This is a genomic window from Paucibacter sp. XJ19-41, from assembly GCF_028462495.1.
Lineage (GTDB): Bacteria > Pseudomonadota > Gammaproteobacteria > Burkholderiales > Burkholderiaceae_C > Roseateles_E.
Map to the genome: position 1 here is coordinate 1 of NZ_JAQOWX010000039.1, position 42,579 is coordinate 42,579.

The 42,579-nt window shown below is 67.1% G+C and carries 44 protein-coding genes; 26 read left to right on the forward strand and 18 right to left on the reverse strand.

The window, feature by feature from the left end; genetic code table 11:
• From mutS to PO768_RS12185, 10 genes are all read left to right on the forward strand, one after another.
• Positions 1-1,545 (forward strand): DNA mismatch repair protein MutS (mutS, locus tag PO768_RS12140; protein WP_272646275.1); only part of this gene is annotated, 1,545 nt, incomplete at its 5' end.
• 52 nt (positions 1,546-1,597) lie between these two features.
• Positions 1,598-2,434, forward strand: a complete 837-nt coding sequence (locus PO768_RS12145; RefSeq protein ID WP_272646276.1) for an alpha/beta hydrolase — start codon at positions 1,598-1,600, stop codon at positions 2,432-2,434.
• Positions 2,435-2,478: 44 nt separating this feature from the next.
• Positions 2,479-4,122, forward strand: a complete 1,644-nt coding sequence (locus tag PO768_RS12150; protein ID WP_266004991.1) for a CTP synthase — start codon at positions 2,479-2,481, stop codon at positions 4,120-4,122.
• 13 nt (positions 4,123-4,135) lie between these two features.
• Complete coding sequence (gene kdsA / locus PO768_RS12155; RefSeq protein WP_272646277.1) at positions 4,136-4,993, forward strand: 3-deoxy-8-phosphooctulonate synthase; 858 nt, start codon at positions 4,136-4,138, stop codon at positions 4,991-4,993.
• Positions 4,994-4,997: 4 nt separating this feature from the next.
• Positions 4,998-5,288 carry a DUF1330 domain-containing protein gene (locus PO768_RS12160; RefSeq protein ID WP_272646278.1) on the forward strand — a complete coding sequence of 97 codons (291 nt, stop codon included), beginning with the start codon at positions 4,998-5,000 and terminating at the stop codon, positions 5,286-5,288.
• A gap of 98 nt (positions 5,289-5,386) precedes the next feature.
• Positions 5,387-6,673: a phosphopyruvate hydratase gene (gene eno, locus PO768_RS12165; protein WP_137945019.1), complete on the forward strand. Its 1,287-nt coding sequence runs from the start codon at positions 5,387-5,389 to the stop codon at positions 6,671-6,673.
• A gap of 25 nt (positions 6,674-6,698) precedes the next feature.
• Positions 6,699-6,968, forward strand: coding sequence for a cell division protein FtsB (gene ftsB, locus PO768_RS12170; RefSeq protein ID WP_137945018.1), 270 nt, complete (start codon positions 6,699-6,701; stop codon positions 6,966-6,968).
• A 12-nt stretch (positions 6,969-6,980) separates the two neighbouring features.
• Entirely contained in the window at positions 6,981-7,622 is a 642-nt protein-coding gene (gene pnuC, locus PO768_RS12175; protein ID WP_137945017.1) for a nicotinamide riboside transporter PnuC, read from the forward strand.
• Positions 7,623-7,629: 7 nt separating this feature from the next.
• Positions 7,630-8,334: an AAA family ATPase gene (locus tag PO768_RS12180; protein WP_272646279.1), complete on the forward strand. Its 705-nt coding sequence runs from the start codon at positions 7,630-7,632 to the stop codon at positions 8,332-8,334.
• 63 nt (positions 8,335-8,397) lie between these two features.
• Complete coding sequence (locus PO768_RS12185) at positions 8,398-10,059, forward strand: bifunctional metallophosphatase/5'-nucleotidase (protein WP_272646280.1); 1,662 nt, start codon at positions 8,398-8,400, stop codon at positions 10,057-10,059.
• Between the two features lie 6 nt (positions 10,060-10,065).
• On the opposite strand, the gene hslO is transcribed toward PO768_RS12185, so the two are convergent.
• A complete protein-coding gene (gene hslO / locus PO768_RS12190; protein WP_137945015.1) occupies positions 10,066-11,022 on the reverse strand; it encodes an Hsp33 family molecular chaperone HslO in 957 nt (318 codons plus the stop codon).
• Positions 11,022-11,546 (reverse strand): gamma carbonic anhydrase family protein, encoded by a 525-nt coding sequence (locus tag PO768_RS12195; RefSeq protein ID WP_272646281.1) that lies wholly within the window; start codon positions 11,544-11,546, stop codon positions 11,022-11,024. Before PO768_RS12195 ends, hslO begins: the two co-directional genes overlap by 1 nt.
• A 38-nt stretch (positions 11,547-11,584) precedes the next feature.
• On the opposite strand from PO768_RS12195, the gene PO768_RS12200 reads away from it, so the two are divergent.
• The 6 genes from PO768_RS12200 (at position 11,585) to PO768_RS12225 (ending at position 15,616) form a co-directional block, all read left to right on the forward strand.
• Positions 11,585-12,373, forward strand: coding sequence for a ferritin-like domain-containing protein (locus PO768_RS12200; RefSeq protein WP_272646282.1), 789 nt, complete (start codon positions 11,585-11,587; stop codon positions 12,371-12,373).
• Positions 12,374-12,399: 26 nt separating this feature from the next.
• Positions 12,400-12,732, forward strand: coding sequence for a hypothetical protein (locus tag PO768_RS12205; RefSeq protein WP_272646283.1), 333 nt, complete (start codon positions 12,400-12,402; stop codon positions 12,730-12,732).
• Positions 12,733-12,847: 115 nt separating this feature from the next.
• Positions 12,848-13,633 carry a TerC family protein gene (locus PO768_RS12210; RefSeq protein WP_272646284.1) on the forward strand — a complete coding sequence of 262 codons (786 nt, stop codon included), beginning with the start codon at positions 12,848-12,850 and terminating at the stop codon, positions 13,631-13,633.
• A complete protein-coding gene (locus PO768_RS12215; protein WP_272646285.1) occupies positions 13,630-14,325 on the forward strand; it encodes a Bax inhibitor-1/YccA family protein in 696 nt (231 codons plus the stop codon). The genes PO768_RS12210 and PO768_RS12215 overlap by 4 nt, the downstream gene beginning before the upstream one ends.
• Before the next feature lie 146 nt (positions 14,326-14,471).
• Positions 14,472-15,383, forward strand: a complete 912-nt coding sequence (locus PO768_RS12220) for a DMT family transporter (protein ID WP_272646286.1) — start codon at positions 14,472-14,474, stop codon at positions 15,381-15,383.
• An 80-nt stretch (positions 15,384-15,463) separates the two neighbouring features.
• Positions 15,464-15,616, forward strand: a complete 153-nt coding sequence (locus PO768_RS12225) for a hypothetical protein (RefSeq protein WP_171018425.1) — start codon at positions 15,464-15,466, stop codon at positions 15,614-15,616.
• Between the two features lie 33 nt (positions 15,617-15,649).
• Here PO768_RS12225 and PO768_RS12230 read toward each other — a convergent pair whose 3' ends face one another.
• A complete protein-coding gene (locus tag PO768_RS12230) occupies positions 15,650-16,120 on the reverse strand; it encodes an Lrp/AsnC family transcriptional regulator (RefSeq protein WP_137945008.1) in 471 nt (156 codons plus the stop codon).
• A 133-nt stretch (positions 16,121-16,253) separates the two neighbouring features.
• Between PO768_RS12230 and PO768_RS12235 the strand changes: the two genes are divergently transcribed.
• The 8 genes from PO768_RS12235 (at position 16,254) to PO768_RS12270 (ending at position 25,960) form a co-directional block, all read left to right on the forward strand.
• Complete coding sequence (locus tag PO768_RS12235; protein WP_137945007.1) at positions 16,254-17,576, forward strand: aspartate aminotransferase family protein; 1,323 nt, start codon at positions 16,254-16,256, stop codon at positions 17,574-17,576.
• Positions 17,577-17,618: 42 nt separating this feature from the next.
• Positions 17,619-18,395 (forward strand): gamma-glutamyl-gamma-aminobutyrate hydrolase family protein, encoded by a 777-nt coding sequence (locus PO768_RS12240; RefSeq protein ID WP_272646287.1) that lies wholly within the window; start codon positions 17,619-17,621, stop codon positions 18,393-18,395.
• Positions 18,396-18,443: 48 nt separating this feature from the next.
• Positions 18,444-19,811, forward strand: coding sequence for a glutamine synthetase family protein (locus PO768_RS12245; protein ID WP_137945005.1), 1,368 nt, complete (start codon positions 18,444-18,446; stop codon positions 19,809-19,811).
• A gap of 12 nt (positions 19,812-19,823) precedes the next feature.
• Positions 19,824-21,233 (forward strand): aspartate aminotransferase family protein, encoded by a 1,410-nt coding sequence (locus PO768_RS12250; protein ID WP_272646288.1) that lies wholly within the window; start codon positions 19,824-19,826, stop codon positions 21,231-21,233.
• 74 nt (positions 21,234-21,307) lie between these two features.
• Positions 21,308-21,637 (forward strand): antibiotic biosynthesis monooxygenase family protein, encoded by a 330-nt coding sequence (locus PO768_RS12255; protein ID WP_262972743.1) that lies wholly within the window; start codon positions 21,308-21,310, stop codon positions 21,635-21,637.
• Between the two features lie 3 nt (positions 21,638-21,640).
• Complete coding sequence (locus PO768_RS12260; RefSeq protein WP_272646289.1) at positions 21,641-22,051, forward strand: hypothetical protein; 411 nt, start codon at positions 21,641-21,643, stop codon at positions 22,049-22,051.
• Entirely contained in the window at positions 22,048-24,417 is a 2,370-nt protein-coding gene (locus PO768_RS12265; RefSeq protein ID WP_272646290.1) for an NB-ARC domain-containing protein, read from the forward strand. The genes PO768_RS12260 and PO768_RS12265 overlap by 4 nt, the downstream gene beginning before the upstream one ends.
• A gap of 40 nt (positions 24,418-24,457) precedes the next feature.
• Positions 24,458-25,960, forward strand: a complete 1,503-nt coding sequence (locus PO768_RS12270; protein ID WP_272646291.1) for an aldehyde dehydrogenase — start codon at positions 24,458-24,460, stop codon at positions 25,958-25,960.
• A gap of 15 nt (positions 25,961-25,975) precedes the next feature.
• Here PO768_RS12270 and PO768_RS12275 read toward each other — a convergent pair whose 3' ends face one another.
• The 7 genes from PO768_RS12275 to PO768_RS12305 all read right to left on the reverse strand — a co-directional run bounded on the left by PO768_RS12275 (position 25,976) and on the right by PO768_RS12305 (position 32,791).
• Complete coding sequence (locus PO768_RS12275) at positions 25,976-26,791, reverse strand: hypothetical protein (protein WP_272646292.1); 816 nt, start codon at positions 26,789-26,791, stop codon at positions 25,976-25,978.
• 94 nt (positions 26,792-26,885) lie between these two features.
• A complete protein-coding gene (locus PO768_RS12280; protein ID WP_272646293.1) occupies positions 26,886-28,484 on the reverse strand; it encodes an MFS transporter in 1,599 nt (532 codons plus the stop codon).
• Positions 28,477-28,869 carry a DoxX family protein gene (locus PO768_RS12285; protein WP_262972737.1) on the reverse strand — a complete coding sequence of 131 codons (393 nt, stop codon included), beginning with the start codon at positions 28,867-28,869 and terminating at the stop codon, positions 28,477-28,479. Before PO768_RS12285 ends, PO768_RS12280 begins: the two co-directional genes overlap by 8 nt.
• Before the next feature lie 2 nt (positions 28,870-28,871).
• Positions 28,872-30,749 carry an amidohydrolase gene (locus tag PO768_RS12290; protein ID WP_272646294.1) on the reverse strand — a complete coding sequence of 626 codons (1,878 nt, stop codon included), beginning with the start codon at positions 30,747-30,749 and terminating at the stop codon, positions 28,872-28,874.
• On the reverse strand, positions 30,742-31,014 hold the full coding sequence (locus PO768_RS12295; RefSeq protein WP_137944997.1) for a XapX domain-containing protein: 273 nt from the start codon (positions 31,012-31,014) through the stop codon (positions 30,742-30,744). Before PO768_RS12295 ends, PO768_RS12290 begins: the two co-directional genes overlap by 8 nt.
• Before the next feature lie 16 nt (positions 31,015-31,030).
• Positions 31,031-31,684 carry a hydrolase gene (locus tag PO768_RS12300; RefSeq protein ID WP_269838947.1) on the reverse strand — a complete coding sequence of 218 codons (654 nt, stop codon included), beginning with the start codon at positions 31,682-31,684 and terminating at the stop codon, positions 31,031-31,033.
• Positions 31,685-31,729: 45 nt separating this feature from the next.
• Positions 31,730-32,791 (reverse strand): alpha/beta fold hydrolase, encoded by a 1,062-nt coding sequence (locus PO768_RS12305; protein WP_272646295.1) that lies wholly within the window; start codon positions 32,789-32,791, stop codon positions 31,730-31,732.
• A 210-nt stretch (positions 32,792-33,001) separates the two neighbouring features.
• On the opposite strand from PO768_RS12305, the gene PO768_RS12310 reads away from it, so the two are divergent.
• Positions 33,002-36,070, forward strand: a complete 3,069-nt coding sequence (locus PO768_RS12310) for a sensor histidine kinase (RefSeq protein WP_272646296.1) — start codon at positions 33,002-33,004, stop codon at positions 36,068-36,070.
• Here PO768_RS12310 and PO768_RS12315 read toward each other — a convergent pair.
• The gene (locus tag PO768_RS12315) at positions 36,045-36,677 is read right to left on the reverse strand and encodes a response regulator transcription factor (RefSeq protein WP_272646297.1); all 633 of its coding nucleotides are present in this window, start codon (positions 36,675-36,677) and stop codon (positions 36,045-36,047) included. The two genes, PO768_RS12310 and PO768_RS12315, sit on opposite strands and share 26 nt — an antisense overlap.
• A 207-nt stretch (positions 36,678-36,884) precedes the next feature.
• On the opposite strand from PO768_RS12315, the gene PO768_RS12320 reads away from it, so the two are divergent.
• Complete coding sequence (locus PO768_RS12320) at positions 36,885-37,553, forward strand: response regulator transcription factor (RefSeq protein WP_272646298.1); 669 nt, start codon at positions 36,885-36,887, stop codon at positions 37,551-37,553.
• 6 nt (positions 37,554-37,559) lie between these two features.
• Here PO768_RS12320 and PO768_RS12325 read toward each other — a convergent pair whose 3' ends face one another.
• The 7 genes from PO768_RS12325 to PO768_RS12355 form a co-directional block, all read right to left on the reverse strand.
• Positions 37,560-37,907 (reverse strand): hypothetical protein, encoded by a 348-nt coding sequence (locus PO768_RS12325; RefSeq protein ID WP_272646299.1) that lies wholly within the window; start codon positions 37,905-37,907, stop codon positions 37,560-37,562.
• A gap of 112 nt (positions 37,908-38,019) precedes the next feature.
• Complete coding sequence (locus PO768_RS12330; RefSeq protein WP_272646300.1) at positions 38,020-38,949, reverse strand: 2-hydroxyacid dehydrogenase; 930 nt, start codon at positions 38,947-38,949, stop codon at positions 38,020-38,022.
• Positions 38,949-39,719: a class II aldolase/adducin family protein gene (locus PO768_RS12335; RefSeq protein WP_272646301.1), complete on the reverse strand. Its 771-nt coding sequence runs from the start codon at positions 39,717-39,719 to the stop codon at positions 38,949-38,951. Before PO768_RS12335 ends, PO768_RS12330 begins: the two co-directional genes overlap by 1 nt.
• On the reverse strand, positions 39,719-40,033 hold the full coding sequence (locus PO768_RS12340) for a type II toxin-antitoxin system RelE/ParE family toxin (RefSeq protein WP_262972730.1): 315 nt from the start codon (positions 40,031-40,033) through the stop codon (positions 39,719-39,721). The genes PO768_RS12335 and PO768_RS12340 overlap by 1 nt, the downstream gene beginning before the upstream one ends.
• Positions 40,030-40,302 carry a YlcI/YnfO family protein gene (locus PO768_RS12345; RefSeq protein WP_137944988.1) on the reverse strand — a complete coding sequence of 91 codons (273 nt, stop codon included), beginning with the start codon at positions 40,300-40,302 and terminating at the stop codon, positions 40,030-40,032. Before PO768_RS12345 ends, PO768_RS12340 begins: the two co-directional genes overlap by 4 nt.
• A 46-nt stretch (positions 40,303-40,348) precedes the next feature.
• Positions 40,349-41,311, reverse strand: coding sequence for a tripartite tricarboxylate transporter substrate binding protein (locus PO768_RS12350; RefSeq protein ID WP_272646302.1), 963 nt, complete (start codon positions 41,309-41,311; stop codon positions 40,349-40,351).
• Positions 41,308-42,579, reverse strand: a 1,272-nt coding sequence (locus PO768_RS12355) for a class I adenylate-forming enzyme family protein (RefSeq protein WP_272646303.1), incomplete at its 5' end; no start/stop codon positions are given. The genes PO768_RS12350 and PO768_RS12355, both read right to left, overlap by 4 nt.

The window sequence follows — 42,579 nt, forward strand, 5'->3', positions numbered from 1 at the left end:
GATGTCGAGCGCATCGCCGCTCGCGTCGCGCTGCGCCAGGTGCGGCCGCGCGAGCTGACCGGCCTGCGCGCGACCCTGCAGATCCTGCCCGAGCTGGCCCAGACCCTGCCCAGCGGCGCGCCGCTGATCGCACAGCTGGCCGAGGGCCTGGCCGCCTCGCCGCATATCGAGGAGCTGCTGAGCCGCGCCATCGCCGAGGAGCCGGCCGTGCTCTTGCGCGACGGCGGCGTGATCGCCGCCGGCTTCGACGCCGAACTCGACGAGCTGCGCGGCATCAGCCAGAACTGCGATGCCTTCCTCTTGGACCTGGAGGCGCGCGAGCGCGCCCGCACCGGCATCGCCAATCTGCGCGTGCAGTTCAACAAGGTGCATGGCTTCTATATCGAGGTCACCCAGGGCCAGGTCGACAAGGTGCCGATGGACTACCAGCGCCGCCAGACCCTGAAGAATGCCGAGCGCTACATCACGCCCGAGCTGAAGGCCTTCGAGGACAAGGCGCTGTCGGCCCAGGAACGCTCGCTGGCGCGCGAGAAGCTGCTTTACGAAGCGGTGATCGACCATCTGGTCGAGGAGCTGCAGCCGCTGACCGCGCTGGGCCGCGCGCTGGCCAGCCTGGATGCGCTGGCGGCGCTGGCCGAGCGGGCCGCCAGCCTGCGCTGGTGCCGGCCCGAGTTCGTCAGCCAGCCCTGCATCGAGATCGGCGCCGGCCGGCATCCGGTGGTCGAGATGCGGCTGCGCGAGACCGGTGCCGGCGAGTTCATGGCCAATGACTGCCGGCTCGATGCCCGCACCCGCATGCTGATCATCACCGGCCCGAATATGGGCGGCAAGAGCACCTTCATGCGCCAGGTGGCCCTGATCAGCCTGCTGGCCGCGATCGGCTCCTATGTGCCGGCCACCAGCTGCCGGCTCGGGCCGATGGATGCGATTCACACCCGCATCGGCGCGGCCGACGACCTGGCCAATGCGCAATCGACCTTCATGCTGGAGATGACCGAGGCGGCCGCCATCCTGCACAGCGCGACCGAGCAGTCCCTGGTGCTGATGGACGAGATCGGGCGCGGCACCTCGACCTTCGACGGCCTGGCGCTGGCCGGTGCCATCGCCAGCCATCTGCATGACAAGAGCCGCGCGTTCACGCTGTTCGCGACCCACTACTTCGAGCTGACCGAGTTCCCGGCCAAGCATGCCGGCGCGCTCAACAGCCATGTCGGCGCGGTCGAGAGCGGCGACGACATCGTCTTCCTTCACGAGCTGCAAGCCGGCCCGGCCAGCCGCAGCTATGGCGTGCAGGTGGCGCGGCTGGCCGGCATGCCCGCCAGCCTGGTGCGCCAGGCCCGCGCCACGCTGGAGGCGCTGGAGGCCAAGGCCAGCGAGGACGAGGCGCAGATCGATCTGTTCGCCACGCCGCCCGAGCCGGTGGCCGCTGTCACCGAGGCGACCAGCCCGGCCCTGCTGGCGCTGCAAGATCTGGATCCCGACGCGCTGAGCCCGCGCGAGGCGCTCGACGCGCTGTACCGATTGAAGAAACTCAGCAAGACATGACCCTCGCCGCCGCGCCCAAAACCCTGGTTTTCTGGCGAAAGACTTGCTGCATATGAATCAAGGCACGCTCGTCTTTTCCCACGCCAACGGCTTCGGTGCCGGCTGCTACCGCATCTTGTTCGAGACCTGGCGCGCGGCCGGCTGGGAGGTCCACGCCCTGCCCCGCATCGGCCATGACCCGGCCTACCCGGTCACAAGCAACTGGCCGCATCTGCGCGATCAGCTGATCCATTTCATCGAGCGGGAGGTCAAGCCCCAGATGCAAGTGGATGGCCCGGTGATGCTGGCCGGCCATTCGCTGGGCGGCATGCTGAGCCTGCTGGTGGCCTGCCGCCGACCCGATCTGGTCGAGGGTCTGCTGATGCTGGACAGCCCGGTCGTCAGCGGCTGGCGCGCCCACAGCGTGCGCATGGCCAAGGCGACGCGGCTGATGCCCCGCGTCTCGCCGGGCAAGATCTCCAGCCAGCGCCGCCACGAATGGCCGACGCGGGCGGCCGTGCAGGAGCATTTCGCCGCCAAGCACAAGTTCGCCCGCTGGGACCCGCGGGTGCTGGCCGACTATGTGGCCAGCGGCTTCGAGGAGCAGGGGGACAAGACCCGGCTGGCTTTTCAGCGCGAGATCGAGACCCGCATCTACAACACCCTGCCCCACCATCTGCCGGCCCTGCTGCGCCGCCATCCGCCGCGCTGCCCGATCGGCTTTGTCGCCGGCACACAGTCCGAAGAACTGCGCCAGGCCGGGGCCGCCGCCTCGAAGGCGCTGGCGCGCCAGAATTTCCGCTGGATGGAAGGCAGCCACCTCTATCCCTTCGAGCGACCCGACGACACGGCCGCCCTGGTACTGCAAATGCTCGACGAGCTCCGGGCGGCGCGAGCCACCTCGCTATAATCACGCTTTACCACCACAGCGTTCTTGTACGGGCGCTGCAAGACATGACCAAGTACGTCTTCGTCACAGGCGGTGTGGTGTCCTCTCTCGGCAAGGGCATCGCATCGGCCTCACTGGCTGCCATCCTCGAATCGCGCGGCCTCAAGGTCACCCTGATCAAGCTCGATCCCTATATCAACGTGGATCCGGGCACGATGTCGCCCTTCCAGCATGGCGAGGTCTTCGTCACCGATGACGGGGCCGAAACCGATCTGGACCTGGGCCACTACGAGCGCTTCATCACGACGCGGATGAGGAAGAGCAATAACTTCACCACCGGCCAGATCTATATGTCGGTGCTGGAGAAGGAACGTCGCGGCGACTACCTCGGCAAGACCGTCCAGGTGATCCCCCACATCACCAATGAGATGCAGGACTTCATCCGTCGCGGCGCCGGTCAGGGCACGCCGGATGCCGTCGATGTGGCCATCGTCGAGATCGGCGGCACGGTCGGCGATATCGAATCGCTGCCCTTCCTCGAAGCGGCGCGCCAGATGAGCCTGAAGGCCGGCCCGAACAACGTCGCCTTCGTGCACCTGACCTATGTGCCCTGGATCGCTGCGGCCGGCGAGCTCAAGACCAAGCCGACCCAGCACACCGTGCAGAAGTTGCGCGAGATCGGCATCCAGCCGGACGCACTGCTGTGCCGCGCCGACCGCCGCATCCCGGACGATGAGCGCGAGAAGATCTCGCTTTTCACCAATGTGGCCGAGTACGGTGTGATCTCGATGTGGGACGTGAACACCATCTATAAGGTGCCACGCATGCTGCACGAGCAGGGCCTGGACCAGCTGATCTGCACCAAGCTGCAGCTCAACACCAAGTCCGCAGACCTGAAGCGCTGGGACACCCTGGTGCACGAGGTCGAGCATCCGACCAAGCATGTCACGATTGCGATGTGCGGCAAGTACACCGATCTGAGCGACTCTTACAAATCGCTCAACGAGGCGCTGCGCCACGCCGGTATCCACAACCACTCGGGTGTCAAGATCGAGTATGTGGACTCGGAACTGCTGACCCCCGACAACATCGACCAGTTGGGCCAGTACGACGCCATCCTGGTGCCGGGCGGCTTTGGCAAGCGCGGCGTCGAGGGCAAGATTCTGGCGGCCAAGTACGCCCGCGAGCACAAGGTGCCTTACCTGGGCATCTGCCTGGGCATGCAGGTCGCGACCATCGAGTACGCCCGCCATATGGCCGGCCTGGCCGGCGCCAATTCGACCGAGTTCGAGCCCGAGACACCGAACCCGGTGATCGCCTTGATCGACGAGTGGCAGGACGCCGACGGCACGATCCAGAAACGCGACGAAAAGAGCGATCTGGGCGGCACGATGCGCCTGGGCGCACAGAGCTCGGACGTCAAGCCCGGCACCCTGGCCCATGACATCTATGGCCCGGTTGTTACCGAGCGCCATCGCCACCGCTACGAGGCCAATGAGCACTATCTGGACCGTCTGCAAGAGGCCGGTCTGGTGATCTCGGCCATCACCCAGCGCGAGAAGCTGACCGAGATGGTCGAGCTGCCGCGCTCTGTCCATCCCTGGTATGTCGGCGTGCAGTTCCACCCGGAATTCAAGTCCACGCCATGGGACGGTCACCCGCTGTTCACCGCCTTTATCAAGGCGGCGCTGGAACACAAACAGGCCTGAAGGAGCTCCTGCCATGAAGCTGTGCGATTTTGAGGTCGGCATCGACCGCCCCTTCTTTCTGATCGCTGGCACCTGCTCGATCGAGGGCTTGGAGATGAGCATGGAAGTGGCAGGCCGGCTCAAGGAGGCCTGCTCGGCCCTGGGCATCCCGCTGATCTACAAGGGCTCCTTCGACAAGGCCAACCGCTCGTCGGGCAACACCAAGCGAGGCGTCGGCATGGACGCCGGCCTGAAGATCCTGGACGAGGTGCGTCGCCAGCTGGGCCTGCCCATCCTGACCGATGTGCATGATGAAGCCCAGGTGACCGATGTGGCCGCCGTGGTCGATGTGCTGCAGACCCCGGCCTTCCTGTGCCGCCAGACTGATTTCATCCGCGCGGTGGCCAAGTCGGGCAAGCCGGTGAACATCAAGAAGGGCCAGTTCCTCGCGCCCTGGGACATGAAGAACGTCATCGACAAGGCGCGCGACGCGGCTCGCGAAGCCGGCCTGTCAGAAGACCGTTTCCTGGCCTGCGAGCGCGGTGTGAGCTTTGGCTACAACAATCTCGTGGCTGATATGAGCAGCCTGGCCGAGATGCGCAAATCCGGCGCGCCGGTCGTGTTCGACGTGACCCACTCAGTGCAGAAGCCCGGTGGCCAGGGCACAATCAGCGGCGGCGCCCGCGAGATGGTGCCCGTGCTGGCCCGCGCCGGCGTCGGCGCTGGCGTGGCCGGTCTCTTCATGGAAACCCATCCGCGCCCTGCAGAGGCCTGGTCCGACGGACCCAACGCAGTGCCGCTGCAGCATATGCGCACGCTGCTGGAGCAACTCGTTGCGCTGGACCGCGTGGTCAAGACCCAGCCCCTTCTAGAAAACGATTTCTCCTGCTGAACCCATGCCCAGCGCCTACATCCTCGCCAACGTCCAGGTCACCAACCCCACGCAATACGAGGAGTACAAAAAGTTCTCCTCGGCCGCGATGCAAGCCCATGGCGCCGAAGTCTGCGTGCGCGGCGGCCAAGTAGAGGTGCTGGAGGGCGACTGGACTCCCGACCGTGTGGTCCTGTTGAAGTTCGCGTCGACCGCAGCCGCCCGTGCCTTCAATGACTCGCCCGAGTATGGACAGGCCCGCGCGGCGCGTCAGGGCGCGGCCGTGATGCGCATGGTCTTGATCGAAGGCGTTTGAGCCCACACACAGGCGGCAACTTGTTGTGCGCTGGTAACGAAAATCCGGCACCATCGCGCCGCCCCAAGATTTTTTGACCTTCTGGAGACCTCGAGACTATGAGCGCTATTGTTGATATCGTCGGCCGTGAAATCCTGGACAGCCGCGGCAATCCCACCGTCGAGTGCGATGTGCTGCTGGAGTCCGGCGTGATGGGCCGCGCCGCCGTGCCTTCGGGCGCATCGACCGGCTCGCGCGAAGCCATCGAGCTGCGCGACGGTGACAAGAGCCGCTATCTGGGCAAGGGCGTGTTGAAGGCCGTCGAGCACATCAACACCGAGATCTCCGAGGCCGTGCTGGGCCTGGACGCCTCCGAGCAGGCCTTTCTGGACCGCACGCTGATCGATCTGGACGGCACCGAGAACAAGAGCCGCCTGGGTGCGAACGCGATGCTGGCCGTCTCGATGGCCGTGGCCCGTGCCGCCGCCGAAGAGTCCGGTCTGCCGCTGTACCGCTATTTCGGCGGCATGAACGGCAACCAGCTGCCGGTGCCGATGATGAACGTCATCAACGGCGGCGAGCACGCCAACAACAATCTCGACCTGCAAGAGCTGATGATCATCCCGGTCGGCGCGCCGAGCTTCCGCGAAGCGCTGCGCTGGGGTGCCGAGGTCTTTCACGCCCTGAAGAAGATCCTGCACGATAAGCACATCAGCACCGCGGTCGGCGACGAAGGCGGCTTCGCGCCTAACGTCGAGAATCATGAGGCCGCGATCCAGATGATTCTGGAAGCGATCGACAAGGCCGGCTACACCGCAGGCGAGCAGATCGCCCTGGGCCTGGACTGCGCCGCCAGCGAGTTCTACAAGGACGGCAAGTATGTGCTCGAAGGCGAAGGCGGCATCAAGCTGTCTTCGCAAGAGTGGACGGATATGCTGGCCACCTGGGTCGACAAGTACCCGATCATCTCGATCGAAGACGGCATGGCCGAGGGCGACTGGGATGGCTGGAAGATCCTGACCGACCGCCTTGGCAAGAATGTGCAGATCGTTGGCGACGACCTCTTCGTCACCAACACCAAGATCCTGAAGGAAGGTATCGAGAAGGGCATCGCCAACTCGATCCTGATCAAGATCAACCAGATCGGTACGCTGACCGAGACCTTCGCCGCGATCGAGATGGCCAAGCGCGCCGGCTACACCGCCGTGATCTCGCACCGCTCGGGCGAGACGGAAGACTCGACAATCTCCGACATTGCCGTCGGCCTGAACGCCGGCCAGATCAAGACCGGCTCGCTGAGCCGCTCGGACCGCATGGCCAAGTACAACCAGCTGCTGCGCATCGAAGAAGACCTGGGCGATGTGGCCGTGTACCCCGGCCGTGCGGCCTTCTACAACCTGCGCTGATCGCGCGAGCAGCTAGACTGCGGGCGTGAAAATTCTCAGCATCATCCTGGCCGGCTTTCTGCTGGCCATCCAGGCCCAGCTCTGGTTCGGCAAGGGCGGCATGCCGCGTGTCGTGCAGCTGCGGGCCGAGCTGGCTGAGCAGCAGCTGGCCAATGACAAGGCCCGCGCCCGCAATGCGCAGCTCGACGCCGAGCTGCGCGATCTGCGCGAGGGCCTGGAGATGGTCGAGGAAAAGGCCCGCTTCGAGCTGGGCATGATCAAGCCCGACGAGATCTTCGTCCAGCTGCGCCGCTGAGATGGCCCCGTCATGATCGACGCGCTGCTGCAGCCGCTGCAACCCTTGCTCGCGCCGGCCTTCGAGGCCTTCGGTAGCCCGATCACCTGGACCGAGATCCTGGCCTTTGTGCTGGCGGTCTGGATGGTGGTGTGCAATATGCGCGTCCATGTGCTGGCCTGGCCGCTGGCTCTCTTGAGCTCCCTGCTCTACTTCCTGCTGTTCTGGAGCGGCAAGCTGTATGGCGAGGCGAGCTTGCAACTGGTCTTTGCCAGCCTGGCGATCTGGGGCTGGTGGCAATGGCTGCGCGGCAAGGATGAGCGGGGTCAGGCCTTGCGGGTGCGCCTGCTGAGCCCGCGCGGGCGCTGGCTGGCGGTGCTGGCCGTGCTGCTGGCCTGGCCGCTGCTGGGTCTGTTCCTGCAGCGCCAGACCGACTCGCCCGCGCCCTACTGGGATGCCTTCCCGACCGTGGCCAGCCTGCTGGGCCAGTATCTGCTGGGCCGCAAATACCAGGAGAACTGGAGCGTCTGGGTGCTGGTCAATGTGGTCAGCGTCAGCCTGTTCGCCTACAAGGGTTACTGGCTGACGGTGCTGCTGTATGCGGTCTTCATCCCGATGTCGGTGGCCGGCTGGCGTGCCTGGCAGCGCCAGCTGCGGCCTGCCGTCACGGCCTAGTCACCTGATGGCAGGCCTGTGCATTGCCATCGTCGGCGCCGAGAGCACCGGCAAGAGCCGCCTGGCGCAAGACCTAGCCCTGCGGCTGGCGGCCGATACCGGCCTGCGCTGCACTTTTGTCCCCGAATATCTGCGCGACTGGTGCGAGCGGGCCGGGCGCACGCCGCGCGCCGACGAGCAGGCGGCGATTGCCCGCATCCAACTCGAGCTGATCGATGCAGCCCGCATCGCCCACGAAGTCGTGATCGCCGACACCACGCCGCTGATGACGGCCGTCTACAGCCGGCTGCTGTTCGACGACGCCAGCCTGCTGCCCGGTGCCCTGGAATCGCAACGCCGCTTTGCGCTGACCCTGCTGACCGCGCTGGACCTACCCTGGGTGGCCGATGGCCTGCAGCGCGACGGCCCCCATGTGCAAGCCCCGGTTGACGCGGCGCTGCGGCAGGCGCTGATTCAGTCAAGGCTGAGCTGGGCCGTCATTGCCGGCCATGGCCAGGACCGGCTGGAGTCCGCGCTGACGGCGGTGACACCGCTGCTGAGCACGCGGGTCAAGGCCGGCCAAGGCCTGTTCACCCGTTTGCAGGCACGCCAGGACGCCCTGCCCTCGCAGGCCTGGATCTGCCGCGACTGTGATGTGCCCGAGTGCGAACACGCCAGCCTGCAGCGCACGCGACAACGAGAATCGGCCGGTTCCCCGGGTTTCGACACTTGACGTTGCCAAGCTCGGCCATCGACACTTGGCACTTGCTTGCAAACGTTTGCCTGGAGTGTCCTGATGATGAAGAGTTCCGCCCTCACCTTGCTGGCCTCGGCCCTGGTCCTGTCGGGCTGCGCGATGCTGAGCCCGACGGGCCCAGTGGCCGTCAAGGTGCTGGCGATCAATGACTTCCACGGCAATCTGAAGCCGAGCAGCGGCATCCGCATCAAGGATCCGGCCGATCCGAGCAAGACCATCACCGTGCCGGCTGGCGGTGCCGAGCATCTGGCCACCGCCACCCGGCAGCTGCTCGAGAAGAATCCCAACCACATCTTCGTCGCCGCCGGCGACCTGATCGGCGGCAGCCCGCTGTTGTCGGCGCTGTTCTATGACGAACCGACGATCGAATCGCTGAGCCTGATGGGGCTGGAAGTCGCGGCCGTCGGCAATCATGAGTTCGACGGCGGCATCGCCGAGCTGCTGCGCAAGCAGTATGGCGGCTGCCACCCCGAGCATGGCTGCAAGGGCCCGACCCAGTTCAAGGGCGCCAAGTTCCAGTATCTGGCCGCCAGCACCTGGGATACCAGGACCGGCAAGACCGTGCTGCCGGCCTATCACATCAAGCGCTTCAACGGCGTGCCTATGGCCTTCATCGGCCTGACCCTGAAGGGCACACCCGAGATCGTCACGCCCAGCGGCGTGGCCGGGCTGCGCTTCGATGACGAGGCCGAGACCGTCAACAAGCTGGTGCCCGAGCTGCGCGCCCAGGGCATCGAGGCGATCGCACTGCTGATCCATGAGGGCGGCTTCCCGACCGGTGACTACAACGAATGCCCCGGCATCTCCGGCCCCATCGTCGACATCGTCAAGAAGCTGGACAAGGCGGTCGACCTGGTCGTCAGCGGCCATACCCACCGCGCCTACCAGTGCAATATCGATGGCCGCCTGGTCACCAGCGGTGACAAGTACGGCACCATCGTCACCGAGATCGATCTGCAGCTCGACCCGAAGAGCCGCGACGTGATCAGCGCCAGTGCCAACAATGTGATCGTGCGCACCGAGCGCTATGCCAAGGACCCGGCCCAGACCCAGCTGATCGCCGCCTACGAGAAGCTGGCCGAGCCGCTGGCCAAGCGCGTCGTCGGCCGCATCAGCGACAGCATCTCGCGCGAGGCCAGCCCGGCCGGTGCGATGCCCATGGGCCAGCTGATCGCCGACGCCCAGCTGGCCGCGACGTCCGGCGCCAACGAGGGCGGCGCGGTGATCGCGCTGATGAACGCCGGCGGCGTGCGTGCCGCGCTGACCAAGAGCGCCAGCGGCGAGGTCACCTATGCAGACGCCTTTGCGGTCCAGCCCTTCTACAACAACCTGGTCACGCTGACGCTGACCGGCGCGCAGATCCACCGCCTGCTGGAGCAGCAATGGCGCAGCGAGGATGTGCGCGGCGCCTTCCTGCAGGTCTCCAAGGGCTTCAGCTACAGCTGGGATGCGAAGAAGCCGCTGGGCTCGCGCGTGCCGGCCGAGAGCATCAAGCTCAATGGCCAGACCCTGGATCCGCAGACCGGCTACCGCATCACCGTCAACAGCTTCATCGCCAGCGGCGGCGATGGCTTTCGCGTGCTGACCGAGGGCAAGAATGCGCTGACCGGCGTGATGGATGTGGACGCGCTGGAGCGCTATCTGAGCACCCAGCCCAATATCACGCCCAGCGCGCTGGACCGGGTCCAGCGCCTGAACTGAGCCGATTTACTGCAGGGTGCCCGAGCTCGGCTGGGCCTGATGGCCAACGGTGAAGAGCTCGGCCACGTCGACCGCGTCGTAGTGGTACTGCAGGCCGCAGAACTCGCAGCCGACCTCGACATGGCCGCGCTCGGCCACCACCGAGTCGATCTCCTCGCGGCCCAGGCTCTTCAGCATCGAACCCACCCGCTCGCGTGAACAGCTGCAGGCAAAGCTCGGGGTCTGCGGCTCGAAGCGGCGCACCGTTTCCTCCCAGAACAGCCGGCGCAAGATCGTGTCGGCATCCAGGGTCAGCAGCTCCTCGCTGGTCAGGGTCGCGGCCAGGATGCTGATGCGGTTGTAGGCATCGGACAGACCGATATCGTCCTCGTTCTTTGCACCGGCCAGATTGCCCTCGCCCTGTACCGGCAGGCGCTGGATCAGCAGGCCGGCGGCGATCTGGTCATTGGCCGCCAGCACCAGCTTGGTGTCCAGCTGCTCGGACTGCAGCATGTAGTGCTCCAGCACCTCGGACAGCTGCTGCAGTGGCTCGCGCTGGTCGCCATGCAGGGGCACGACGCCCTGGTAGGGCTGCTGGCCCGGGAATTTGTCCTTGGGGTCCAGCGTGATCGCGCAGCGGCCCTTGCCGTGCACATTCAGCATCGCCTCCAGCTTGGCACCCTCCGGCACCTCGCCGACCAGCTTGGCGGTGGCGCGGAAGCTCAGATCCGGCTGCACCTCGGCCACGGCCAGCTTGACCGGGCCATCGCCGAAGACCTGCAGCACCAGGGCGCCGTTGAACTTGATGTTCGACTGCATCAGCACGCCAGCGGCCGCCATCTCGCCCAGCAGCGAACGCAGCTCGGGCGGATGGGCACCGACCGTCTCGCGGCGCTTGAGCACCTCTTGCCAGCTGCCAGTCAGGCGCACCAGCATGCCGCGCACCGGCAGGCCTTCGAACAGGAATTTATGCAGTTCACTCATCACTTGATCTTTTTCAAACCCGTCGAGTAGCGCCGGGAGTTGTCTATGTAGTGGCGGGCGCTGGCTTTTAAACCTTCGATCTGGGCCGGGCTCAGCTCGCGCACCACCTTGGCCGGGCTGCCGACGATCAGCACCCCGTCCGGGAATTCCTTGCCCTCGGTCACCAGCGCGCCGGCGCCGACCAGCGAGTTCTTGCCGATCTTCGCGCCATTGAGCACCACCGCACCAATGCCGATCAGCGAGTTCTCACCCACCGTGCAGCCATGCAGCATGACCTGGTGGCCAACGGTGACGTTCTCGCCCAGTTGCAGCGGGAAACCGGTGTCGGCATGCAGCACCGAGCCGTCCTGGATATTCGTGCCCCGGCCTAGGCTCAGCGTGTCGCTGTCGCCGCGCAAGACGGCGTTGAACCACACGCTGCAGTCCTCGGCCAGCGTGACCCGGCCTATCACCTGGGCGCTGTCGGCCACCCAGGCCGAATCGGCAATATCGGGCTTGTGCTCGCCCAGCTCATAGATGGCCATCGCTCGTCCCTTCTGGGCGCAAAGCGATAATTGTAAGAATGGAAGCCCGTAGCCGTGCCCTGAAGGTCTTGTGTATCGCCGATCCGGCGGAAAAAGCGACAGCGGCACGCGCGCTCTATGACGCTGCCCAGGCCGACCTTCCGCTCGACAGGGCCCAGGCATTCACCCGGCCGGACGGTCTGCCGGGCCGTCCCGAGCGCCCGCAGCTGGTGCCGACGCTGCAAGTGCCCAAACGCTCGCCCTTCACAACCGAAGGCCGCGCCGCGCTGTTGCACGCGATTGCCCATATCGAGTTCAACGCCATCAATCTGGCGCTGGACGCGGTCTGGCGCTTTGCCGGCATGCCGCGCGAGTTCTATCTGGACTGGCTCAAGGTCGCGGCCGAGGAGGCCCTGCATTTCACGCTGCTGCACGAGCATCTGCAAGGCCTCGGCCGGCAGTACGGTGACTTCGACGCCCATGACGGCCTGTGGACCATGGCCGAGCGCACCGCCGGCGATGTGCTGGCCCGCATGGCCCTGGTGCCGCGCACGCTGGAAGCGCGCGGCCTCGACGCCACGCCGCCGCTGCAGGCCAAGCTGGCCCGCGCCGGCGACAGCCGCGCGGTCGAGATCCTGGACATCATCCTGCGCGACGAGATCGGCCATGTCGAGATCGGCAACCGCTGGTATCGCCAGCTGTGCCGCGAGCGCGGCCTCGACCCGGTGGCCCTCTATCCCGATCTGGTCCGCCAGTACGAGGCGCCCCGGCTGCGCCCGCCCTTCAATCTGGTGGCCCGCCATGCGGCGGGCTTCAGCGCGGAAGAGCTGGCCTATCTGCAATCCTAGTCACGGGCAAGTACACTAGTGCCTGTATGCCTCGCTGGATTCTTGCCATCCTCACCGCTGTGATGCTCGTCCTTGCACTTGCGCCCGCGTCGGGACAGGTGCAGGCGCCGATGAGCGGCCAGCAAGCGCACTGTGACAGTCTGGAGCTGCCGGGCCAGGACGCCCCCTCAGGCGTGCTCGCCGAGCATCTGCCCATGGACGGCCCGCTGGAGATCCCCGAGCTGTTCGACGCCCCTCGCCCGCTTCGATCCGAGGAGCGCGCCGCTATGGCACCGCCAAGTTTGAATGCGGCCGTGATGCCGCCGCCCTATCTGAAGGGCCCGCAACGGCCTCCCCGCGCGGCTGCCCTGCACGCCTGAGCGCCCCGCACGGCGCCCCGGGCGTGGCTTCTCCGCGCCTTTGCCTCTTCTCTCGTTCTTGAACTCACTCGGCGCGACCAGCCCCTGAAGCTGGCCGCCATCGGACCTACCGGCCATGGACTTTCTTCTCGACCCCAATATCTGGATCGCCTTCGCGATGCTGACCGCCCTGGAAATCGTCCTGGGCATCGACAACATCATCTTCATCTCCATCCTGGTCGGCCGCCTGCCGCCGCACATGCGCGACAAGGCACGCCGCCTGGGGCTGGGTTTTGCGATGGTGTCGCGCCTGGCTTTGCTGTTCACGCTGAGCTGGGTGATGGGGCTGACCGCCGATCTGTTCACGGTGCTGGGGCAAGGCATCAGCGGGCGCGACCTGGTGCTGCTGTTCGGTGGCCTGTTCCTCCTCTACAAGGCCTCGCACGAGATCTTTGTCGAGGTCGAGGCGCATGAGCAGGACGGCCCGCCGGTCACAGAAACGGCCGAGATGAAGGCCGCCGGCCAGCGCCTGTTCTGGGCCATCATCGGCCAGATCGCCATCATCGACATCGTGTTCTCGCTGGACTCGGTCATCACCGCCGTCGGCATGGTCGACCAGATCGGTGTGATGGTGGCCGCCGTCGTGACCTCGGTCGGCGTGATGCTGGTCGCCGCCAAGCCGATCGGCGACTTCGTCGACCGTCACCCCTCGGTCAAGGTGCTGGCCCTGGCCTTCCTCGTGATGGTGGGCATGGCGCTGACCGCCGAGGCCTTCGATCAAGAAATTCCCAAGGGCTATATCTACGCCGCGATGTGCTTCTCGCTGGCGGTCGAAGCCCTGAACATCCGGGCCCGCAGCAAGCGCCAGGCGCTGGCCAAGTCCGAATCCGTCTCTCATTCCCACTCCAAGGAGCTGTCATGAACCAAAACCTGAACCACTACGCCACCGCCACCGGCGGCACGGCCGTCAGCGTTGAACGCAACCGCGTGCTGCGCAACACCTACTGGCTGCTGGCCCTGTCCATGGTGCCCACAGTGCTGGGCGCATGGCTGGGCGTCAGCACCGGCATCGCCCGCGCGATGTCGCCGATGGTCAGTCTGATCGTCTTCATGGCCGGCGCCTTCGGCTTCATGTACGCGATCGAGAAAACCAAGAACTCGGCCGCCGGCGTGCCGATGCTGCTGGCCTTCACCTTCTTCATGGGCGTGATGCTGTCGCGCCTGGTCGGCTCGGTGCTGGGCCTGGCCAATGGCGCCAGCCTGATCATGACGGCCTTCGCCGGCACCGGGGCAATCTTCCTGGGCATGGCCTCGCTGTCTTCGGTGATCAAGCGCGATCTGAGCTCGATGGGCAAGTTCCTCTTCATCGGCATGATCATGCTGCTGGTGGCCGGCATCGCCAACATCTTCCTGCAGTCCAGCGCGCTGATGATCACGCTGTCGGTGCTGGCGATCGGCATCTTCTCGGCCTTCATCCTGTACGACCTCAAGCGCGTGCAGGACGGCCTGGAAACCAACTACATCACCGCCACTTTGGGCGTCTATCTGAGCATCTACAACGTGTTCCAGTCGCTGCTGGCCCTGCTGGGCATCTTCGGTGGCCGTGACGAGTAAATAGCGCCCCCGCCCGCGAGTACGCGAACGCCCCCCAAGGGGGCGCAAGTCGTTCTCGGGGCGGCGCGGCCAACGCCTTGTCTGTGATCGAGAAGCAAGGGCGGGACTTATCATCCCGCCCTTGCTCATTTTTGCGCCCGCCGTCTGTGTCCCGCGTCCAAGCCAATCTCCTGCTCGTTCTCATCGCCCTGATCTGGGGCTCGGCCTTTGTCGCGCAAAGCCATGGCATGGCCGATGTCGGGCCGATGGCCTTCACCGGCGTGCGCTTTCTGATCGGCGCCCTGGTCGTGGCCCCGCTGGCCTGGCGCGAGTGGCAGGGCCTGCAGCGGCAGAGCCGCGCGCTGCAACCGGTCGACGGGCTGAAGATAGCTGGCCTGGGCAGCCTGTTGCTGCTGGGCGCGGCAATGCAGCAGATCGGCATCGTCAGCACCACGGTCACCAATGCCGGCTTCCTGACGGCGCTGTATGTGCCTCTTGTGCCAGTGCTCGGTTGGCTGCTGCTGCGCCAGTTGCCGCACTGGTCGGTCTGGCCCGGAGCGCTGGCCTGCCTGGTGGGCGCCTTTTTGCTGTCCGGCGCTCACACGCTGCAGGTCAGTCTGGGCGACAGCTGGATCATCGCCTCCGCCCTACCCTGGGCCCTGCATGTGTTGCTGGTCGGCCGGGTGGCCGACCGGATGAACGCACCCTTTCTAGTGGCGGGCGGGCAATTCCTGGTCTGCGGCCTGCTGTCGCTGGCCTGGGCCCTGCTGTTCGAGCCGCTCAGCTGGGCCGGCCTGCAGGCGGCGTCGCTCCCGATTGCCTATACCGGCGTGCTGTCGGTGGGCGTAGCCTTCACCGCCCAGGTGGTGGCCCAGCGCTATGCCCATGCGGCCGATGCCGCCATCATCCTGTCCTCCGAAACACTGTTCGCGGCGCTGTTCGGCTATCTGCTGATGGGCGATCGGCTGGGTGAGGCCGGCCTGCTGGGCTGCGGCCTGATCCTGGCCAGCATGTTGGCGATCCAGTTGCTGCCCCTGCTGCGGACCCGGAAACCGGTGTTTATTAGCGAAAACCCTTAGGTTTTTCACAGGGTTTTCACTTATTCATGACAGAATCGCTCTCGAAGTCATTCATTTGAATGGCAACGGAGACTCGAATCATGACCAACGCTAATATTTCGCTGAGCCACAACAACGCCTACCTGCTGGCCGATTCCGCCAGCGCGTCCAGCGGTCGCATCGAGACCTATGCTTTTGCCGCGCTGCTGGCCCTGTTCGGCGCCACCTCGCTGCTGGCCCTGCTTGGCGCCTGATCGACTGGGCAGTTCGACCGGCCACAGCGCCCGCTAGAGTTCGAACGCCGTCGTTTTCTTGACGGTTCGCAGCACCAGCATTGAATTCGAGCGCGCCACCCCGGGCAGATGCATCAGCACATCGCTATGCAGGCGCTCAAGGTCTTCGGCGTCCTTGTAGGCAAAGCGCAAGAGATAGTCATTGGTGCCGGCCACATAGAAGCAGTCGAGGATCTCCGGCACATCGCGCACCGCCTGCTCGAAGGCACCCAGCGCCTGCGGCGTCATGCGCTCCAGATTGATGATGGTGTAGCTGGTGCCGGGCTTGCCCACCGCCTTCGGATTGACCAGGGCCACATAGCCGGCGATCACCCCCGCGTCCTCCAGCTGTTTGACCCGGCGCAGACAGGCCGACGGCGACAGATGCACCCGCTGCGCCAGCTCCACATTGGAGCGCCGGCCATCCTGCTGCAGCTCCCTGAGGATGGCCCTGTCAATCGCATCCAGTTGCACTTCTGAGCCCATCGTTCGAATTTCCTGCGGTTTGATCGGCAGATGATCGCACGAAGATGCAAAGACACGGGTTAACGCCAGGCCATTGCGCCTGCATATTGCGCGCATCCCTGTCTAGACTGGTCGGCATTCAAGGAGCCCTGCCATGTCTGACCACACCCCCCATCCCGCGATGGACGCCTACTGGATGCCGTTCACCGCGAACCGCCAGTTCAAGAAGGCGCCGCGCCTGCTGACCCGTGCCGACGGTATGTATTTCACGGACGACAAGGGCCGCCAGATCCTGGACGGCATTGCCGGCCTGTGGTGCGTCAACGCCGGCCACAACCGACCCAAGATCGTCCAGGCCATCCAGCAGCAGGCGGCCGAGCTGGACTTCGCCCCGCCCTTCCAGATGGCCCATCCCAAGGCCTTCGAGCTGGCCGAGCGCCTGGCCGCGCTGACCCCGGCCGGGCTTAACAAGGTGTTCTTCACGAACTCGGGTTCGGAGTCGGTCGAGACCGCGTTGAAGATGGCCATCGCCTACCACCGCGTGCGTGGCGAGGGCGCGCGCACCCGGCTGATCGGCCGCGAGCGCGGCTATCACGGCGTCAATTTCGGCGGCATCTCGGTCGGCGGCATGGTGGCCAACCGCAAGATGTTCGGCACCCTGCTCAGCGGCGTCGACCATATCCGCCACACCCATGACCACGCGCGCAATGCCTTCTCGCTGGGCCAACCGGCCCATGGCGCCGAGTTCGCCGACGATCTCGAGCGCCTGATCGCGCTGCATGACGCCAGCACCATCGCTGCGGTGATCGTCGAGCCGGTCGCCGGCTCCACCGGGGTGCTGATCCCGCCGCAGGGCTATCTGCAGCGCCTGCGCGAGATTTGCGACAAGCACGGCATCCTCTTGATCTTCGACGAGGTCATCACCGGCTTCGGCCGCACCGGCAACCCCTTTGGCGCCCAGACCTTCGGCGTCACACCGGACCTGATGACGGTGGCCAAGGGCCTGACCAATGGCTGCGTGCCGATGGGCGCGGTGTTCGCCAAGCAAGGCATCCACGACGCCTTCATGAACGGGCCCGAGCACCTGATCGAGTTCTTCCACGGCTACACCTACTCGGCCCATCCGCTGGCCTGTGCCGCCGCGCTGGGCACGCTGGACACGTATGCCGACGAGGGCCTGCTGACCCGTGCGGCCGAGCTGCAGGGCTATTTCGCCGAGAGCCTGCATGCGCTGAGGAACGAGCCCCATGTGATCGACATCCGCAATATCGGCCTGGTCGGCGGCATCGAGCTGGCGCCCCTGCCGGGCGAGCCGGCCAAGCGCGCCTTCAACATCTTCCTGGACTGCTATGAGAAGGGCCTGCTGATACGCACGACCGGCGACACCATCGCGCTGTCGCCGCCGCTGATCATCGAGCGCAGCCATATCGACCAGATCGTCGACACCTTGCGCGGCGCCTTGAAACGGGCCGCCTGAAACACAGGCATGATGGGGTCACTTCGGTGGCCCTTTGCGTTTATGACCTTGTCTTCCCGTAAGCCCGTGGTGCTGGTGCCGGCCTGCAACCGCATGATGGGCGAGCATCCCTTCCAGATGGCCGGCAAGAAATACATCGACGCGGTGCGCCTGGCCGGCTGCCTGCCGCTGATCGTGCCGGCCAGCACGCCCGACGAGCTGGACGAGCTGCTGGCCCTGGCCGACGGCCTGCTGCTGACCGGCTCGCAGAGCAATGTCCACCCCAGCCATTTCGGCGAGACCGTGCACGACCAGAGCCTGCCGCTGGATCCGCTGCGCGATGCCTGGACCCTGCCGCTGATCCCCAAGGCCTTGGCCCTGGGCTTACCGCTGCTGGGCATCTGCCGCGGTTTCCAGGAGGCCAATGTGGCGCTGGGCGGCAGCCTGCACCAGGCCGTGCAGGAGCAGCCGGGGCTGCGGGACCATCGCGCCGCCAAGGGCCAGCCGCCCGAGATCCAGTACGCCAGCGCCCACCCGGTCCAGGTCCTGCCCGGCGGCCAGCTGGCCGCGATCCTGGGTTCGAGCGCGCCCATCGAGGTCAACTCGCTGCATGGCCAGGGCATCAAGCGCCTGGCGCCGGGCCTGCGCGTTGAGGCCCTGGCCGAGGACGGCCTGGTCGAGGCCTTCACGGTGGCCGATGCGCCGGGTTTCTCGCTGTGCGTGCAATGGCATCCGGAGTGGCTGGCGCACAGCAACCCGATTTCCCAACGTCTGCTGCAGGCCTTCGGACAAGCCTGTCGCGATTACCAAGGCAACAAAGTCAGTAACTGGCGGACCTAGGAGCCCCGCCCGCCGGACATCCGATCCCATCAACCGAGGAGGTGCAGCATGGTGGTACGAGACAAGTTCACATTCAGCGAGCTGGAGCAATGGTTCCGCGAGCACGGGGTCACCGAGATCGAGTGCCTGGTGCCCGATCTGACCGGCGTGGCGCGCGGCAAGATCCTGCCGCGCGAGAAGTTCACCGAGGATCGCGGCATGCGCCTGCCCGAGGCCGTGGTCGCAATGGGTGTCACCGGCGAGTTCCCCGAGGAAGGTCCGTACTACGATGTGATCAGCCCGAACGACCGGGACATGCATCTGCGCGCCGACCCCACCACCGCCCGTCTCGTGCCCTGGGCCAGCGACCCGACCGCGCAAATCATCCACGACTGCTTCGACCGCCACGGCCAGCTCGTGCCCTTCGCGCCGCGCTCGGTGCTGCGCCGGGTCTGCGGCCTGTTTGACGACGAGGGCTGGGAGCCGGTGGTCGCGCCCGAGCTGGAGTTCTATCTGGTGGCTCGCAACAGCGATCCCGACATGCCGCTGAAGCCGCCGGTGGGCCGCAGCGGCCGCGCCGAAACCTCGCGCCAGGCCTACTCGATCGACGCGGTCAACGAGTTCGACCCGCTGTTCGAGGATGTCTACGACTACTGCGAGAAGATGCAGCTCAATGTCGACACCCTGATCCACGAGATCGGCGCCGGCCAGATGGAGATTAACTTCTTTCACGGCCATCCGCTGGGCCTGGCCGACGAGGTCTTCTTCTTCAAACGCACGGTGCGCGAGGCGGCGCTGCGCCACGATATGTTCGCCACCTTCATGGCCAAGCCGATTGCCGGCGAGCCGGGCAGCGCGATGCATGTGCATCAGAGCCTGGTCGACAAGCGCAGCGGCCGCAATCTGTTCAGCAACGAGGACGGCACGCCCAGCCGCGAGTTCTTCTGGTACATCGGCGGTCTGCAAAAACACATCCCGGCCGCGATGGCGCTGTTCGCCCCCTATGTCAACAGCTACCGCCGCCTGGCCCGCCACACCGCCGCGCCAATCAATATCCAGTGGGGCACCGACAACCGCACCGTCGGCATCCGCGCACCGCTGGCGCCGCCGGCCGCGCGGCGCGTCGAGAACCGCGTGATCGGCGCCGATGCCAACCCCTATGTGGCCCATGCCGCGACCCTGGCCTGCGGCTATCTGGGCATCAAGAACCGCATCGAGCCGACCGCCGAATGCAAGGGCGATGCCTATCTGGGCGACTACCAGTTGCCGCGCAGCCTGGGCGAGGCGCTGGCCCTGCTGCGCGCCGACAAGGAGCTGGCCGCCGTGCTCGGCGAGTCCTTCATCACCGTCTACTCGGAGATCAAGGAGATCGAGTACGCCGAGTTCATGAAGGTGATCTCGCCCTGGGAGCGCGAACACCTGCTGCTGCATGTCTGAGGAGGACCCGCGATGAGCCAGATCCATCCACAAGCCGCGCTGATCGAGCGCCGCAGCACCGGCGAATGGCAGCGCGCCGACGCCGCGCATTTCCTCCACCCCTTCACCGACTTCAAGGGCCTGGCCGCCAAGGGCTCGCGCATCATCGAGCGGGCCGACAACATCTATCTGTGGGACAGCGAGGGCCACAAGATCCTCGACGCGATGAGCGGGCTGTGGTGCGTCAATGTCGGCTACGGCCAGCAGTCGCTGATCGATGCCGCCGCGCGCCAGATGAAGGAGCTGCCCTTCTACAACGCCTTCTTCCAGACCGCGACGCCGCCCGCCATCGAGCTGGCCGAGCTGCTGGCCGAGGTCACGCCACCACAGTTCCAGCATGTGTTCTTCACCGGCTCGGGTTCGGAGGGCAATGACACGGTGCTGCGCATGGTGCGGCGCTACTGGGACATCCTGGGCCAGCCGCGGCGCCAGACCGTGATCGGCCGCATCAACGGCTATCACGGCTCGACGATGGCCGGTGCCTCGCTGGGCGGCATGAGCGGCATGCATGCTCAAGGCGGGCTGCCGATACCGGGCATCGCGCATATCGAGCAGCCGCACTGGTTCGCGCTGGGCCGCGAGCAAAGCCGCGAGGATTTTGGCCTCAGCGCCGCGCGCTGGCTGGAGGCCAAGCTGCTCGAACTCGGCCCGGAGAACGTCGCCGCCTTCATCGGCGAGCCGGTCCAGGGCGCCGGCGGCGTGATCGTGCCGCCGGCCAGCTACTGGCCCGAAATCCAGCGCATCTGCGACCAATACGGCGTGCTCCTGGTCAGCGACGAGGTGATCTGCGGCTTCGGTCGCACCGGCGCCTGGTTCGGCTGCGAGACCCAGGGCTTCAAGCCCGATCTGATGACCTTCGCCAAGGGCGTGACCTCGGGCTATATCCCGCTGGGCGGCGTGATGGTGGGCGAGCGGATCGCGCGGGTGCTGATCGATCAGGGCGGCGAGTTCGAGCATGGCTTCACCTACTCGGGCCACCCGACTGCCTGCGCGGTGGCGGTGGCCAATATCCGGTTGCTGCGCCAGCTCCATCTGGTCAAGCATGTGCAGGCCAGCACTGGCCCCTATCTTGCCGCGCAGTTTGCCAAGCTGGCCGAGCAGCACCCGCTGGTCGGTGAGGCGCAGAGCTGCGGCCTGATGGGCGCGCTGCAGCTGGTCAGGAACAAGACCACGCTGCAGACCTTCGCGCCCGAGCTGGGCGTGGGCATGCTTTGCCGGGCCCACTGCTTCGGCAACGGCCTGATCATGCGCGCGGTCGGCGACCGCATGATCGTCGCGCCGCCGCTGGTGACGACGCTGGCGCAGATCGACGAGATGCTGGGCCTGATTCGGCGCTGCCTGGACCTGACCCTGGACGATGTGAGCCGGCGCGGCTGGCTCTGAGGCTCGAAAGCTGGGGGGATGTAGGGCGCCGCCGTGCGCAGTAGACTGGCCGCGCCTTCTCCGAGGAGTGCGCCATGATGATGACTGCGACCGAGAAACTGGTGGTGGTGTTCCGTTCACGGCTGCGCGCCGATGCCGATATGGCCGCGCTGGAGCCGCTGGGGCAGCGGATGTATGAGGTGGCCAGCACGATGCCGGGCTTTCTCTCCTACAAGGACTTCGCGGCCGCCGATGGCGAAACGCTGACCCTGGTCGAATTCGCCGATGCCGACACGCTGCGGGCCTGGCGCGAGCATCCCGAGCACCGCGAGGCACAGCGCCGCGGCCGCGAGGAGTTCATGAGCGAGTATCAGATCGATGTCTGCCGGCCCGAGCGTTCCTATGCCTTCCGGGCCGGGGGCTGAGCCATGGACCCCGCCGCCATCGCCGCCGGCGTCATCGCCGCCCTCGCCCCCTATCTGGCCAAGGCCGCCGGCAAGTTCGCCGAGGGCGCCGGTCAGGCCGCTCTGGATCAGGGCGGCAAGCTGTTCGACAAGCTGAAGGCCCGCTTCGCCGCCGCGCCGGTCGAGCACAAGCAGTTGCAGGATCTGCAGGCCGCGCCGCAGGACCCACTCAACCAGATGGTGGTGCAAAAGCTGCTGCGCGACGCGCTGGAGCGGGACCCCGCCTTCGCACGCGAGCTGGCCGAGCTGCTGCAGGGTCTGGCTGCGACCGGCCCGGCCCCGCAGTTCAATGTGCGGGCCGACAGCATAGGCAGCGTCGTCAACGCCGGTTCGGTCCAGACCCTGAACATCGGGCGCGGGTCCGACAAGCCATGAGCGGCGACACCTCGGCCGATCGCATCGAGAACCTGTTCCAGATCGCCAGCCTGGGTGCGCTGAACCTGGGCCAGCCCGCGCGCGACGCGTCGCATGCGATTCCCGAACCTGAGCTGCGCCTGCCACAGCACGCCATCGTCGGCCGCAGCGAGCTGGTGGCCGCCGTGCTGGCGGGCATCGAGGCCGGCCAGCAGGACTTCGCGTTCGAGTTCCTGCCCGGCATCGGCAAGACCACGGTGGCGGCCGAGCTGATACGCCACCAGGCGCTGCGCGGCCGCTTCGACGGCGTGCTGTGGGCCCATCTGGGCCAGACGCCCGATGTGCATGGCGAGCTGGTCAAATGGGCCGAGGCCGTCGGCCTGGACGAGGCCACGATCGCCAAACGCAAGAACGATGGCGAGCTGGGCCGCGCGATCGCGGCCCGTATCGGCGAGCGCCGGGTGCTGCTGGTCGTTGACGATGTCTGGACCTCGGCCGAAGGCCAGTACTTCATGCTGGCCGGCCCCCACATCACGCGGGTGCTGACCTCGCGCAAGCGCGGGGTCGCGCGCGATCTGAATCCCCGGGCCCAGGTCCATGTGGTGCCCAAGCTGGCGCTGGACGACAGCCTGCGCCTGCTGCGCGCGCTGGCGCCGCAGGCCGCCGAGGCCGAGCCCGATGCCTTGCGCATGCTGGCGGACCGGGTCGACGGCCTGCCGCTGGCCCTGGTGCTGCTGGGCCGCATGCTGCGCAACAACGAGGATGAGAGCCGGCCGGTGCAGGATCTGCTGGCCTCGCTGAGCGATATCCGCCGCATGTTCGCGGCCAAGAAGCCGATGGAGTTTGCCGAGAACGCCAGCTTCAGCCTGGCCGAGGTGGTCGAGGCCGGCTACAGCCAGCTGGGCAGCTCGGGCCTGCTCAACGGCGAGCCCACCGACGCCCAGCAGCTGCGCGAGGCGGTCACGGCGCTGGCGGTGCTGCGGCCCGATCCGATCTGGTTCGACGAATCGCTGGCGCTGAGCGTCGCCGAGGTCAGGCCGGTGCTGCTGCGCCAGTTGGTCCAGGCCGGCATGCTGGAGCGGCGCGCGGCGGCCCGGCCCGGCGGCGAGCCGCGCTACACGATGCACCGGGTGATCGCCGAATACCTGCGCAGCAAGCTGCCGACGGAGCGGCTGCAGCTGCTGAACACCCGCGCCGCCTACTACTACCTGGCCCAGCTGAAAGCCATCGAGGAGCAGTACCAGAAACGCAGCCACTACCTGGGCCTGTACCGCTACGAGAACCCCGACTGGCGCGAATCGCAGGACAACTGGCTTTACCACTTCGCCCAGGCCGGCTACAGCCGCGACGCGACGATGGCCTTTCTGCGTGTCTGGCTGACCGCGTTCTGGTGGTGGAGCTGCTTCACCGACGAGGGCTTCGACTTCTGCGACCAGTTGCTCAATGAATGGGCCCACCGCCTGAGCCTGTCCGCGCCCGAGGCCGGCAGCGGCGCGCTGCTGCAGGCGCAGAGCGGCGAGCGCATCAACCAGCTGCTCGAGGGGCTGGACCTGTTGCGCCGCTTCAAGCTGGCCTATCCCAAGGAGACGGTCGAGCGCAGCCAGGGCTTCTGGCCGGACGTCGAGGCCACGCTGGGCGAGATCCGCCGGCGCGCCCAGCTCGACGCCGCACCGCCCGACGGCGACAAGCCCGATGCCTGCGTCGTGCGAGGTCTCACCAGCGTCTTCCTGGCCGAGGCGGCGCGCTTTGGCCGACAGGATTTCGTGGCCGCCGAGACCCGCTACCGCGACGCACTGGCCCTGTTTGTCGAGATCGGCGACGAGTGGACCCAGGCCTGGGTCCTCTACCACCTGGCCGATATGCAGATCCAGCGCGGCCAGCCGGCACTGGCCCGGCCCTTGTGCGAGCAGGCGCTGCGCCTGGCCGAGCGCGAGCAGGATCCCGAGGTCGTGGCCCTGCTTCAGCGCGCGCTGGGCGATGTCGAGCTGCAGGGCGGCGAGCTCGATGCGGCGCGCCAGCACTATGCACAGGCCTTGCAGGCGGCCTATCTGTTCCAGGTCAGCCCTGAGCCGCCCGATGCCTACACGGTGAGCTTCTACCCCGAGCTGGCCGAGGCCGTGGCCGAACGCCTGCTGGTCCTGCAGGCCAGCGAACCGGCGGCCGCCCAGTCGCTGGCCCGTGACCTGCGGCGCCCCTGGCTGCGGGCCCAGGGCCTGCCGGACTCGGCCGAGCCTGTCGAGATTGCCGGCAGCACGGCCGCCGCGCTGGCCGCCCGGCTGTTCGCGCCGGCCCTGCCGCTGGAGCAGCTGGGCGCCGACGGCGCGGCCTATGCCCAGCGCGTGATCGAACATCTGTCCCGCATGCAGCAAACAGCGGCCGACGAATAGGCCATGATGTCGGCTGTCGCACAGCCCCAGGCCCAACACCATGACTCAGACTTCCCGCATCGACTGGCACGCCCGTGCCGCCAGCCTGCAGGCCGACGGCCGCGCCTTCATCGCCGGCCAGCGCGTCGCCAGCGCCAGCGGCGAGACCTTCGCCAAGCATTCGCCGATCGACGGCCGGTTGCTGGGCGCCATCGCGCGCGGCCAGGCGGCCGATATAGCCGCCGCCGTCGCCAGCGCCCGCGCCGCCTTCGATGATGGCCGCTGGTCCGCCCGGCCGCCGGCCGCGCGCAAAAAGGTGCTCTTGCGCTTCGCCGATGCGATCCTGGCGGCCCGCGACGAGCTGGCCCTGCTGGAGACGCTGGACATGGGCAAGCCGATCCAGTACGCCCTGACGGTCGATGTGCCGGCCGCCGCGCGCTGCATCGCCTGGTATGCCGAGGCCATCGACAAGGTCTATGACGAGATCGCGCCGACCGGGCCGAATGCGCTGGCGCTGATACAGCGCGAGGCCATGGGCGTGATCGGCGCCATCGTGCCCTGGAACTACCCGATGATCATGGCGGCCTGGAAGCTGGGGCCGGCCTTGGCGGCCGGCAATTCGGTGGTGCTCAAGCCCAGCGAAAAGTCGCCGCTGACCGCGCTGCGCCTGGCCGAGCTCGCGCTGGCCGCCGGCCTGCCCGAGGGGGTGCTCAACGTCGTGCCCGGCTACGGCCATGAGGCCGGCGAGGCGCTGGCCCTGCATATGGAGGTCGACGCGGTGGGCTTTACCGGCTCGACCCGGGTCGGCCGCAAGATGCTGGAGTACGCCGGCCGCTCGAACCTGAAGCGGGTCTACAACGAGCTGGGCGGCAAGTCGGCCTTCATCGTCTTTCCCGATTTCGACGACATCACCCGTGCCGCCAAGACCGTGGCCGGCGCGATGTTCTTCAATCAGGGAGAAAGCTGCAATGCGCCCTCGCGCGTGCTGGTGCACGAGAGCATCGCCGATCAGTTCGTCGAGCTGGTCGCGGCTCAAGCGCCCAGATACCAGCCCGGCGACCCGCTGGACGCCGGCACCGTGATGGGCGCCATCGTCGACGAAACACAGCTGAAGACGGTGCTGGGCTATATCGAGTCCGGCACATCGGAAGGGGCCCGCGCCATCGTCGGCGGCCGCCAGGCGCGCAGCGACAGCGGCGGCTTCTACGTCGAACCCACCGTGTTCGACGGCGCCACCAATGAGATGAAGATCGCCCGCGAGGAGATCTTCGGCCCGGTGATGAGCGTGCTGCGCTTCAAGGACGAGGCCGATGCCGTGGCCCAGGCCAATGCCAGCGCCTACGGCCTGCAGGCCAGCGTCTGGAGCTCGCACATCGACCGCGCCCACCGCGTCGCCCGCGCGCTGAAGGCCGGCACCGTGCATGTCAACCAGTACGACGAAGACGACATCACCGTGCCCTTCGGCGGCTACAAGCAAAGCGGCAATGGCCGCGACAAGTCGCTGCACGCCTTTGACAAGTACACAGAGCTGAAGACGACCTGGCTGCGTATCAACGCCGGTTGAACAGCGGCGGCGCCCTCATTTCGAGGTCTGGCCCAGGTCCCCACTCCTGAGCTTGTTGGCCAGCCGCGGATCATCGATCCGTATCTCCATCTGGCCTTCGCGCTGCTGACGCGGATCCTTCCAGAGCAGGCGCACCGGCAGGATCAGCCGACCGACATAGCGCTGGCTTCCCACCACATGGGCCACGGGGATCAGGATCTCGTTGCTCAGGCGCTGCGACTGCTGGGCCGGCTCCATCAGCTGACCCAGGCCATGGGGTTTGGGCTCACCCTGGAAGCTGGCCGTCATCGCGCTGTAGAGCCCGCCCTGGCCGCCGCGCTGCGCATCGAAATCGCGCTGATGGGCCAGCAAGCGCAGCTCGGTGGCCGGGGTGTTGCCGACATTCATCAGGCGCAGGCAGACGACCTGGCGCAGCAGCAGACTCTGATCGGCCGCCCGGCTCATCAGGTGATAGTGGGCCTTCCAGGCCTTGGCGGCGTCGCGCATCTGCTGCTCCTGCTGATCGTCCAGCCAGACCAGGTTCAGCAGGCCCTCGTCCATGCCACGGGCAAAGTCGTTGGCGGTCAGCACCTGCCACTCGGCCACCAGCCGCACCGAGTTCTCGAAAGCCTTGTTCTTCAACTCCAGCTGGCGCAGCTCCGCCTCCAGCAGGGTCGAGCGGTTCCTGGCCTCCTTGACCTGGGTGTCGATCTCGCTGGTCACCGTCGCGATGAAATTCGTCTTTATCGCGACGAAGACGCCCAGGCCGGTCGAGATCAGGCCCAGCACCAGACCCAGGGACTTGAGCCGCTCATCCAGGCTGGGCGTGGCGGGCTTGTCGGATTCCGGCATGGTCGGCTCCTGTGGCGGCGATGCCGGAATCCTGCCTCGTCGGGGAGCGCGACGCAAACCCGTCCTCCATTCGATGCGGGATCCGCCGTCCGGCTCACAGCGCCAGGAAGTGATGCACGGCTGGCCGCTCCGGGCCGATATGGAACTTCAGCGCCTCGCCCTGCAGATCGGCATCGGCCTGCGAGACGCGCTGGTGCTGGCGCAGATGCTCGGCCCAGGACTCGACCAGAAACCACTCCATCAGCCGCTCCGGCTCGGCCGTGTGCTCGGTGATGCCCCAGGCATAGGCACCGTCGCGTCGGCGCTCGATGGCCAGGCGCTTGAGCGCGAGCAGGAAGGCCTCGCGGTCTTCGCGGCGAACGCGGTACTCGATCTGAATCATTACCGGCCCGCGATCATCAGCAACCGGCTCGGCCAGCAGCGGCTCGGGCCAATGATTGGCGGGCTGCAGATCGGCCTCGCCGGCGGGCAGCTTGACGCGGTGAAAGATCAGCGCGACCACCGTCAGACCTGCAGCGCCGGCGGCCAAGGTGGCCGGCACGCCGATCTGTTGCGCGATCAGGCCCCAGCCCAGGCTGCCGGCCGCCATCGCGCCGTTGAACACGGTCAGATAGACCGCCAGGCCGCGGCCGCGCACCCAGTTCGGCAGGATGGCCTGGGCCACACCGTTCAGCGTGGTCAGCGCGATGATCCAGCCCAGGCCGAGCAGCAGCATCAGCACAACGGCGGCCCAGCGCGGCGGCGCGGCCACCAGGGCCGCCATCACGGCGGCCGCCAGCAGCGAGGCCAGCAGTACCAGGCCGTCGACATCGAGACGCTGACGCAGCCGCGGCATCAGCACCGCGCCGAGAATGGCGCCGGCGCCGACCGCGCCCAGCATCAGGCCGTAGAAGCCGGCCGTGCCGCCCAGCATCTGCCGCGCCACCAGCGGCAGCAGGGCCCAGACGGCGCTGGCGAACAGGAAGAACACCGCCGCGCGCAGCAGCACGGTGTGCAGCTCGGGGCTGGCGCGGGTGTAGCGCAGGCCGGCGCGGAAGGCACCAAGAAAATCTTCTGACAGCGCGCTCTCGCTCGGTGCCGGACGGCGCCACCACAGCAGCGCGGCGATCACGAAGACATAGCTCAGCACATCGACGCCATAGGTCAGCGCGGCGCCGAAGCTGGCCAGGATCAGGCCGCCGGCGGCCGGGCCGGGCGCGCGCGCGATATTGACGCCCAGCGAGTTCAGCGCCACCGCATTCCTCAGGTCTGAACGCGGCACCAGCTCGGGGACGATGGACTGCCAGGTCGGCCCCATCAGCGCCGCGCCGATGCCGCCGACAAAGGTCAAGGCGATCAGCGAGCCGACCGACTGCAGGCCCAGCCAGGACAGGGTCAGCAAGGTCGCGCTGACGGCGCCCAGCAGCACTTGCACGCCGATCAGGAAGCGGCGGCGGTCGAGGATGTCGGAGAGCACGCCGGCAGGTATCGCCAGCAGAAAGACCGGCAAGGTCGCGGCGGTCTGTATCAGCGCGACGGCGGTCGGGCTGGCCGACAGATCGGTGATCAGCCAGGCGCTGGCGACATCGCGCATGAAGCTGCCGATATTGCCCAGCACCGTGGCCGCCCACAGCACCGCGAACACCGGCTGGCGCAGCGGCGCGAAGCTGCCCGAGGACGATGGCGAGGAGGAGGCCTTGCTCGCTTCAGCCATGGCGGTCCTGCCAGTCGTGCCAGGCCACCAGCAGCAAGCCGCCGACCAGGCCCCAGTGCTCGAAGAAGGCATTCATCAGCATGAAGCGCTCATGGCCCGAGGATTCCCAGTAGCGGTTGGCCATGAAGGTAGCTGCCGCGGTGAAGACCGCCAGCGCCAGAGCGCCGAGCCAGCGCAGCCGGCCCGTCAGGATCAGCGCGGCGGCGCCCAGCTCCAGCACGATCACCGCCACCGCAAACAAGGGCGCCGGCTGCAGGCCGAAGTGCCTCATCTCGCCGACGGCACCGGGGAAGTCGAAGAGCTTGACCAGACCGCCCTGCAGATAGGCAGCGCACAGCAGCAGCAGGCACAGCCAGCGCAGGCCCGCATTCATCCTGATTGCCATGTTCACACCGCCCAGCAGGCGCAACCCAGCGCACCCCAGAAACTCTTGAAATCGGACACCGGCGCATTGCTGGCCCAGGACTTGGCATGCTGGTGGCCGTGCACCTGGCAGGCGGTGGCGCAGGCACAGGCCTGCTCTTGCATGACCGCTTGCAGTGGCTTGCCCTCCTGCTCGCCCCAGGCGCCATAGCCCTTGAAGCTGCGCACCGGCGACCAGTCCGGCATGGCCGGCGGCAGCGTGGCCTCGTCATCCGAGGCGAAGGGGCCGGCGCCATAGACCACCTTGCCGCCGACCACGGTCAGCAGCGCGGTGGTGTCGATGATCTCGCTCTCGGCGCAGGCGAAGAAGTCGCGGTCCGGTACCAGCAGGTCGGCCAGCATGCCCTCCTCGATGCGGCCCTTCTTGCCCTCCTCGTCGGAGAACCAGCAGACGTTCTCGGTCCACATCCGCAGCGCCTGTTCGCGATCCAGGCAGTTGCGCTGCGGCGTCAGCTGCAGGCCGCCGACGGTCTTGCCGGTGATCAGCCAGGCCAGTGAGACCCAGGGGTTGTAGGAAGCGACGCGGGTCGCGTCGGTGCCGGCCGAGACCTTCATGCCCTTGCTCAGCATCTTGGCCACCGGCGGCGTGGCCTCGGCCGCGCCGGAGCCATAGCGCTCGACGAAGTACTCGCCCTGGTAGGCCATGCGGTGCTGCACCGCGACGCCGCCGCCCAGCGCCGCGATGCGGTCCATCGAGCGTTCGGAGATCGTCTCGGCATGGTCGAAGAACCAGTTCAGCCCGGCCAGCGGCACGTCCTGATTGACCCGCTCGAACACATCGAGCGCGCGGCTGATGGTCTCGTCATAGGTCGCATGCATGCGCCAGGGCCAGCGGTTCTGCGCCAGGATGCGCACCACCCCGTCGAGATCGCCCTCCATCTCCGGCCCCATCTCCGGACGCGGCTGACGGAAGTCCTCGAAGTCGGCGGCCGAGAACACCAGCATCTCGCCGGCGCCGTTGTGGCGGAAGTAGTCGTCGCCCTGCTTGTAGCTGGAGCTGGCGGTCCAGTTCAGGAAGTCGGCTTTTTCCTGCTTGGGCTTTTGCGTGAACAGGTTGTAGGCCAGGCGGATGGTGAGCTGGCCGGCATCGGCCAACTGCTGGATCACCTGGTAGTCGTCGGGATAGTTCTGGAAGCCGCCGCCGGCATCGATCACGCCGGTCACGCCCAGGCGGTTGAGCTCGCGCATGAAGTGGCGGGTCGAGTTCAGCTGGTATTCGACGGGCAGCTTCGGCCCCTTGGCCAGCGTGGCGTAGAGGATGGACGCATTCGGCTTGGCCAGCAGCAGGCCGGTCGGGTTGCCGGCGCTGTCGCGCAGGATCTGCCCGCCGGGTGGCTCGGGCGTGTCGCGGGTGTAGCCGACGGCGCGCAGCGCGGCGCCGTTGAGCAGCGCGCGGTCGTAGAGGTGCAGGATGAAGACCGGGGTGTCGGGTGCCACCGCGTTCAGCTCCTCCAGGGTCGGCAGGCGCTTCTCGGCGAACTGGTGCTCGGTGAAGCCGCCCACCACGCGCACCCATTGCGGCGCCGGCGTGATGTCGACCTGGCGCTTGAGCATGGCCATCGCGTCGGCCAGGCTCTTCACGCCGTCCCAGCGCAGCTCCAGATTGAAGTTCAGGCCGCCGCGGATGATGTGGATATGGTTGTCGATCAGGCCAGGCAGCACACGGCGGCCACCCAGGTCGATGAGCTTGGTTGTCGGCCCGGCCAGGGCCATCACGGCCTGCTCATCGCCGACCCGCAGGAAGCGGCCGTCCTTGATGGCCACCGCCGAGGCCGCGGGCTGGGCCCGGTTCAGCGTCGTGAACTGGCCGCGATGCAGGATCAGATCGGCGGTTTCAGACATGCCTGGACTCCTGGACGGCGGACTTCTCGGCGCACTTGGGCAGCTCGCCGAACATATGCGGCTTGACCTGATGATGCAGCCAGGAGACCGGCGCGGCCTCGGTCTGCATCAACTTCTTCACCAGCGGCGGCAGCTGCTCGCCGACCAGAATGCCCAGAAGCCCCACCAGCGCGATCACCGGCGGCGCCGGCGAGCGCACATTGAACAGCGCGTAGATCACGCCGACCAGCAGGCCGATGGCCAGGGACAAGAGGTAAGGCTTCATGGGCATGTCCTTCAGATCAGCCTTCGTGCGCGCCGAACATGGACTTGGCATAGATGATGCCCAGGCCATAGGCACCGCCGAACTTCTTGGCGATGCCGGTCGTCAGCTCATAGGTCTCGCTGCGGGCCCAGTCGCGCTGCAACTCCAGCATGTATTGCAGTGCGGTCATCGGGCGCACGCCGGCCTGCACCATGCGCTCGACCGCGCGCTCGTGCGCCTCGTCCGAGACGTCACCGCAGGCATCGGTGATCACATAGACCTCGTAGCCCTGGTCCAGCGCCGACAGCGTGGGCCCGACGATGCAGACCGAGGTCCACAGGCCGGCAAACACCAGGCGGCTCTTGCCGATCACATTGACCTGCTTGATGACGGCGGCGTCCTCCCAGGTGTTCATCGAGGTGCGGTCCAGCAGGGCCTGGCCCGGGAAGGCGGCGGTGATCTCGTCGAACATCGGGCCCGAGAAGCTCTTCTCGGCCACCGTGGTCAGGATGGTGGGCACCTTGAAGCCGGCGGCGGCGTGTGAGATCAGGGCGGCGTTGTTGCGCAGCGCGATCGCGTCGATGGACTTGGTCGCGAAGGCCATCTGCGACTGGAAGTCGATCAGGATCAGCGCGTGGTCGGTGGGGTTCAGCAGCTTGGCGCCGGGCGTAGGGGTTGCGGTGATGGGCATGTCAGGGTCCTTTCAGACGATAAAGAAGATACGGGGGCTGGTGGATCAGCTCTTCAGAAAGGCCAGCAGATCGGCGTTGAGCTTGTCCTTGTGCGTGTCGGTCAGGCCATGGGGCGCGCCGGGATAGACAACCAGCTTGGCGTTCTTGATCAGCTTGGCCGCAGCCAGGGCCGCCGCAGCGATGGGCACGATCTGGTCATCGTCACCATGCAGCACCAGCGTCGGGATGTCGAACTTCTTCAGGTCTTCCGTGAAGTCGGTCTCCGAGAAGGCCTTGATGCAATCGAAGGTGGCCTTGTGGCTGGCCATCATTCCTTGCATCCAGAAAGTGTCGACCAGGCCTTGCGAGAGCTTGGCGCCCGGGCGGTTGAAACCGAAGAAGGGGCCGGAGGCGATGTCCTTGTAGAGCTGGGCACGGTTGGCGCGCTCGCCGGCGCGGATACCGTCGAACACCTCCATCGGCAAACCGCCGGGATTGGTGGCCGTCTTCAGCATCTGCGGCGGCACGGCCGAGATCAGACCGGCCTTGGCGACGCGCTTTGTGCCATGGCGGCCGATATAGCGGGCCACCTCGCCGCCGCCGGTCGAGAAGCCGAACAGCGCCGCGCCCTTGATGTCCAGCTTGTCCAGCACCGCCGCCAGATCGTCCGCATAGGTATTCATTTCATGGCCGCCCCAGGGCTGGCTGGACCGTCCATGGCCGCGGCGGTCATGGGCGATCACGCGNGCATAGGTATTCATTTCATGGCCGCCCCAGGGCTGGCTGGACCGTCCATGGCCGCGGCGGTCATGGGCGATCACGCGGTAGCCGTGCTCGGCCAGGAACAGCATCTGTGCTTCCCAGCTGTCCGAATTCAGCGGCCAGCCGTGGCTGAAGACCACAGGCTTGCCGTCGCGCGGGCCCCAGTCCTTGTAATAGAGTTGCGTGCCGTCTTGGGTTGTGATGATGTTGCTCATCGTGCTAGCTCCTGTGATGTGAGAGGGGGATTTGGATTGAGTGGCTGCGGCCGCTGCCGGCAAAGCGAAGGCGGCGGCAACGCCGACACCCGCAAGCAAGGCATGGCGCCGCGTCGGATCGAGAGGATCGGCGGGTTTTTGATGAGGCATGGCTCGTGTTCCTTGTTGAGCAAAACAGTCTTGCGCTCATGGCTCAAAACATGTCGACAAGCTTAGAAGGAGCGCCATGCAGCGACCACCACAGGAAGGTGTGCACGACCTTAGCTCATTGGGGGCAGACCCAACAAAATGGTGATAATCCGCGACCCGAGGCGCCGGCAACCTTCTGCTCAGGCGCTACGCCTGGATTGCCTCCTTCTCATGTTTCTGTCACCCGCCCTGGGTACCCTCGCCCGACTGCGGCGGCCACGCGGGCCGCAGCTGCTGATCGCGATCTTGTTGCTCTTGTCGCTGCGCGCCGAGCCCACCCTGGCGCTGGACCACGAGCGGGCGATCACGGCACTGCACCACACCAGCTGGACCGCACGCGAGGGCGCTCCGACCGACATCGTCGCGCTGCAACAGACTCGAGATGGCTATCTGTGGCTGGGCACGACCGGCGGCCTGTTTCGGTTCGACGGCCTGCGCTTCGAGCGCTATGAACTGTTCCCGGCAGGCACACGACGCTCCAGCAATGTCTCGGCGCTGCGAGCACTGCCAGACGGCGGACTGTGGATAGGCTTTCGCCAAGGCGGCGCCGGGTTGCTGAAGACTGACGGCACGCTGCTGCTGTACGACCAGAGCTCGGGCCTGGCCCCGGGGACAATCTACGCGTTCGAGATCCTGCCGGACGGTGCCGTCTGGGCCAGCAGCAGCAACGGTGCCTACCGTATGCATGGGGGCCGCTGGCACAAGATCGGCGCGGACTGGGGCTACGACTTCAGCTATGCCTCCAACTTGCTACTCGACACGAAAGCTCAACTCTGGCTGAGCAACAAAGAAGGTCTTTTTGTCCTGCCCCGAGGAGCACGGCGGTTTCAGCGTGTCGCGCATACCGGTGAGATCGACAACATCACGCTTGATCCGCAAGGGCACCTATGGAGCCGCGACAAGGCGGGCACGGTGCGTAAAGGCATCGCTGCAGGCGCGAGTACGGAATGGCCGGTCGAGGCGCCTCGCGGCGGCTTGTTGTTCGAGCGCGGCGGCAGCCTCTGGATCAACACCTACGGTAGTGGCCTGCGCCGCATCCCCGTGCCGGAGCAGCACGACGGCCGCCGCTTGATCGAGCACTATCGCAAGCAGCACGGCTTGAGCGGTGATCGCGTGATGTCGGCGCTGGAAGACCGCGAGGGCAATCTCTGGTTTGGCACGACCGGCGGGCTGGACCGCTTCCGTGACACGCCATTGGTGCTAGCCCCTTACGCCGACGGGCCCGCTCTGGGCAGCCTGGTCGCGGGCACCGATGGCGAGGTCTGGGCGGCTGGCCTGCAGCGGCGACCGACCCGGCTGATGCCGGACGGCCGCGCCCTGCCCGTGCCCGGTGATTTCGGACCTGACGACATGGTGTTCGGCAGCGCGTACCGTGATCGAGACGGCACGATCTGGTTCGGTGGGACGCCCGATCTGTGGCGCCACTCGGAGGGGCGCTTCCAGCGCGTCAAGGCGCCGGCCCAGGTCAATCCCTCCAGGCCGGTCCAGGCGATGGCTCGGGGCCATGACGGAGCGCTGTGGGTGTCTTTTCTCGGCGCCGGCCTGTTCGGCTGGGATGGCCGGACTTGGCACGCCGCTTCAGCCGAACTGCCCAGCAGCAACGCGATGAGCCTGCATGGCGAGGCCGATGCGCTCTGGGTCGGCTACGTCGACAACCGCATCGCCCGCATCAAGGGAACGCAGCGCCAACTGTTCGGCGAGGCCCAGGGACTGAACCTGGGCCGTATCACCGCGCTGCATGCCCGCGACAAAGGCCTGTGGGCAGGCGGCGAGTTCGGTCTGAGCCAGCTGAAAGACGGTCGGTTCCACCCTGTTGTGCTGGACGGCGACACGGTCATGAGCGCGGTCACCGGCATCTTCGAAAGCGTTGCGGGTGATTTATGGGTCAACGAGGCCTCCGGGCTGATACGGCTGCCGGCCGACGAGCTGCGGCGCGTGAGGCTTGACCCTGCCCATGCCGCGCGTTTCGAGCGACTGGACTGGCTCGACGGCTTGCTGGGCAATGTGTCGCAGCTGCGTCCGACGCCCTCATTGATCGAGGCCAGCGACGGCCAGCTCTGGCTGACCCGCAATGATGCGATCTATCGGCTCGATCCAGCCCGCTTGAGCGCGCCCAGACCGGCACCACCGGTGCTGATCAAGGCATTGCACAGCGGCGGCCGCCAGTACCTGCCAGTGGCCTCGGTTGAACTGCCGGTCGGCACTCGGCAACTGCGCATCGAGTACACGGCGCTGGGCTTGGCGAGGGCCGAGCGCACGCGCTTTCGCTACCGCCTGGACGGCGTCGACGGCGACTGGCAAGCGGTCGGCACGCGCCGCGAGGCGGTTTACACAAATCTGGGGCCGGGCACCTACCGTTTCAGCGTGCAGGCCTCTGACCGCGAGGGCGTCTGGAGCGAGCCCGGCAGCACGGCTGCCTTGATCGTGCCCCCAGCCTTTCATCAGACACGCGGCTTCCTGCTGCTCGGCCTGCTGGCCCTGACGGGCCTGGGCTGGCTTGTGTACCGCTGGCACTTGCAGCGCGAGTGCGCGCGCATCCAGGAGCGCATCGAGACCCGCTTGGCCGAGCGCGAGCGCATCGCCCGCGAGTTGCACGACACCCTGCTGCAAAGCACGGCCAGTCTGTCGCTGCATTTCCAGGCGGCGCTCGACGAACTGGCGCCGGCGCAGTCAGCGCGGGCCGTGATCGAGGGCGCCTTGAATCGGGCCGAGCAGGTGCTGATCGAGGGACGCGAGCGCGTGCTCGATCTGCGCAGCCATCAGCAGGATCTGGAGCTGTCGCAGGCACTGGCCGCCGCAGCTGCCGAGCTTGGCACAGGGCCGGCGTCGCCGCGCATCGTCAGCCGCACTGACGGGACACCGCGATCAATCAATGCTGCGATCTGGGCCGAGTTCTACCGCATTGGCCAGCAGGCACTGGCCAATGCCCAACGCCATGCCCGGGCCAGCCTGATCGAGATCGGTGTCGACTACGGACGGGCGGCCTTGACGCTGCGGATACGCGACGACGGCATCGGCATCGATGCCGCCACGATGGCGGCCGGCCGCCGACCCGGGCACTGGGGCCTGATCGGCATGCGCGAACGTGCCGATCAGATCGGCGCGAGCTTGGAGTTGCGCAGCGCGGCCGGGAGGGGCACGGAGCTGGTACTGAAGATCCGGGCGGCGGCGGCCTATGAGGCGAGGCTGCAACAACGGATCGGGCTGTCGCGGTTCAGGGCCGGATCAGCCCGCGCTTGAGTGCGATCGAGACCGCATGGGTGCGGTCCTTGGCACTGAGCTTGGCCAGGATGCTTTTCATGCGTGCCTTGATCGTCTCCTCGGACACCGACAGCATCGCCCCCACCTCCCGGTTGGAGTTGCCCAGGGCAATGCGCTGCAGCACATCGATTTCCCGATCCGTGAGCGATTCCTCGCCGGCGTGGCTGGCCAGCTCGACGGCTATTTCGGCCGGGATCCAGCGCCCGCCCGCATGCACCACGCGGATCGCCTCCAGCAGATCGGTTCGCAAGGAGCTTTTCAGCAGATAGCCCTGCGCGCCGGCCCTCAGCGCGCGCCAGGATTGGGCGTCGCCCTTGTAGGTGGTCAGCACCAGGATGCGGGCCTGCGGGAACTCGGCCCGGATCGCCGCAATGGCCTGCACGCCGTCCATCTCAGGCATCTGCAGGTCCATCAAGGTGATATCCGGCAGCAGTTGCCGGAACTGCGTCAGCGCCTCCAGCCCGTTGCAGGCCTCGCCGACGATCTGCATATCGGTCTGGCGCTTCACGACCGCAGCGATGCCCTCACGCAACAGCGGGTGATCGTCAACCGTCAAGACCCGGATGGGCTGATCTGTTTGCTGCACTTTCGCTTCATCTCCCGGTGTGGCTGCGCTGGTCGAGCATCACTTTAACCGCTGTTGCGCAAGCAGATGAGTAGCATCGGCTGCCAGCCGGGCATGCACAACTACTCTTTCGGGTAGTCGCAATGTCCCCCGGCGGGGGTGGTTCGCACAGCGGCTCTTGTCGATGATCACGCCATACAGGCGATATCGCCGAACGCGGAGGTGCTCATGTTCGTCACAACAAAACTCGATGTCACGGTGGTCCATGCCACCCCCCTGATTGCGGCCGGGCTGGCGGCCTCTCTGGATGCAGAGTGCCAGGTCACGCTGATGTCTGAATTCGACCACGATCGCCTGCTGGGGCCGCAGGCGCCGGCCGTCGTGATCTCTGACTACCCCTCGGGCCTGAGCTTGATGCAATACCACCGCTCCATGCCATGGTTGCGCCTGCGAGTGCCGCGCTGCCTGATCGTCGCCGAGTCAACCCGATGCTGGCAGGTCAGGCAGGCGCTCGAACATGGGGTGCAAGGCGTCGTCGGTGCCGACTGCAGCCTGCAGGAGTTGCGCCGGGCGGTCCACAGCGTGCGCCAGGGTCAGCGTTTCCTGTGCGAGGCGGCGAGCGCCAGCATGGCCGAGAGCCTGGTGCAGGAGTCGCTGACCCCGCGCGAAATGGACGTTCTGAAGCTGCTGGGTGAAGGTATGGACAACAAGACCATTTCCACACGGCTGCGCATCGCGCTGGGCACCGTGAAGACCCATGTCAAGGCGGTGCTTGAGAAGCTCGATGCCAGCAGCCGCACCCAGGCGGTCGCCACCGCGTTGCAGCGCGGGCTGATCGGCGACGAGCATCGTCACCACGCCGCGCCGATGCGACAGCCTGTGTCGGCCGCCTGCTGAGAGGGCCTATCTCCCGGGCCGTTCCGGGGCGCCGATCTCGCGGGCCGCATCCGAAGCCGCATGGTCCGCGAGAAGCATGGCATCGGCTCGGTCCAGCAGCCGCTCCAGCGCCTGCCGGGCAGGATCCTGCCGCGGTATGCCCTCGGCAATCGACTGCAGTTGCAATAGCAGGCCCTGCACGCCCTGCACCAGGCAGTCGTGGGCGGCACGTTGCGCCTGGTCGCGCGCGCGATGCCGGGATTGGCGCGACTGCCGCCGTGCCGCGCAGCGGCGCAGGCCCAGCGCGACCAGCAGCAGCAAGGCCGGCAGCGCCAGCCAGTACAGGATCTCAACGGTGCTCTGCGGGTCGCGCATGAAAGTGCTGGCTCCAAGACAGCTCGACAAGCCGTCTTGGCCCGAGACTAAAGCCGGCAACCCCACCCAACCACTCCCATTGGAGCTAGGGGATTGACCGATAGGTGTGGCGTCAGTAGCCCGCCGTCCGGTCCACCGCCCACTCGGGCCGCCGCCCGGCGCGCACCGCGCGCAGCGCCTCGAGACACTGCTCGGCCACCACGGCCTCGCGCGCCTCGCCGGCGATATGCGGTGTGGCCAGCACCTGGGGGTGGCACCAGAGCCGGGACTCGGCCGGCAGCGGCTCGCGCTCGAACACATCGAGCGCGGCACCGGCCAGATGCCCCTCGTCCAGCAGGGCCAGCAGATCGGCCTCGACCAGATGGCCGCCGCGGCCGACATTGATCAGCAGCGCGCCACGCGGCAGCTGGGTCAGGCGCTCGCGGTTCAGCAGGCCCTGGGTCGCCTCGGTCAGCGGCAGGGTGCAGACCAGCAGATCGCTCTGGGCCAGCAGCTGCGGCAACGCCGCAGCGCCGGCCAGGCTTTGCAGGCCGGCGAACTGCTTGGCTTGGCGGCCCCACAAGGTCACCGGGTAGCCCAGCGGCGCAAAAGCGGCCGCTACCGCCTGAGCCACCGCCCCCTGGCCCAGGATGCCGACCCGGCAGCGCTCGGGCGGACGCACCGGGTGACGGCGCCATTCGGCACGCGCCTGCTGGGCCGCATACAGCGGCAGATCGCGGCTGAAATGCAGTGCGCAGGCGATCACATACTGGGCCATGGTGCGCGCCTGCAGCGGGTCGACCACGCGGCTCACCGGCAGCCCCGGCGGCAGGTCCGGCACGGCCAGCAGCTTCTCGACGCCGGCGCCGGTCGAGCACAGCAGACGCAGGTTCGGGTAAGCGCCGAGCTGGCCGGGCTTGAGCCGCCAGGCCAGGATGGCTTCGACCGCCTCGGGCGGCGGCGCATCGGCCTCGGTCCAGACCTGCACCTCGGGGGCGGCCGCGCGCAGCGCCGCGACGAAGGGCGCCGAGGGCAGCGGCGCGCTGAGAACCAGGATGGCCATCAGCTGTCGTAGCCCGGCAGGCGGCGATCGAGCCGGCGCAAGAGACCCGGCCAGACCAGATTCGCGCCCAGGCCCTTGCTGACCTCGCGCGCCTGCTCGGGCATGGTGTCAATGATGGCCTGCGGCACCCGGGTCAGCGCGCTACCACCGGCCTGCGCCAGCAGCTGGATGCGGCAGGCCGCCTCCAGCGTGTACATCTGCTGGAAGGCCTCGGCCACGCTGCGGCCGCAGGTCAGCAAGCCATGGTTGCGCAGAATCATGAAGCGCGCCGTGCCCAGATCGGCAGCCAGGCGCGGCCGCTCGGCATCGCGCAGCGCGACGCCCTCGTAGTCGTGGTAGGCCAGGCTGCCCAGCACAAAGCCCGACTGCTGAGACAAGGGCAGCAGGCCCTCGGCCTGGGCCGAGACCGCGATGCCATGCGGGGTGTGCGTGTGCATCACGCAGCTCATCTCTGGCCGCGCCTCGTGCACGGTGCTGTGGATCATGAAGCCGGCCGGGTTGATCGCGAACGGCGTGTCCTGTAGCGGCCGGCCGTGGTGGTCCACCTTGACCAGGCTGGAGGCCGTGATCTCCTCGAAGAACAGGCCATAGGGATTGATCAGGAACTGATCGCCCTCGCCCGGCACCCGCGCCGAGACATGGGTGAACACCAGATCGTCCCAGCCGAACATCGCCACCAGGCGGTAGGCCGCCGCCAGATCGACGCGCTGCTGCCACTCCTCGGGCGAGACCTGAGCCTGCAGGCTGGGGATGGGGGGCAATGGCTTCATCAGTGATAGTCCTCTTCACGCTGGTGGCGCACGGCCAGCACGACAACCTTGGTCGTGCTGACGATCTCGTACAGCGCCACATAGCCGGTGTTCCCGAAGGGGATGATCAGCTCCCGCTGAGCGGGGTTGCGAGCCGCCTTGCGGAAGCTGAAGGGGGTGATGGCCAGTCGGTGCTGCGCGGCGGCTCTGATCGCGGCGATGGCCTGCTGGGCCTCGTCAAGGGCCTCGCCGGTCTCGGCCCGTTCGAGCAAGAAATCAAACAGGCGTTCCAAGTCGGCCTCGGCAGCAGGGGCCAACTCGACGCTGAAACTCATGGCCCGAGTTTCTTGCGCTTGGCATCGAGCTTGGTCTGCAGTCGACCCAGCACCGTCTCGACAGGCACGGAAACACCGGTGCGGTGGTACTCCTCGGAGGCAGCCTGCGCCCGCTCATGGAAGGCCGTTTGCACGCGCCGGAAGGCAATCGCATTGCGCACGGTCGCCTCGACAAAGTCGGTCAGCGTCTCGCCCTGCCGGAGCACCGATTCGAGATCGGCACGAAGTTCGGGCTCCACGCGAATCTGAGGAATGACGGCGGTTTTCATCTGCGTATTGTATTGCGCTTGCACTACAGCCACAACAAAACCGCCCTCAGTCCACCTTCACCTTGGCGTTGCGTATCACTTGGCCCCATTTGGCCGTTTCGCTGGCGATGAAGCTGCCGAACTCGGCCGGGCTGCCGCCCATGGGCACCGTGCCCATGGCCTCCAGGCGCTGGCGCACCTCGTCCAGGCGGACGATGGCATTGACCTCGTCGGCCACTCTCTTGATGATCGCGTCTGGCGTGCCGGCCGGTGCCAGCAGGCCGGCCCAGGTGCTGCCGGTGAAGCCGGCCACGCCCTGCTCGACAAAGGTCGGCAGCTCGGGCAGCGCGGGCAGGCGCTTGTCGCTGGCCACGCCGATCAGCCGCACCTTGCCGGCCTTGCCGGGGGCGATCAGGCCGGAGGCGGCGTCGAGAAAGAGCTGGATCTGGCCGCCCATCAGATCGGTCAGCGCGGCGGCCGCACCGCGATAGGGGATGTGCACCATATAGCTGCCGGTCAGCGCCTTCAGCAGCTCGGTGCTGAGGTGGGCGGCCGAGCCGTTGCCGCTGGAGCCGAAGCTGATCTTGCCGGGGTTCTTCTTCGCATAGGCGATCAGCTCGGCGGCCGTCTTGAAGGGCGCCTCATTGGGGACCGCCGCGACCAGCGGCGACAGGCCGATCAGCGAGACCGGCGCGATGTCCTTGGCCGGGTCATAGGGCAGCTTCGGATACAGCGTCGTGTTGGCCGCATAGGCGGCGATCACGACGGCCATCGTGTAGCCATCGGGCGCCGACTTGGCCAGCGCATCGACGCCGATGATGCTGTTGGCGCCGGGCTTGTTGTCGACCACGACGGCCTGGCCCAGCCGCTCCTGCAGCTTCTGCGCGACCAGGCGCGCGGTCACATCGGTGAAGCCGCCGGGCGGGTAAGGCACGATGAGCTTGATCGGCCTGGCCGGCCAGGCCTGGGCCCAGGCCGGCGCGCTCAGCGCGGCCAGGCCCAGGGCAAACTCGCGGCGGTTCGTCTTCATATCGTCTCCTGCTGGTTGTAGCCATCCCTGAGCTCGCGCTTGAGCACCTTGCCGATGGCGCTGCGTGGCAGCTCGGCGATCAGGCGCAGATCGGCCAGGCGCTGGGTCTTGCCGACGCGGGCGTTGAGCCATTCGCGCAGCGCTGCGGCCGGGATGTCGAAACCGGCGCGGCGCACGACAAAGGCCACCGGGGTCTCGCCCCAGACGCTGCTGGCCACGCCCACCACCGCCGCCTCGGCGACGGCCGGGTGCTGGCGCAGCTCGGCCTCCAGATCGCTGGGGTAGATATTGAAGCCGCCCGAGATGATCATGTCCTTCTTGCGGTCGAGCAGGATCAGAAAGCCCTCGGCATCGAAGCGACCGATGTCGCCGGTGCGGATGAAGCGCTTGCCGTCGGGCGCGAACCATTCGGCCTCGCGCGTCTTCTCGGGCTGGCCGTGGTAGCCGGCCATCATCGCCGGCGAATGGCCGACCACCTCGCCGGCCTGGCCGGTCGGCAGTTCCAGCCCCGCATCGTCGATCAGGCGGATGTCGTGCCCCTCGGCGGGCCGGCCCACGGTATGCAGCTTGTCGGGCTGCAGATGGGCTTCGAGGATGCAGGTGCCGCCGCCCTCGGTCATGCCGTAGAACTCGACCAGGCCGCCGGGCCAGCGGGCCAGCACCTCGGCCTTCAGCGCGGCCGGGAACGGCGCGCTGGTGCAGAACTTGATCCGGCAGGCGCTCAAGTCATGGTCGTCAAAGCTCGGCAAGGCCATGATGCGCTGGTACTGCACCGGCACCAGCATCGTGTGCGTGGCACGGTGGGCATGGGCCAGGGCCAGATAGGCGGCGGCGTCGAACTTGGCCATCAAGAGCACGCAGCCCCCATAGGCCAGGGCCGGGAAGAACACCACCAGGGTCGTGTTCGAGTACAGCGGCGTGGCCAGCAAGGTCACGCTGTCGGGCCCGTAGCCATAGGCCGCACCGCGCCGCACATGCATCCAGCGCATGCCATGGGGCTGGACGATGCCCTTGGGCGCGCCGGTCTTGCCGGAGGAATAGATGATGTTGAACGGCGCCTCGGCGCCTATCTCCACCGGCTGCGGCCGCGCGCCGGGCGGCGCCAGCCAGGCCTCGAAAGCGGCCTCGTCGTCGAGCGAGATACGGCGGATCTCACCGGCCGAAATCGGCGCCGCCGCGTCGGCAAAGAGCAGCCGCGCCTGCGCATCGCCCAGCATGCCGGCCAGCGCCGTCGCCGTGACCGAGGGCGCCAGCGGCGCGACGACGAC

What these genes read in the sequence shown, in the direction of transcription:
- PO768_RS12145 (WP_272646276.1), top strand. Translation starts at nt 1,598, where the DNA reads ATGAATCAAGGCACGCTCGTCTTTTCCCACGCCAACGGCTTCGGTGCC.
- PO768_RS12150 (WP_266004991.1), top strand. Translation starts at nt 2,479, where the DNA reads ATGACCAAGTACGTCTTCGTCACAGGCGGTGTGGTGTCCTCTCTCGGC.
- kdsA (WP_272646277.1), top strand. Translation starts at nt 4,136, where the DNA reads ATGAAGCTGTGCGATTTTGAGGTCGGCATCGACCGCCCCTTCTTTCTG.
- PO768_RS12160 (WP_272646278.1), top strand. Translation starts at nt 4,998, where the DNA reads ATGCCCAGCGCCTACATCCTCGCCAACGTCCAGGTCACCAACCCCACG.
- eno (WP_137945019.1), top strand. Translation starts at nt 5,387, where the DNA reads ATGAGCGCTATTGTTGATATCGTCGGCCGTGAAATCCTGGACAGCCGC.
- pnuC (WP_137945017.1), top strand. Translation starts at nt 6,981, where the DNA reads ATGATCGACGCGCTGCTGCAGCCGCTGCAACCCTTGCTCGCGCCGGCC.
- PO768_RS12180 (WP_272646279.1), top strand. Translation starts at nt 7,630, where the DNA reads ATGGCAGGCCTGTGCATTGCCATCGTCGGCGCCGAGAGCACCGGCAAG.
- PO768_RS12185 (WP_272646280.1), top strand. Translation starts at nt 8,398, where the DNA reads ATGATGAAGAGTTCCGCCCTCACCTTGCTGGCCTCGGCCCTGGTCCTG.
- hslO (WP_137945015.1), bottom strand. Translation starts at nt 11,022, where the DNA reads ATGAGTGAACTGCATAAATTCCTGTTCGAAGGCCTGCCGGTGCGCGGC.
- PO768_RS12195 (WP_272646281.1), bottom strand. Translation starts at nt 11,546, where the DNA reads ATGGCCATCTATGAGCTGGGCGAGCACAAGCCCGATATTGCCGATTCG.
- PO768_RS12200 (WP_272646282.1), top strand. Translation starts at nt 11,585, where the DNA reads ATGGAAGCCCGTAGCCGTGCCCTGAAGGTCTTGTGTATCGCCGATCCG.
- PO768_RS12205 (WP_272646283.1), top strand. Translation starts at nt 12,400, where the DNA reads ATGCCTCGCTGGATTCTTGCCATCCTCACCGCTGTGATGCTCGTCCTT.
- PO768_RS12210 (WP_272646284.1), top strand. Translation starts at nt 12,848, where the DNA reads ATGGACTTTCTTCTCGACCCCAATATCTGGATCGCCTTCGCGATGCTG.
- PO768_RS12215 (WP_272646285.1), top strand. Translation starts at nt 13,630, where the DNA reads ATGAACCAAAACCTGAACCACTACGCCACCGCCACCGGCGGCACGGCC.
- PO768_RS12225 (WP_171018425.1), top strand. Translation starts at nt 15,464, where the DNA reads ATGACCAACGCTAATATTTCGCTGAGCCACAACAACGCCTACCTGCTG.
- PO768_RS12230 (WP_137945008.1), bottom strand. Translation starts at nt 16,120, where the DNA reads ATGGGCTCAGAAGTGCAACTGGATGCGATTGACAGGGCCATCCTCAGG.
- PO768_RS12235 (WP_137945007.1), top strand. Translation starts at nt 16,254, where the DNA reads ATGTCTGACCACACCCCCCATCCCGCGATGGACGCCTACTGGATGCCG.
- PO768_RS12240 (WP_272646287.1), top strand. Translation starts at nt 17,619, where the DNA reads ATGACCTTGTCTTCCCGTAAGCCCGTGGTGCTGGTGCCGGCCTGCAAC.
- PO768_RS12245 (WP_137945005.1), top strand. Translation starts at nt 18,444, where the DNA reads ATGGTGGTACGAGACAAGTTCACATTCAGCGAGCTGGAGCAATGGTTC.
- PO768_RS12250 (WP_272646288.1), top strand. Translation starts at nt 19,824, where the DNA reads ATGAGCCAGATCCATCCACAAGCCGCGCTGATCGAGCGCCGCAGCACC.
- PO768_RS12255 (WP_262972743.1), top strand. Translation starts at nt 21,308, where the DNA reads ATGATGATGACTGCGACCGAGAAACTGGTGGTGGTGTTCCGTTCACGG.
- PO768_RS12260 (WP_272646289.1), top strand. Translation starts at nt 21,641, where the DNA reads ATGGACCCCGCCGCCATCGCCGCCGGCGTCATCGCCGCCCTCGCCCCC.
- PO768_RS12265 (WP_272646290.1), top strand. Translation starts at nt 22,048, where the DNA reads ATGAGCGGCGACACCTCGGCCGATCGCATCGAGAACCTGTTCCAGATC.
- PO768_RS12270 (WP_272646291.1), top strand. Translation starts at nt 24,458, where the DNA reads ATGACTCAGACTTCCCGCATCGACTGGCACGCCCGTGCCGCCAGCCTG.
- PO768_RS12275 (WP_272646292.1), bottom strand. Translation starts at nt 26,791, where the DNA reads ATGCCGGAATCCGACAAGCCCGCCACGCCCAGCCTGGATGAGCGGCTC.
- PO768_RS12280 (WP_272646293.1), bottom strand. Translation starts at nt 28,484, where the DNA reads ATGGCTGAAGCGAGCAAGGCCTCCTCCTCGCCATCGTCCTCGGGCAGC.
- PO768_RS12285 (WP_262972737.1), bottom strand. Translation starts at nt 28,869, where the DNA reads ATGGCAATCAGGATGAATGCGGGCCTGCGCTGGCTGTGCCTGCTGCTG.
- PO768_RS12290 (WP_272646294.1), bottom strand. Translation starts at nt 30,749, where the DNA reads ATGTCTGAAACCGCCGATCTGATCCTGCATCGCGGCCAGTTCACGACG.
- PO768_RS12295 (WP_137944997.1), bottom strand. Translation starts at nt 31,014, where the DNA reads ATGAAGCCTTACCTCTTGTCCCTGGCCATCGGCCTGCTGGTCGGCGTG.
- PO768_RS12300 (WP_269838947.1), bottom strand. Translation starts at nt 31,684, where the DNA reads ATGCCCATCACCGCAACCCCTACGCCCGGCGCCAAGCTGCTGAACCCC.
- PO768_RS12310 (WP_272646296.1), top strand. Translation starts at nt 33,002, where the DNA reads ATGTTTCTGTCACCCGCCCTGGGTACCCTCGCCCGACTGCGGCGGCCA.
- PO768_RS12320 (WP_272646298.1), top strand. Translation starts at nt 36,885, where the DNA reads ATGTTCGTCACAACAAAACTCGATGTCACGGTGGTCCATGCCACCCCC.
- PO768_RS12325 (WP_272646299.1), bottom strand. Translation starts at nt 37,907, where the DNA reads ATGCGCGACCCGCAGAGCACCGTTGAGATCCTGTACTGGCTGGCGCTG.
- PO768_RS12330 (WP_272646300.1), bottom strand. Translation starts at nt 38,949, where the DNA reads ATGGCCATCCTGGTTCTCAGCGCGCCGCTGCCCTCGGCGCCCTTCGTC.
- PO768_RS12335 (WP_272646301.1), bottom strand. Translation starts at nt 39,719, where the DNA reads ATGAAGCCATTGCCCCCCATCCCCAGCCTGCAGGCTCAGGTCTCGCCC.
- PO768_RS12340 (WP_262972730.1), bottom strand. Translation starts at nt 40,033, where the DNA reads ATGAGTTTCAGCGTCGAGTTGGCCCCTGCTGCCGAGGCCGACTTGGAA.
- PO768_RS12345 (WP_137944988.1), bottom strand. Translation starts at nt 40,302, where the DNA reads ATGAAAACCGCCGTCATTCCTCAGATTCGCGTGGAGCCCGAACTTCGT.
- PO768_RS12350 (WP_272646302.1), bottom strand. Translation starts at nt 41,311, where the DNA reads ATGAAGACGAACCGCCGCGAGTTTGCCCTGGGCCTGGCCGCGCTGAGC.